Raw genomic sequence first — 57671 nt, forward strand, 5'->3', positions numbered from 1 at the left:
CGGCGTGCGTGATCGAGATAAATCTCGCGCAGCTTGAGAGCGACAGGACCGGGCTTGCCGCCACCAATAGGCTTGTCGTCGATAAACGAAATCGGCGTTACGAAAGTGCCCGCACTTGTCATGAAAGCTTCCTTCGCAGAATAGGCCTCGTCAATCGTGAAAGGGCGTTCTTCGAGTTTCATCCCGGTCTCGGCAATGAGCTGCAACAGCGAAAGGCGCGTGCAGCCCGGCAGGACGGCATTGCTGTTGGCACGGGTGACGATAACATCATCCTGCGTGACGATGTAGCCGGTGGAGGATGCACCTTCGGTTACAAATCCGTCCTCGATCATCCAGGCTTCATCGCAACCGGCATTCTTGGCGATTTCCTTGGCGAGAGCCTGTGGCAAAAGACAGACGGTCTTGATGTCGCGGCGTTTCCAGCGCAGATCATCAAGTGACAGCACGCGAATGCCTGATGCGACTTCTGGCCGGTTGGCAAGGGCTTTGACCTGCGTAAACAAAACCACCGATGGCTTGAGGCCTTTGGCGACAAAATCACGGTCGCGACCATCGCCGCGTGTCACTTGCAAATAGACCAGTCCCTCTGTCAGATTGTTGCGACGGATCAGTTCGCGCTCGATTTCGATGATTTCCTCTTCGCTCATGGGCATCGGAATACCGATTTCGCCCGTCGAGCGACGCAGGCGCTTCATATGTGGCTCACTATCGATCAGCTTGCCGTCAAGCACGGCGGTTACTTCATAAATTCCGTCACCAAAGAGAAAACCACGATCAAAGATCGAGATTTTTGCATCACGTGCGCTCACATATTCGCCATTCACGTAAACGATGCGGTCTTCAAGTTCTGCTGAAACGGCCATTGTGGGAAGTCCTGAAAAAAGCGCATAACCAAAGCGCTAAAAAGAAAAAGCTGCGAAGAACATCGCAGCCTTTTATTAAGATACCATCTAATAAGAGGGAACAATATTTTTCAGGCAGCCTGCTTTGCGGCGGTGATTGCTTCGCTGCGGATTTCTTCGGTGAGTTTCAGGCGCAGTTCCGAAAATTCCGGGCTGGCCTTGACCTGATAAGAGCGCGGATGCGCGATATCGACCGGGGTGATCGATTTGATCTTGCCGGGACGGGCCGTCATCGTGACCACGCGGGTGGCCATGAAGATGGCTTCTTCAATATCATGGGTGACGAAGATCACAGTCTTCTGCTCACGTTCCCAGATGCCGAGCAGCAGTTCCTGCATCAGGCCGCGGGTCTGATTGTCGAGTGCACCGAACGGTTCGTCGAGCAGCAGGATCTTTGGATCGTTGGCAAGCGCACGAGCAATTGCCGTGCGCTGCTGCATCCCGCCCGAAAGCTGCTTCGGCCAGTGGTTTTCAAACCCGCGCAGGCCAACCTTGTCGATATAACTGTCAACGATTTCGCGCGCCTGATTTTCCGGCATGCCTTTTTCGCGCAGACCGAAACCGACATTCTGCCGGACGGTCAGCCATGGAAACAGGGTGTAGGACTGGAAAACCATGCCGCGATCGGCACCCGGTCCCTTGACCGGTTGGCCTTCCAGTGTGACTGTGCCGGTGCTTGGCTTGTCGAGACCGGCAATGATACGCAGAAGTGTGGACTTGCCGCAGCCGGAAGGGCCGAGAATGGTGACGAAATCATTTTTGGGAATGATCAAATCCGTCGGCTGCAAGGCAAGTGTCGGCTGGCCACCGTGCACACCCGGAAAGGTGCGGCTTACGCCTTGAACGACGAGTTCCTGTTCGGTTGTCGTGACCATTACGCAAACCTCCACGCAAAGAGCCAGCGGTTGATGTATTTGAAGGCAAGATCAGAAATCAGGCCGATAACACCGATGACGATAATACCAAAAATGATTTGTCCGGTGGCCATCAGCGCCTGCGAGTTGATGATCATGTAACCGATGCCTGATGATGCACCGATCAGTTCTGCGACGATTACGTAGGTCCAGGCCCAGCCCAGCACGAGACGCAGTGTTTCGGCAATATCAGGGGCGCTTGAAGGTACGAGCACACGGCGAATAACACCACGGTCCTTTGCGCCCAACGTATAGGCTGCCTCAACCAGATCGCGGCGTGTGCCGGAAACAATGACGGCGATCATCAGAATGAGCTGAAAGACTGCGCCAATAAAAATGACGAGCAGCTTCTGCGTTTCGCCAATGCCTGACCATAGAATGAGAAGCGGTACGAAAGCGGATGCGGGCAAATAACGGGCGAAGGAAACGAAAGGTTCGAGCAGCGCTTCGATGGGTTTATAGGCGCCCATGGCAATACCAAGCGGAATCGCAACAATGCTGGCCATGATGAAGCCACCAAGCACGCGCCAGACAGTCATGCCGATGTCGGACATGAAACCCTGATTGACGATGAGGTCATATCCATCGTGAACCATCGTGATCGGATCGGCGAGAAAGGTGGGGGAGACAAACCCTCCGAGCGTCGCAACGCCCCAGAAAGCGAAGAAAAACACGAAAAACAGAATTCCGAGAAAAATCCGGGCGCCGTTTCCGATTGGTTGCATAGGCTGCATAAACGTATCCGTTAAGTCCGAGCGTGCCCCTCAGGAAGGGACGGAAATCAAACAGACCCGGACATTGCTGTCCGAGCCTGCATTGCGATGTGACTTACTTGATAAAGCTGATATCGACAATCTCGTCGAGGTTTGGCTTGTTCTTGATCACGCCGGCGTCAAGCAGTAGCTGGGCAGCCTCTTCCGAGAATTCCTTGAATTCACCTTCAAAGAATTTCTGGTTGGCTGCCTTGTCCTGCCAGCGCAGATGCGAAGCCGATTTGCCGAACTCTTCACCCGACTGCTTCACGTCCTTGCCCATGATTTCATATGACTTGGCCGGATCCGCTGCGATCATTTCAAGCGCTTCAAAATAGCTGGTGGCGAGTGCCTTTGCAGCTTCAGGATTCTTTTCTAGAAAATCCGGTGTGCAGCCGACCGTGTCCATCACGGCTGGATATTCCAGCGTCGTCGCAAGGATTTTGCCTTTGTCTGGTGCAGCGCGGACTGTCGAGAGATATGGCTCGTAGGTCATGGCCGCATCATTCTGGCCTGCAACGAATGCCTGTGCGGCAGGTCCTGGTTCCATGTTGACGATCTTCACGTCTTTGGTTGTCATGCCGTTTTTGGCCAGCATATAGGCCAGGAAGAAGTAAGGCGATGTACCGGGTGCGGAAGCGGCAACGGTTTTGCCTTTAAGATCGGCGAAGGAATTGACGTCTCCGCGAACGGCAATGCCGTCAGCGCCGTAAGATTTGTCCATCTGGAAAATCTGTTTGGACTTCACGCCAGCGGAGTTCCAGATAATCCATGTTTCAACCGTGGTTGCAGCGCACTGGATATCGCCCGATGCCAGCGCCAGGTGGCGGCTCGCCTGCGGGATTTTATTGAGCGTTACATTGAGGCCGTTCTTTTTGAAGATACCCGCTTCCTTGGCGAGCGTCAGAGGGCCAAAGCCTGTCCAACCGGAAAAGCCGATAGAGACATTTGTTTCTGCCTGAGCCGTGGAAGCAAAGGCGAGGGCGGTAAAAGCAGCACCAACCAGCCAGGATTTTTTCATATGCGAGTACCCCTTTTATAGTGTTTTAAGCATATACATATTGTTTCGGACAAATTAGCAGGACGGAGATTTCTGTCCAGAGAGGTCACGAAAGAATTCTTGGCGTCCGGTTTGCGTCTGGATATGTCTATATCTTTGATTATACGTCTATAATCGAAATATAGTACACTATTCCCTTGCCAATCAGTTCTAAAGAAACCCGCTCATTTTTCGACAGGATCAGACAATCTTGTGGGCCTATCTGCGCGATTCCGTTGGCTGTTTTCAGATCAAAATTACCTTCTGCACAGAAAATGAGCATGGTGCTGTCTTCTGGCGCAATGATTTGCGAATCATCAATGGCGATGCGCTCCACGTGATGTGTGAAGCGCCCGCGTCGCGTCATGACGTTGAGATCGGTTATTCTTCCGTCGATGAGACGGGCGCCAGAGCTGGCATCGGCGGCGAAAGCAAAGGGTGCTGTCTCGCGGGTGAGGGTGGTTTCCACACCTTCAACATCGAGAAGAATGCCGTTGCCTTGCAGTACCGACAATGTGCGATCAATTCCGGCGAATACCGAGAAGGCGCCATCATTGGCAACGGTTGCTGTGGAAATGCGCCAGTCGAAATTATCGACTGACGCTTCTTTTGGATGAATGGCAATTTCGACAGTAACACCGCCGCCGTTTTTCCATGGCATGCGTTTGTGGTCGGCGTTGCGCAACACTTTCATGGATTAATTTCCGAGGATCGCAGGCAGGCGCAGACCCTGCTGCTTTGCCCAATCGAGCGCTTCTTCATAGCCCGCATCGGCATGACGCATGACGCCGGTGGCCGGATCGTTCCACAGCACACGAGCGATGCGCTGATCGGCATCTTCCGAACCGTCACAACAGATGACCATGCCCGAATGCTGGGAGAAGCCCATGCCGACGCCGCCGCCATGATGGAGCGAGACCCAAGTTGCGCCCGATGCCGTGTTGAGCAGCGCATTGAGCAGCGGCCAGTCGGATACGGCGTCCGAGCCGTCCTTCATGGCTTCGGTTTCGCGGTTCGGCGAAGCAACCGAGCCTGAATCGAGGTGATCGCGGCCAATGACGATTGGTGCTTTCAGTTCGCCATTGCGGACCATTTCGTTGAAAGCGAGGCCGAGGCGGTGACGATCACCGAGGCCAACCCAGCAAATGCGCGCTGGCAGGCCCTGAAACGCGATGCGTTCCTTCGCCATGTCGAGCCAGTTGTGCAGGTGCTTGTTGTCCGGCAGCAGTTCCTTCACCTTGGCGTCGGTCTTTGCGATATCTTCCGGATCACCCGAGAGCGCCGCCCAGCGGAAAGGCCCAATGCCGCGGCAGAACAGCGGACGGATATAGGCAGGCACGAAACCCGGGAAGGCAAAGGCGTCTTTTAGACCTTCTTCAAGCGCCATCTGGCGGATATTGTTGCCGTAATCCACCGTTGGAATGCCAGCATTCCAGAAATCGAGCATGGCCTGAACTTGCACCTTCATCGAAGCGCGGGCAGCTTTGGCTACGCCTTTCGGGTCGCTCTCCTGCTTGGCGCGCCATTCAGCAACGCTCCAGCCGATTGGCAGATAACCATGCACCGGATCATGTGCCGAGGTCTGGTCGGTCACGATGTCAGGGCGCACGCCACGTTTGACGAGTTCCGGGAATATTTCAGCAGCATTGCCGATCAGCGCAATGGATTTGGCTTCGCCTGCCTTGGTCCATTCGTCGATCTTGGCGAGAGCTTCATCGAGGCTGTGGGTCTTTTCATCGACATAACGAGTACGCAGGCGGAAGTCGGCGCGGGTTTCGTCGCATTCAACGGCCAAACAGCAAGCGCCAGCCATGACCGCCGCAAGCGGCTGTGCACCGCCCATGCCGCCCAGACCGCCGGTCAGAATCCACTTACCTTTGAGGTTACCGTCATAATGCTGGCGACCGGCTTCCACAAAGGTTTCGTAGGTGCCCTGAACAATGCCCTGTGCACCAATGTAAATCCACGAACCGGCGGTCATCTGGCCGTACATGGCGAGACCTTTCTTATCCAGTTCGTTGAAATGGTCCCAGGTTGCCCAATGTGGTACGAGGTTGGAATTGGCGATCAGAACGCGCGGGGCATCCTTGTGGGTGCGGAACACGCCGACCGGCTTGCCCGACTGCACCAGCAGGGTTTCGTCGTCGTTGAGCGTCTTCAGTGTTGCAACGATGCGGTCGAAATCGTCCCATGTGCGGGCTGCGCGACCAATGCCGCCATAGACAACCAGCTCATGCGGGCGCTCGGCAACGTCGGGATCGAGATTGTTCATCAACATGCGCAGAGGGGCTTCGGTGAGCCAGCTCTTGGCATTGAGTTCTGTGCCGCGTGGAGCGCGTATGTCGCGTTCATTATGACGTGGGTTGGTCATGATTTCCCCTTTTTATAGAGTGGAAGCGATCTGTTCGAGACGCTGCAATAGGTTTTTGAGATGGGCGCGCAGAGGTTCAGCCTTGGCTTCGTCATATGCAAAAGGGACGGCCTCGGTCGCCAGATGCGTGGATTGCGCCAGTTCCATCTGGATGGCGTGGATACCGGTTTCGGGCCTGCCGTAATGACGGGTCGTCCAGCCGCCCTTAAAACGGCCATTGAGGATAGACGTGTAGCCGGTGGCGTTTTGGGTCACTTCCACGGCTGCGGTTTCAATTTCCGGTGCGCAAGTCTTGCCGAGGTCTGTGCCGATGTTGAAATCGGGCAGCTTGCCTTCAAACAGGAACGGGATATGCGAACGGATGGAGTGGCAGTCATAAAGGATTGCTACGCCGTGGGTTGCTTTCACCCGTTCGATTTCGGAGGCCAAAGCCTCGTGATACGGCTTGTGAAAACGGCCGATGCGGTCGGCAATGTCGGCTTTGTTCGGCGCTTCGCCGTCTTTCCAGATAGCAATACCGTCGAAATCGGTTTCCGGGATCAGCGTTGTCGTGTTCTGGCCCGGATAGAGGCTGACGCCTGCCGGATCGCGATTGGCATCGATGCAATAGCGATGAAAGGTGGCGCGGACGGTCGTGACATTGTCCAGAAGTCCGTCATAGAGCTGATGGATATGCCAGTCGGTGTCGGCAAGAATGCGGCCATTGTCATTGAGCCGCGCCCATATGTCTTCCGGCACATCGGTGCCGGTATGGGGCAGGCCGAGAATGACGGGTGATGAACCTTGATGGACTTCAAATGCACTCATATCACGCCTCCAGTGCAGGCAGGATATTGGCGCTGATGCTGGCGGTGAACGAGCCGTCGGCAATGATTTGGCTTGCGCTTGCCAAATCGTTGGCCATGTAGCGATCAATTTCCAGCGTCGGCACTTTTGCACGCAGAACGGCGATGGCGTTTTTCAGTTCAGGGCTGGTTTCAAGGGGCCCGCGCAATTCGACGCCGAGTGCGCCGGTCAGAGCTTCAATGCCGATGATAGCATTGAGGTTTTCCGTCATCTGCAACAGGCGGCGGGCACCGTGGCAGGCCATGGACACATGATCTTCCTGATTGGCGGAGGTTGGCGTGGAATCAACCGATGCCGGATGCGCCATCTGCTTGTTTTCGCTCATGAGTGCTGCCGATGTGACTTCGGCAATCATCAGACCCGAATTGAGGCCGGGCTTCTTGGCAAGGAAGGCTGGCAGGCCGAAGGAAAGGGCCGGATCAACCAGAAGCGCAATGCGGCGCTGGGCAATTGCGCCGATTTCGCAGACAGCAAGTGCGATCTGGTCGGCGGCGAAAGCAACCGGTTCTGCGTGGAAATTGCCGCCCGAAACCACACTGTTGTCTGAGAGAACCAGCGGATTGTCGGTCACGGCGTTTGCTTCGATTTCAAGTGTGCGGGCAGCTTGGCGCAGAATATCGAGGGCTGCACCATCCACCTGTGGCTGACAGCGGATGCAATAAGGGTCCTGCACGCGCTGGTCGCCTTCAAGGTGGCTCTCACGAATGACCGAACCAGACAAAAGATTGCGCAGTGCTGCGGCCGTATCGATCTGGCCCTGATGGCCGCGCAGGGTATGGATATCGGGATGGAACGGGGCGGTTGAACCCATTGCCGCATCGGTCGAAAGCGCGCCGGTGATAAGGGCTGCCTGCAAGGCGCGATGCGCGCGGAACAGGCCGGCCAATGCCAGTGCCGTCGAGGTCTGTGTGCCGTTGATGAGTGCCAGACCTTCCTTCGCGGCCAGAACGACAGGCTTCAGACCTGCTTGTTCGAGGGCCCTTGCTGATGGCATACGTTCGCCCTGATAGAAGGCTTCGCCTTCGCCGATCATCGCCGCTGCCATATGCGCGAGCGGTGCGAGATCGCCCGAAGCGCCAACCGAACCCTTGGCTGGAATCATCGGGATCACGCCTTTTTCAAGCATGGCTTCGATAAGGGTGACGAGTTCGAGCCGCACACCCGATGCGCCACAGCCAAGCGAAATGAGCTTGAGCGCCATGATGAGGCGCACGATGTCTTCGCTCAACGGCTCACCCACGCCGCAGCAATGCGACAGAATGAGATTGCGCTGAAGTGTTGCGACGTCTTCCGGTGCAATGCGGATTGAGGCGAGCTTACCAAAGCCGGTGTTGATACCATAAACCGGAGCATCGCCCGCGGCGATTTCGGCGATGCGTGCCGCAGCCTTCTCGACGCCTGCATGGAAAGACGGATCAATCCGGGCGGCGAGATTGCCGCGATAGATTTGTTCAAGTACGCCAAGCGAAACGTTGCCGGGATGAAGAACGAGGGACATGGAAAGCTCCATTGAAAATTACTGATAGCGGCCTTTGAAAACCCGCTTCCACAGCGGGTTGAAGCCAATGCGGTAAACAAGCTCTGCCGGACGCTCGACGCTCCAGATGGCAAGATCGGCATCCTTGCCGACCTCCAGCGTGCCGGTCTGATCGAGAATGCCAAGAGCACGGGCTGCTTCGCGGGTGACGCCTGCAATGCATTCATCGACTGTCATACGAAACAGCGTTGCCCCCATATTCATGGTGAGCAGAAGCGAGGTCAGCGGCGAAGTGCCGGGATTGTTGTCGGTGGCCAGCGCCATCTTTGTGCCGGCCGCACGGAAAAGATCGACCGGCGGTTTTTGCGTTTCGCGGATGAAATAATAAGCGCCGGGAAGCAGAACCGCGACAGTTCCGGCTTTTGCCATGGCTTGCGCGCCGTCAGCATCGGTATATTCGAGATGATCGGCGGAAAGCGCGTCGTAGGACGCTGCAAGAGCTGCACCATGCAGATTGGAAAGCTGGTCTGCGTGGAGTTTGACCTGAAGGCCATGCGCCTTTGCAGCATCGAAAACGCGGGCGATTTCATCCGGCAGGAAGGCGATGCCTTCGCAGAACCCGTCCACCGCATCGGCGAGATTTTCGCTCGCAATAGCAGGCAGCATTTCGTTGACGATCTTGTCGATGAAAGCCGTTTTGTCGCCATTCATTTCCGGCGGCAGGGCATGCGCGCCCAGAAATGTGGTGCGAATGGCGACATCGCGTTCATGCCCAAGACGGCGAGCCGCACGCAATGATTTTGCTTCGCTGTCTGTATCGAGACCATAACCCGATTTGACTTCAACCGTGGTGACACCTTCAGCAATCAGCGCATCGAGGCGGGGCAGGGTTTCACGGACCAGATCATCTTCGCTGGCCGCGCGCAGGTTTTTGACCGACGAAACAATGCCACCGCCCGCACGGGCAACTTCTTCGTAAGTGGCACCATTCAGGCGCAGTTCAAATTCATGTGCACGATTGCCTGCGTGGACCAGATGCGTGTGGCAGTCGATGAGTCCCGGTGTGATCAGCCGGTTTTCACAGTCGATTTTGTCATACGAAGCATAGTCTGCGGGAAGATCAATTTCTGCGCCGACATAAGCGATTTTGCCGTGTTGGATGGCAATTGCCGCGGCTTCGATCAGGCCAAGCCCCTCTGCCTGCTCGTTGAGCGTGGCAATGCGTGCATTGGTCAGGACGAAGTTGGATTTCTGTGTCATGAGCGTTTTCTCGCTTCCCCTGTTTTGATATAATGTATATACATATTAACGGAACCGCCAATAGAAAAATGCATCCGCATGTAATCTGTTGAAAAGTGATGCTGCAAACAGGGCGAAAAGAGGAACGAGCAAGATGTCAGCGACAGCCGCCAGAACGCAATTTATTCATGCTGAACAAGCACTTTTGCAAACCGGCTGGGCAGAGGATGTGCGGCTTGGTCTGGCGCAGGGAAAAATTGCTTCTGTGGAAACTGGCGTTGAAGCGCAGCTGGGTGACGAGCGCCATAAGGTTATCGTAGCCGGAATGCCAAATCTGCACAGTCACGCGTTTCAATATGGCATGGCTGGCCTTGCTGAACAGCGCGGACCATCGGCTGACAGCTTCTGGAGCTGGCGCGAGATCATGTATAAGTTCGCCCTGACCATGACGCCTGAACAGGCGGAAGCGGTCGCATTGCGGCTTTATGTCGATATGCTGGAAGCGGGTTTTACCCGCGTCGGCGAGTTTCACTATCTGCATCATGATCGCGACGGCACGCCATATAGCAATATCTCGGAAATGGCGGATCGCATTGTCTCGGCAGCGCAAAGTGCTGGCATTGGCTTAACCCTGTTGCCGGTGCTTTACGCGCATTCAGGCTTTGGCGGGGCCGAACCCAATGAAGGCCAGCGTCGTTTTATCAATGATGAAGCTGGCTTTGCCCGTTTGATCGAGGGTTGCGAGAGGGCGCTTTCCGGTTTTGATGGTGCCGTGCTTGGCGTGGCGCCGCACAGTCTGCGTGCTGTCACCCCGGATGAGCTGACTTTTGCAGCAAAGCTTTTGCCCGACGCGCCAGTGCATATTCACATTGCCGAACAGGTCAAGGAAGTGGAGGACTGCATTGCGTGGTTTGGGCAGCGACCTGTCGAATGGCTGCTTGACCATCAGGAATTATCGTCGCGCTGGTGCCTTATTCATGCAACGCATATGCGTGACACGGAAACTGTGCGCATGGCGAAAACGGGTGCGATTGCCGGTCTATGCCCGGTCACGGAAGCCAATCTTGGCGACGGCACATTCAACGCCACAGTTTTTGAGGCCAATGGTGGCAGGTTCGGTGTTGGGTCTGACTCCAACGTGTTGATCGGTATTGGCGATGAGTTGCGGCAATATGAATATTCGCAGCGTTTGCTGCATCGTGCGCGCAATGTGCTGGCGAAAAATGAAGGCTCGACCGGACGAGCTTTGTTTGATGGTGCATTGACCGGCGGCAATATTGCTATGGGTTGCGAAGGCGATGGTTTGAAACCGGGTGCTTCGGCAGATTTTGTATCGCTTGATGTTGAGCGTCTGCCGCATGCAAAAGAGGATGCGGTTCTCGATGGCTGGATTTTTGCCGGTCGCGCGCGTGCATACGATGTGTGGGTGCGCGGCGTGAAACAGGTGGAGGGCGGACATCACCGCTTGCGCGATGCGGCAGAGCGTGCTTTCCAGAGAGTGATCGGAGAATTGCTGCAATAATTAAGTGAGGCGAGCGGGACGTGCACGATATTTCATCCAGACACGGCGAAACTACAATGTCGCTGCATCAGCGTATTCTGGATGATATTGAAACGCGCATTATTTCCGGCGAATGGCAGCCCGGTCATCGCATCCCGTTTGAACACGAGCTGACCGCGTATTATAATTGCTCACGCATGACCGTGAACAAGGCGCTGACGCAGCTGGCAAAAGCCGGTCTGATTGAGCGTAAGCGCCGTTCTGGCAGCTTTGTTTCCTTCCCGCAGTCGCAAGCCGCGATTCTTGAAATCCATGATATCCGCGATGAGGTTGCAGCGCTTGGGCAGCCTTATCGGTTTGAGCTGCTGAAACGAAATGAGCGGTTGAGCGGCCCTGCCGATGCGCGCCATATCGACATGCCGCGACACACGCCGCTGGTCGAACTTGTCTGCCGTCATTATGCTGGAAAGCGGGTCTTTGCGCTGGAAGAACGCATTATCAGTCTTGATGCTGTGCCAGGCGCAGCAGAGACCGATTTTGCCGAGCAGTCACCCGGTCCGTGGCTCGTTTCATGCGTGCCGTGGAGCAATGCGCAGCATTCCATCCGCGCGGTTGTCTCAACCGAAGAAAATGCTGCAACACTTGGCGTACCTGCCGGTTCCCCCTGTCTTGTTGTTGAGCGCCAGACATGGAATGCCGATCAACCAGTGACGCATGTGCGTTTCACTTATCCGGGCGATAGTCATGCACTTGTGGCGAAGTTTACACCGTCGCAGAGCTGAATTTAGCGATGTAATGTAACGTTATTACGCTTTTGGTGGCTTCGCGCGTAGCGGCCGCTAAAATGATAATGCGCAGAATCCTTTGCGCGAGATTCCAGAGAATGCGATTCACAAAAAAAGCCGCCGCAGGGGAAAGCGGCGGCCAACTTGCAGCTGACCTGGGTGGTGATCAGGCCGCGCGTTTCAGCGCATCTCCGATCATGGAAACGATGGTGTCGATCTGTTCCTTCTCCACGATAAGTGGTGGCGAAAGGGCGATCACATCGCCGGTGACGCGGATCAGGAGACCCTTCTTGAAGCAATCAACAAAGACGTCATAGGCGCGTGCACCGATGGCGCCTTCGCGTGACGACAGTTCGATTGCACCAACGAGTCCGAGGTTACGGATGTCGATAACATTTGGAGCGCCCTTCAGCGAGTGAAGTGCGTTCTGCCAATATTCGGCCAGTTCTGCGCCGCGGGTCAGAAGATCTTCTTCGGCGTAGATTTCAAGCGTCGCAAGACCGGCGGCACAGGCAACCGGATGGCCGGAATAGGTGTAACCATGGAAAAGTTCGATGGCGTTTTCCGGGCCGGTCATCAGCGCGTCATACACGCTTCGGCTTGCAAAGACAGCACCCATCGGGATTGCACCGTTGGTCAGGCCCTTGGCGACGGTAACGAGATCAGGCTTCACGCCGAAATAATCGACCGCAAATGGAGTGCCGAGACGTCCGAAGCCGGTGATAACTTCGTCATAGATCACCAGAATGCCGTGCTTGTCAGCGGTCGCGCGGATACGTTCGAGATAGCCCTTTGGTGGCAGAACGACACCGGCGGAACCGGACATTGGCTCGACGATGACAGCGGCAATCTTTTCTGCGCCGTGCAGCTGAACCAGACGCTCCAGATCGTCGGCGAGTTCAATGCCGTATTCCGGCAAGCCTTTGGAGAATGCATTGCGGCCAATATCGAGCGTATGGCGCATGTGGTCGGCCGGGATCTGCGGGAAAACGCGGCGGTTGTTGACGAGGCCACCGACAGAAATGCCGCCGAAGCCGACGCCGTGATAACCTTTTTCGCGACCGATCACGAGGGTACGGGTGCCCTGGCCAATGGCGCGCTGATAGGCGATGGCGATCTTGAGAGCGGTATCGACCGATTCCGAGCCGGAATTGGTGAAGAACACGCGATCAAGTTTGGCATCCGGGCCACCGGGCGCAATGGCTGCGAGCTTTTCAGCAAAGTCGAAAGCGACGTTGTGGCCCATCTGGAAAGTCGGCGCGAAATCCATGGTGGAAATCTGGCGCTCAACGGCCTGCGTGATCTGCTTGCGGCCATGACCGGCATTGCAGCACCAAAGGCCAGCCGTGCCATCCAGAACCTGATTGCCGTCAACATCTGTGTAATACATGCCCGAAGCGCTTGCGAGCAGGCGCGGGGCGGCCTTGAATTGGCGGTTCGCCGTAAATGGCATCCAGAAATTATCAAGACTTGGCGCGTTGGTATTGTTTAGCATTCCGACCTCCTATTTGATAGCCTGTTCCAAAAGCCGCCCTGATCGGCTGCAAATGCGAATGTCCTGCGTCCGGTGCTCATGCACATTTAAGTACACTGCGCTCCGGTACTCGAAAACCACCATTTTCGTGCGCACATGCCGCATTTTGAATAAGGCTCTGAAGAATAAAGGCCATGCATTATCGAAGGCAACAAGTCCTTTTCTTGAAAAATTTAAGCCATTGAAATTATGTGCTTTGAAACAGAAGTTTGTGATATATCGAACATCATAAACAATAAGGGGAACCGTCGATGAGCATCGATATCGGAGGCAGGCTTCGCTATGTGCGCATGCGGCAGAATCTGTCTCAGCGAGAGCTTGCAAAACGTGCTGGCGTGACCAATTCCACCATATCGCTGATCGAAGCCAATCAGTCCAATCCTTCGGTGGGTGCATTAAAGCGCATTCTGGATGGAATTCCTATCGGCATGGCCGAGTTTTTTGCTCTGGAGCCGGATGCACCGCACAAGGTCTTCTATCAGGCGGATGAGCTGGTGGAGATTGGCAAGGGGCCGATTTCCTATCGGCAGGTCGGCGATCACCTCTTTGCGCGTTCGCTGCAAATTCTCAAAGAGCGCTACGAGCCGGGATCGGACACCGGCAAGGTTCTGCTGATGCATGAAGGCGAGGAGGGGGGCATCGTCATTTCCGGTCGCATCGAGGTGACGGTCGGCAGCGAGCGCCGAATCCTTGGGCCGGGCGATGCCTATTATTTCTCCAGCAAGCTGCCGCATCGGTTCAAGTGCGTGGGGCCTGTTGCCTGCGAGGTGGTGAGCGCCTGCACACCACCAAGTTTTTGATAGCGTTAAGCTTATGAGTAGCGGGCGATGCTTAAATCGTCGGCCTGAATGTCTGGCTTATTGCCAGAGATAAGGTCTGCGAGCAGTTTGCCGGAGCCGGGACCCATGGTCCAGCCAAGTGTGCCGTGGCCCGCATTGATAAACACATTGTCGTAGCGGGTTGCGCCGATGATCGGCGTTGAATCCGGCGTCATTGGGCGCAGGCCCGACCAGAAGGTTGCAGCCTTGAGATCGCCGCCCGGGAACAAATCGCTCACCGACAGATCAAGCGTTGCGCGACGTGCAGCCGGCAGGTCCTTGGTGAAGCCGGAGACTTCGGCCATTCCGCCCACACGGATGCGGTCGCCAAGACGGGTAATGGCAATCTTGTAACTTTCATCAAGCACGGTCGAGACCGGCGCCAGTTCTTCATTAATGATCGGGGCGGTGATCGAATAGCCTTTCACCGGATAGATCGGAGCGTTCAGGCCAAGCGACTTGACCAGAGCGGGCGTGTAGCTGCCGAGAGCCACGACATAGCGATCAGCCGTCAAGACGCCTTCCGACGTCTCAACGCCGGAGACTTTTCCACCTGTCAGCAGAAGCGATTTGATATCAACGCCGAAGCGGAACTTGACGCCGAGACCTTCGGCGATTTTCGCCAGTTCATTGGTGAATTTGAAACAGTCGCCGGTTTCATCATGCGGCAGGCGCAGGCCGCCTACGAACTTGTCTCTGGCGCGCGCCAGAGCGGGCTCGACCCGCACGCAATCTTCGCGATCAAGCACTTCAAACGGCACGCCATCCTGACGAAGAACTTCAATATCCTTGCCGATGCCGTCGAGCTGATACTGTTCTCGGAACAGCTGCAAAGTGCCCTGTGTGCGCTGGTCATACTGAATGCCGGTTTCTTCGCGCAACGCGACAAGGCAATCGCGGCTATATTCGGCCACCCGAACCATACGGGTCTTATTGATCTTGTAGCGGCTCTCGGTGCAGTTGGCGAGCATTTGCAGCAGCCAGCTATACTGTTTCGGATCAGTGGTCAGGCGCAGAACCAGCGGTGCATGTTTCTGAAACAGCCATTTGGCGGCTTTCAATGGAATGCCGGGGGCAGCCCAAGGTGACGCATAGCCGGGGGACACCTGTCCGGCATTGGCGAAGCTTGTTTCAAGAGCGGGGCCTTCTTCACGATCGACGACAGTAACTTCGTGGCCGAGCTTGGCCAGATAATATGCCGTGGTGACGCCAATGACGCCGCTGCCGAGAATGGTGATCTGCATGTTCGCCTCTGTTTATGCTTTTTCTTTTGATGTTTGGCCATCCACGTAAACACGCGCATAGCGGTGGCCCAACGAAGTCAGGATTTCATAGGGGATGGTTTCGCAATCACGTGCCACATCTTCGAGCCGCTGGTGTGGGCCCACAAGTTCAACCAGACTGCCGAGTTTAAGCGTGCCTTCCGGCAGGGCCGTCACATCAAGCGTGATCGAATCCATCGACACACGGCCGACAATCGGCAGACGCGTATCACCGTAAAAAGCGGAACCCTTATTGCTCAAAGCGCGGAACCAGCCATCGGCATATCCGACAGCGATGGTTGCAATCCGCATGGGTTTTCTTGCGACGAACGTACCGCCATAGCCGACAGCTGCCCCCTTATCGATATCGCGCACCTGAATGACGCGCGCGGAGAGTTCCAGCACCGGCTTGATGGGGTTCTCGCCAATCTCCGGGCCAACGCCATAAAGAGCCACGCCCGGACGTGCGAGATTGTAGTGGTAAGTGTTTTCGAGAAAGCAGCCGCCGGAATTTGAAAATGCCACAGGCAGTTTTGGCAAACGTGCGAGCGCTGCATTCATGGCCGCGAGCTGGCGGGCATTGGCAGGATTTTCCGGCTCATCACCACTCGCCAGATGGCTGATGACAAATTTGATATCGATATGGTCAAGCAGGTGCTGGTCGTCGACCAGTTGATCAAGTTCTTTGGCCGACAGGCCAAGGCGCGACATGCCGGTATCGATCTGCAGAAGCGCGGGCAGTTTTTCATTCAGGCTTGCAGCAAGTGCCGACCAGTTCTCAATCTGCTCCAGCGAGTTGAGAACAGGCAGGACTTTTTCGCGTGCGCAGGCAGCTTCCGTGCCGGGCTGAAGGCCGTTGAGCACATAAAGCGTCGCATCAGGATTGAGAAAAGGGCGAAGCGTAATTGCTTCACCAAGATGGGCCACGAAGAAATCGCGGCAGCCGGCTTCATAAAAAGCCGGTGCGACACGGTTTGCTCCAAGACCGTAAGAATCAGCTTTCACAACAGCGGCTGCGCGGGTTGGTGCGATGCGCTTTGCGATGGTCGCATAATTGTGGCGCAGCGCTTCGAGGTCGATGGTCAGAACACCGCCTGCGGCGAGGTCTTGTTCAGTTTGAGAAAAATGCATCGACATATCGGTCATTTCCAGCGCACTCGGTTTGTTGGTGGGATGCTTGGAATTTAATCCGCTTCCTCCCAAAAGCACATTACTTTGGGGCAGACTTCGGCGATTGGCGGATCGCTATTTCTTGCTCCCAAGGTAATAGCGATCATGATAGTCGAAGACTATTCGAATGTTTTTGCATTTTGTCGTAGATTATGCGAATTTTAGCATGATTTACGCACTTATTAGCTCATCATTCGAAGAATATTCATGGCGACACTGGACAGCATAGACCGCAATATCATCCGTTCGCTGCGGCGCGATGGCCGGATGACGAATAGCCAACTCGCAGCCGAGGTGGGGCTTTCACAGTCGGCCTGTCTCAGGCGCGTACAGATTCTCGAAGAAAGTGGTGTTATTCGCGGATATACGGCGATTGTTGGATCTTCCGGCGGGGATGAGCGGCTGGTGGCGATTGTTCGCATCACACTGGACCGGCAGACGGAAGAATATCTCAACCGCTTTGAAGAGGCGGTGCGGCGCCATCCGGAAGTACAGGAATGTTACCTGATGACCGGCGATGCGGATTATATTCTGCGGGTTGAGGCGGAGAATGCCGCTTCCTATGAAATCATCCATAAGGAGATTCTGTCGCGGTTGCCGGGCGTCGCGCGGATTCATTCGAGCTTTGCAATCAGAACCGTGCTGCTCTCGAAAGCACCGCCGCCGCGCGCATAGAAAAAAGCCCGGCAATTGACCGGACTTTTATTGTCATAACAGGAGCAGTCCTAGAGCATTTCCTGTTTAGATTGAGTCATTGGAAATGCTCTATCTATTTGTTTTTACGCACATCTTGTTCCGAAAACCGCTTCGCACTTTTCGGGATACGCTCTAGCGGAATTCGTAACGAAGACCGGCGCGGACGGTATGGATGTTAAAGCCGTTGTCCTTGGCCTGTGCGCCTGTTGCGCCCGGACCTTCAGCGCTGCCGTAGGGGTTTGTGCTGCGATCAGCAGCGTCATAACCATAGGCCTTGCCACCGTTGATACGCAGATAACGATAGCCCAGGTCAAATTTCAGCTGCTCGGTGAGGTCGTAGCTCACACCAGCCATCAGGCCCATGGCAAAACGCCAGCTGTCGAGGCCGCTTTTGTCTGACTGGTAATCGCAATCGCGAGTTGTGACACCGGAGCAGACCTGGCGCGTGTCCCAATTGCCGTATTTTACATAGGCTGCACCCAGACCGGCACCAAGATAAGGCGTGACCGCTCCGACTTTTGGCAGATCGACATAGGCATTGGCCATTGCCGTCCAGATATTTGCCGTTGAAGCGTCTTCATAATGGCAATTATCTTCGACCGGGTTGAGGCCGTGGGCGCTCTTTACATAACTGGTGCAATTTGTCCGGCCATTAATATTGGCGCGGAAGAAATCCAGTGTCGCATCTGTGCGGAACATTTCGTTGAAACGATAGCCGACGCCAACGCCGTAGGATGCGCCACCTTTCAGCTTGAATTCGTCATATTTCAATGTGTCGTCAATGCCGCGATAGGGTGGATCAAATTGATTCCAAAAAGCCCAATTCCCATCCGTCTTGTTTTTGAAATTATAGCCAATATCGCCACGAATATACCAGCCGGAGGCGGCTAGAGGCGCAGGAGTCACCACGGGCGGCTCTTCATAAACAATGTCAGCTGCATGCGCTCCGTTTGCACCGATCAACATGCTGCATGTCATGAGCGCTATAGCGGAAACATATTTCATCTACCCAACTCCAACCGAAATAATTGCGGTTCCCGAACCGTTCGAAAAAGATGGTAAATGAATATGCTTAAGCTATCGTTACTTCTTATTAGCGAGCACTAAACTTGCGGTAGTATTTATCTTGAGAAGTGTCGTCTAACCGGGAAAGAAAAACCCGGCCTGAGCCGGGTTCTGCAATCTTTACTTGAAATCGATTGACTGTATGACGGACTGGTCGATATCGTTAATGTTGCGCTTGCCACAGAGAGCCATCGTGATGTCGAGTTCTTTGCGGATGATCTCAAGTGCGAGTGTAACGCCTTCCTTACCCATGGCGCCAAGTCCGTATAGGAACGGACGGCCGATGAATACGCCCTGCGCACCCAGCGCGCGCGCTTTCAGCACGTCTTGTCCCGACCGGACACCGCCATCCATATGGACTTCGATTTTGTCGCCAACGGCATCGACAATTGGCTTGAGCATGGAGATGGAGGAGACCGCACCATCCAGCTGGCGCCCGCCGTGGTTGGATACGATAATCGCATCGGCACCGGTTTTCGCTGCCATCTGCGCATCTTCTTCGTCAAGGATGCCCTTGAGGATCAGCTTGCCGCCCCATTGTTCCTTGATCCATGCCACGTCGTGCCAGTTGAGCTGTGGATCGAACTGTTCTGCGGTCCATGCAGAAAGGGAGGACAGGTCGGTCACGTTTTTTGCGTGACCCGCAATATTGCGGAAGGTGCGACGCTGAGTGCCGAGCATTCCAAGGCACCAGCCCGGACGCGTGGCCATCTGCCAGATGTGCTTTGGAGTGAATTTTGGCGGGGCCGAAAGTCCGTTGCGTAAATCTTTGTGCCGCTGCCCGAGAATTTGCAGATCAAGTGTCAGCACGAGAGCTGAACAGCCTGCCGCCTTGGCACGACTGATCAGGCTCTTTACGAATTCGCGGTCTTTCATCACATAGAGCTGGAACCAGAATGGCTTCTTTGTCACAGACGCCACGTCTTCGATTGAACAGATGCTCATGGTTGAAAGAGTGAACGGAACTCCGGCGGCTTCGGCAGCCTGTGCAGCCAGCATTTCACCGTCTGCATGTTGCATGCCCGTGAGGCCCGTCGGGGCGAGGGCCACAGGCATCGAAACCTTTTGGCCGACCATCGTCGTTTCCAGCGAGCGATTGGTCATATCGACCAGAACGCGCTGGCGCAGCTTGATTTTGGAGAAATCGCTTTCATTGGCGCGATAAGTCGATTCCGTCCAGGCACCGGAATCCGCATAGTCGAAGAACATCTTCGGGACACGGCGTTTGGCCAATCGCTTCAGGTCAGCGATTTCGACGATTTTGGGCATTCTCCCACCCTTCGTGGTCAGTTTTCTTTACCAATCGCATGAAGGATTGTTTTGTTGAAATCAAGAGCTATCCGATGGTTGGCGGCTCATCACTCGCGGTAATTTGATCGTATGTCACTTCCAACTATACTATCCGGTGGTTTTGTGACCGAAATGTTGATGTCATATGCTATGAAGTGAACGGGACTTTGTGACGATTAACGGCTACTTTAGACGCATATTGAAGATCAATAGCCTGAGAAAGTGGTATCGTTGCGTATAAATGGTTGGGCTGAAAGGCTGCGCAGTCGAGGATAGCAAAATGAGCAAAACTCACGACACTGGATTTATCGGCAAAAAGTCGAGTGCTGCGGGTGGATGGGGCGCGTTGAAAAGCTGTGGCAAGCAGTTGCTGGCTAGCGGTGCGCCACTGACGGGTGCGCGGACGCTGCTCAAAGCCAATCAGCCCGACGGTTTCGATTGCCCCGGCTGTGCCTGGGGAGATCCTGAGCATGGTTCTTCTTTCGAGTTTTGCGAAAACGGTGTGAAAGCTGTCGCCTGGGAAGCAACGGATCGACGCACGACGCCGAAGTTTTTTACCGAGCATACAGTTTCCGAACTGCGCTCATGGACGGATTACGCGCTGGAGAATACTGGTCGCCTCACACATCCAATGCGCTACAATGCCGCGACCGATAAATATGAGGCCGTCGATTGGGATGAGGCTTTTGCGGTTATCGGCGAGATTCTGAAAGGGTTCGATACGCCGGACCGTGTCGAGTTTTATACATCGGGTCGCGCCTCCAATGAAGCCGCTTTCCTCTATCAGCTGTTTGTGCGTGCTTATGGCACCAATAATTTTCCTGATTGCTCGAACATGTGTCATGAAGCCAGCGGTGTGGCTCTGACGCAGTCGGTCGGTGTCGGCAAGGGAACCGTTTTGCTCGAGGATTTCGAGCACGCGGACGCCATTTTTGTCGTTGGTCAAAACCCCGGAACCAACCATCCGCGTATGCTGGGCGACCTTCGCCGCGCCGCTGAACGCGGGGCGAAAATCGTGGTTTTCAATCCGGTGCGTGAGCGCGGCCTTGAACGCTTTTCCGATCCTCAGAACAAGCTCGAAATGATGCATGGCGGAAGCGAAGCAATCGCCAGCGATTATTATCAGCCGCGCCTTGGCGGTGATCTGGCAGCGTTTCGCGGGATGGCAAAGGCTGTGTTTGCCGCCGATGATATCGCACTCGCAGCCGGCGAGCCGTCGGTTCTGGACCGCGAATTTCTGGCTGAGCACACGGTTGAGCTTGAAGCTTATCGCAAAGCCGTTGACGCTACGACATGGGAAGAGATCGAAGATCAATCGGGGCTTTTACGTGAGTCGCTTGAACATGCGGCGCGCATTTATATGAATGCGGGACGGGTCATCTGTACATGGGCGATGGGCATCACGCAGCATCGTCATTCCGTGATCATGATCCGTGAAATCACCAATTTCATGCTGCTACGCGGTAATATCGGCAAGCAAGGCGCGGGGCTTTGTCCGGTTCGCGGCCATTCCAATGTGCAGGGTGATCGCACGGTCGGTATTAATGAAAAGCCTTCAGCAACCTTTCTGGATGCGCTGGAAAAAGAATTTGGTTTCGATGCTCCGCGCACCCCAGGGCATAATGTGTTGGGCGCGATTGGCGCCATGCTCGATGGTTCGGCGAAAGCCTTTATCGGTCTTGGCGGAAATTTTGCGCGCGCGACGCCTGACAGCCCGATGATCGCCAAGGCTTTATCCGGTCAAAGGCTGACCGTACACATCGCGACCAAACTCAACCATTCCCATCTTGTACCGGGTCAGGATTCTTTCATCCTTCCCTGCCTTGGGCGCACAGAGATCGATCTCAATTCCAAAGGCGTGGCACAGATTGTGACGGTTGAGGATTCGATGAGCATGGTGCATGGGTCTGGCGGCATCAATAAGCCTGCCTCGCCGTTGCTTCGCTCGGAAGTTTCAATCATCGCGCGTATGGCAAATGCGACACTCGGTCCAAAGCCGGTCAACTGGCTGGCATTGGCCGATGATTACGATATCATTCGTGATCATATCGCGCGGGTTTTGCCGGATTTCTACGATTTTAACACGCGTGTGCGGGTGCCGCGCGGGTTTCATCTGCGCAATTCGGCACGTGAACTCGAATGGCGCACGCCGAAAGGCAAGGCGACATTCTGGACAGGGGCACTGCCTGACGCAATTGAACATCAGCAGGCCCGCGGCAAGCCCGGACGTTACGTGTTGCAGACTTTCCGCAGCCATGATCAGTACAATACAACGATTTATGGCATGGATGATCGCTATCGCGGCGTCTATGGCGAGCGTCAGGTCGTTTTCATGAATCCCGCCGATATGTCGGATATTGGTGTCGAGGCCGGGGATCGTGCGGATATTGTCGGCGAATTCAATGATGGTATTGAACGTGTCGCTCGTGACTTCCGTTTTGTGCCTTACGATATTCCACGTGGTTGCATTGCTGGCTACTATCCAGAGATGAATGTTCTCGTGCCGCTTGGCAGCGCTGGTGAAGGCAGCGATACACCGACATCAAAATCGATTATCGTATCGTTTCGTCCGGTGCAGGCTTTGAGCGCGTGACGCTGGAAGCCGATTATCTGACGCTGGTCGATGCGCTTGAGGCTCAATCGGGAAAGGTCTCGCGGCTGGGTGCCGGGATTATTGCCGCATTGGTGCTGGGTGCCGCGTCGGACAGTCGAAGTTTTGCAAGAATATTGGGCGTTGCTCATGCGCTCGTGTTGCGGGAAATTGCGGCTTTGAGTGCAGAAGGCGGTTATATTGATATTCGCAAAAGCGATGAGCGGACCCAGCGCAAATGGTATGATCTCAATAGTGCCGGAATTGAACTTGTTGAGGATACTCGCAGATAATTTAATCTGCGCCTTGTTTTGTTGTCAGGCGCTTCCGATATTCCGTGAAATTCAGAAATGGCAGTTAATGATGTTTATAAGGCGCGCTTTTCTTAGCGCACGTTTAATAGCATTGTACGCGCCGTAGAAACAGGCGAGAACCGTTCGAATGGCTATTAAAATTCCTCCTCTTATGCAGATAAGACAGGCTCGTTTTAGACTATTTGCGACGGCTTTTTTGATAGGTTCTGCAGTGGTGATGGCTGGATCGGCTGCCTATGCCGAAATGAGCGGCACGATTCCGGTTGCCGTTATTGAAAGCGAGCTGGTCGATTACCAGCCGCAACTGACACTATCGGGGGCTATCGCAGCCCGCTCGCTTGTCAACATATCTTTCCGTGTGAATGGCCAAGTTGTTGAACGCCTTGTCGAAATTGGCCAGCATGTCAATAAAGGGGAATTGCTTGCACGCATTGATAATGCGGAGCAGCAGGCCAATATGCGGGTTGCGCAGGCATCGCTGGATGCGGCGCGCGCCCAGCTCGTGCAGGCCGAGGCAAGTTTCAAACGACAACAGGCTTTGCTTGATCAGGGGTTCACCACGCGCAGTCAGTTCGATCAGGCACAACAGATTTTACGTACCGCGCAAAGCACCGTTTCCAATGCTGAAAGCCAGCTGAGCAATGCACGGGATGAACTGTCTTATACCGAGCTTCGCGCCCCGGTCGCGGGTGTTGTGACGGCGCGGAATGTCGAAACTGGTCAGGTTGTACAGGCGGCACAGACGGCGTTCTCGATTGCGGAAGATGGTGCACGTGATGCCATTTTCGATGTACAGGAAACATTGGTCAATCATGCGAAAATAGGCATGGGCGTTACACTCGGTCTGCTTTCCGATGAAGATATCAAGGCTGAGGGAAGCATTCGTGAAATCTCGCCCGTGGTTGATGCGAAGACTGGTACTGTACGCGTGAAGGTCGGTATTTCGGAAGTGCCACCGCAGATGGCGCTTGGCGCGATTGTTACCGGTACCGTTCACATGGGTGGCCAGAAGGTTTTTGTCCTTCCATGGAGTGCGCTCACCTCCGATTCGGGAAAGACGGCCGTCTGGAAGGTCGCCAAAGATACGAAGCTTGCAATGCTGGTGCCGGTTCAGGTGCTTGCATTCGAAAAAGAGCGCGTCATCGTTACTTCCGGTCTGAGTGCCGGTGATCTTGTGGTGACAAAGGGTGCGCAAATGCTGCGCGCAGGTGCGCAAACGCAAATTACGCAAGCTTATCAAGAGGCCGGCGCAAAATGAAACTGCTGAAGAAAACTCTGGGTCCGGTTGCCTTGGTTGCAGTGCTTGCCGCTGTTTCAGGGTGTGGTCAAGACGAGAGCAAATCGGCTGAGACTGAGCCCGCTCGCCCCGTGCTTTATACAATTGCCACGCCAAAAACCGCTGTTCAAACCAGTTTTGCAGGTACTATTGAGCCCCGTTACTCCACCGATCTTGCTTTTCGAGTCTTGGGGAGACTGATCGCGCGCCCGGTTATCGTGGGAGATCTCGTCAAGAAAGGTGAGACGGTTGCAATGCTGGATCCCTCCGCGCTTGATCTTTCGGTGCAGTCAGCAAAAGCGGATCTTGCAAGCGCACAGGCGCAGTTTGCCAATGCTGCAGCCAGTGAAGAGCGTCTTAATATTCTGCTCAAAGGCAGCAATATCTCGCAAGCTGATTACGATGCCGCAAAACAGGCGCGTGACAGTGCACAGGCCGGGCTTGAAAAAGCACAGGCCGGGTTGCGAAAGGCGCAGGACCAACGTGGTTATGCTGTTTTAAGTTCAGATTTCGATGGTGTTATTTCGGCTACCCATGCTGAAGTCGGTCAGGTTGTGGCGGCTGGGCAGGTTGTCATGACGATTGCTCGTCCTGACATCCGCGAAGCCGTTCTCGATATTCCTGATAATATGACGGACTATTTTGTCGCAGGAACACCCTTTCATGTTCAGCTTCAGGCAGACCCGAGCGTAACAGGACAAGGTACGGTGCGGGAAGTTGCCCCACAAGCGGACGCGCAGACCCGCACACGTCGCGTTCGAATTGCGCTTGAGAACCCGCCCGAAGGCTTTCGACTTGGTGCCACCATCCGTGCCGGTCGCTTACGCGCGCAAAAAGATCATGTCATCCTGCCGATGCAGGCCTTGTTGGAAAAAGACGGCAAAACCGCGATATGGGTTATCGACCCCAAAACACAAACTGTACGCCTTCACGATATTCAGGTCGTTGAACGCCGTAGTGACAGCTTTCTAGCCAACAATGTTGAGGTGGGAAGCTATGTGGCGACGGCGGGTGTGAACGAGCTTGAAGAAGGCCAGAAAGTTCGACTGGATGCGAAGGGAAGCAGCCTGTGAAAAAGGGTTTCAATCTTTCTGACTGGGCTTTGAACCATCGTTCGCTCGTTTGGTATTTCATGCTGGTGTTTCTGGTGGCCGGGTTTGTGTCCTATCTCGACCTTGGCCGTGCGGAAGACCCGGAATTCACGGTAAAGACGATGGTGGTTCAGGCAAGCTGGCCCGGTGCGTCCATTGATGAAACGATGAATCAAGTCACCGACCGGCTTGAAAAGAAGCTCGAAGAGCTTGATACGCTTGATTATACGCGCAGCGTAACCACGCCCGGCAAGTCGGTTGTGTTCGTGTTTCTAAAAGATACGGTGCGCAAGGAACAGGTGACAAAGGCGTGGTCTGACGTCCGGCACATGCTTGATGACATTAAGCCGAACCTGCCCGAAGGTGTTTATGGGCCGTATTATAACGATAAATTCGGGGATGTTTTCGGCAATATTTTTGCCTTCACATCGGATGGCCTGTCGATGCGTCAGTTGCGCGACTATGCCGAGGCAGTGCGCGCCAAAATTCTGACGATTCCAAGTGCCGGCAAAGTGGAGCTTATCGGTGCACAGGATGAGGCGATCTATCTTGAATTCTCAACGCGGCAGGTGGCGGCTCTTGGGCTTGATCAGCAGGCTATTCTGAAGGCACTTCAGGATCAGAACGCGATCACGCCCTCTGGTGTCGTGCAGGCTGGACCAGAGCGCATCAGCGTGCGGGTGAGCGGGCAGTTTGATTCTGAAGACGATCTTCGCGCGGTTAATCTGCGCGTCAATGACCGCTTTTTCCGCCTGTCGGATGTTGCAACGATTACGCGCGGTTATGTTGATCCTCCTTCGACTATTTTCCGCGTCAATGGGGTGGATGCGATCGGGCTTGGTATCGGTATGAAGCCGAATGGCAATCTGCTGGAATTTGGCGAAAAGCTGGATGCCATGATGCAGAAGGTGACGGCCGAACTGCCGGTTGGGGTCAATGTTTTCAAGGTTGCGGATCAGCCGGAAGTCGTTCAGGACGCGGTGTCAGGCTTTACCAAAGCGCTGTTTGAAGCGGTGGTCATTGTTCTTGCCGTGAGCTTTATCAGTCTTGGTTTACGGGCTGGATTTGTGGTTTCGCTGTCAATCCCGCTGGTTTTGGCCATCACATTTCTCGTCATGTCACTGATGGATATTTCGCTGCAACGCGTGTCTTTGGGGGCATTGATCATCTCGCTCGGCCTTCTGGTCGATGATGCGATGATTGCCGTCGAAATGATGGTCGCCCGGCTTGAACATGGTGATCCCATTCACAAGGCCGCAACCTACGTTTATTCGCACACGGCATTCCCGATGTTAACGGGGACGCTCGTAACCATCGCGGGCTTTATTCCGATCGGTCTCAATTCCAGTCAGGCGGGCGAATATACCTACACGCTTTTTGTGGTTATAGCGGTCTCGCTGATCGTTTCATGGGTGGTAGCAGTGTTGTTTGCTCCCCTTTTGGGCGTCACGGTGCTGCCCAAAAAGATGAAACACCATGAGGAAAAACGCGGCCGTTTTTTCCAGGCTTTCTCGAACACGCTGCTTCTGGCCATGCGTCACAAGTGGATTACAATCATCACAACAATTGCATTGTTTGTGGTCTCGGTTTTCGGAATGGGCTTCATTGAGCGCCAGTTCTTCCCGGAATCGGATCGCCCGGAACTGGTGATTGACTGGACATTGCCACAAAACAGTTCGATTGCCGACACAAGAGAGCAGATGGAACGGTTTGAGCAGACAATGCTCAAGGATAATCCCGACATTGACCACTGGAGCACTTATATTGGACAGAGTGCAATCCGCTTTATTCTGTCTTTCGATGTGCAGCCGGCCAACCCGTATTTCGGGCAGATGGTCGTCGTTGCCAAGGACGTTGAGGCGCGTGACCGTCTCAAAGCGAAATTCGATGAAGTTCTGCGCAGGGATTATGTCGGCACCGATACGTTTGTAAAATTCCTCGAACTGGGACCGCCGGTTGGCCGCCCCGTGCAATATCGTATTTCCGGGCCTGATATTCAGGAGTTGCGCGGGATCGCTCAGGATTTTGCAGGTCTCATGAGCGCCGACAAGCGGTTGGGCGTTGTCAGCTATAACTGGAACGAACCGGGGAGGGTTATTCGTGTTGATGTGATGCAGGACAAGGCGCGTAAGCTTGGCATTTCATCCAAGGATATTGCCACGACGCTCAATGGTATTGTGGGTGGTATTCCCATTACGCAGGTGCGCGATTCGATCTATCTCATCGACGTCATCGTGCGCGCGCAAAAGCATGAGCGCGATTCCATCGACACGCTTCAGAGCCTGCAAATCGCGACTGGCAACGGCAGTTCCGTGCCGCTCGCAGCGATTGCGAATTTCCGCTACGAGTTGGAGCAGCCGGTGGTCTATCGCCGCTCGCGTATTCCGACCATTACGGTCGCGGCGGGTATCAACGACAACACGATGCCCGATACGATTGTGAGCGAATTAGAGCCTTCGGTGAAAACTTTCATCGAAAATCTGCCAGCAGGTTATTCTATCGTGACAGCCGGTACGGTTGAGGAAAGCGGCAAGAGTCAGGGGCCTATCGCCGCCGTGGTGCCGCTGATGCTGTTTGTCATGGCAACTGTTCTGATGCTGCAATTGCAGAGCTTCCAGCGTCTGTTTCTCGTGGTCGCTGTCGCACCTTTGGGGCTGATCGGTGTGGTTGCGGCGCTGCTTCCAAGCGGGAAGCCGCTTGGTTTTGTTGCAATCCTCGGCGTGCTGGCGCTGATCGGCATTCTTATCCGTAACTCGGTTATTCTGATCGTGCAGGTGGAAGAACATATCAGTGAGGGCATGCATCCATGGGATTCGGTTGTGCAGGCAAGCCAGCATCGCATGCGGCCCATCGCATTGACCGCTGCGGCTGCAAGTCTGGCATTGATCCCGATCGCGCGGGAGGTGTTCTGGGGACCGATGGCCTATGCCATGATGGGCGGCATCATTGCCGGTACGGCGATTACGCTTCTGTTTTTGCCAGCGCTGTATGTTGCCTGGTTCCGTATCAAGGAACCGGACGCGAAAAACACGCAAGCGACGGTGGAGCCACAACCGCAACATTGATATGAAGAAGGTCTGCTAATTCTTGCTTTGCGCATTAGCCGAAGCACCTTTGCTGGAAATGCTTCGTGCAGACTTTTCTTTTTTTGGAGAATGAACATGCAAACTGCTCCGTCGCTTATGTTGCAGGAAACCGAACAGGCGCCGTCTGTCGTGGCGAAACTTCTTGCAGCAGAAGCCGGAGCGTTTGCTGAAATCGGTCGGCTGTTTGAAAAGTCACCCACAGTGATTACCACCGCTGCGCGTGGTTCGTCCGATCATGCGGCGACCTTTTTCAAATATCTGATGGAGATCGCCACCGGCATTCCAGTTGCCTCTATCGGACCATCGGTGGCTTCCGTTTATGGCGCGAAGCTGAAACTCGAGGGTGGTCTGCATTTCACCGTGTCGCAATCGGGTGCAAGCCCGGACATTATCGCGGTGCAGGATGCAGCAAAACGGGGTGGGGCCGTGACGGTTGCCGTTGTTAACGTGACCGATAGTCCGCTTGCGAAGGGTGCCGACATTGTGCTCGCCCTTCATGCCGGCGAAGAGAAAAGCGTTGCCGCCACCAAGTCCTTCATTGCATCAGCTGCTGCACTTTCAGGCGTGGTGGCTGCCGCAAGCAACGACGTGCGGCTGAAAGATGGTTTGAGGCGCTTGCCGGAAGCCTTGGCTGCTACAAAGCCGGACGACCGCGAAGTGGTGGAAGACCTGTTGGTTGAGGCAAAGTCGCTGTTCACTGGCGGACGTGGCACGGCCTATGCCATTTCCCTTGAAGCTGCACTCAAGGCCAAGGAAACCGCCAATATTCATGCGGAAGCATTCTCGCTTGCCGAGCTGATGCATGGACCGATGCGGCTGGTGGAAACCGGCTTCCCAATTCTGTCGTTCATTCCGCAGGATGAGGCGCTTGAAACAAGCATTCAGGCACTGGGCAGGCTTGGATCGTTCGGCGCAAACCTTGTCTCGTTTGGTGATGCTTCGGTGCCAGGCCATAGGGTGCCGTCTGCCAGCACCGGCAACGGCCATCTCGACCCGCTCGTTTCGCTTATCAACTATTATCGGATCATCGAAACTGTCACGCGCCGCAAGGGCTACGATCCCGATAAGCCCCGTCATTTGAACAAGGTGACGTCGACGGTTTAATTCGAGTTCTTTGATCCTTCACGCATTATCGACTTGATAGCGCAATCCGGTCAGTGCATTACGCATTCTGGCATGGCTGGCGCTGGATCGTAGAGTAAAAAATTGCGATGTAGCTGCGCCTGCACGATAGATCTGTTCCGGTTATTGGAAACGTCAGAACTGCTCTATCGATTAGTATTACGCATTATTCGACGCAAAATTGCTCCGCAGTTTTGGCTCGAAAATGCTTTAAAGGAAGTCCGATGCATAACTTTGTCCTGACCGTCACGTGCAAATCCACCCGCGGTATTGTTGCCGCCATTTCGGGTTATCTTTCGGGTAAAGGGTGCAATATCATCGACAGTGCCCAGTTCGACGATCTGGATACCGGTCGCTTCTTTATGCGCGTCAGCTTCATTTCTGAAGAGGGTGTCGCGCTCGAAGTTTTGCGCGATGGATTTGCGGCTGTTGCTGCACCTTTTGAGATGGATTTCGATTTCCACGACAATGCCCATCGCACAAAGACATTGCTGATGGTGTCGCGTTTTGGCCATTGCCTGAACGATCTTCTCTATCGCTGGAAAATCGGCGCTTTGCCAATCGATATCGTTGGCGTGGTGTCAAACCACTTCGATTATCAGAAGGTCGTCGTCAATCACGACATTCCGTTCCATCATATCGCTGTAACCAAGGCCAATAAGCCGGAAGCCGAACAGCGTCTTCTGGATATCGTCGAGAATACGGGCACTGAGCTGGTGGTTCTTGCGCGCTATATGCAGGTTCTGTCTGATTCACTTTGCCAGAAAATGTCAGGCCGGATCATCAATATTCATCACTCGTTCCTGCCATCATTTAAGGGGGCAAACCCTTACAAGCAGGCCTATGAGCGCGGTGTGAAGCTGATTGGCGCGACCGCACATTATGTGACCGCTGATCTCGATGAAGGTCCGATCATTGAACAGGATGTTGCGCGTGTGACGCACGCGCAGAGTGCGGCGGATTATGTGTCGATTGGCCGTGATGTGGAAGCACAGGTTCTGGCACGCGCTGTTCACGCGCATATTCACCACCGTTCATTCCTCAACGGCAATCGCACCGTCGTATTTCCTGCGTCGCCAGGGTCGTTCGCATCTGAGCGCATGGGCTGATCGACCGCCGATATTGTCGCACTGACGGTCTGCAAATGGCGCCTTTCTGCGCTTCCGGTGCTCATGTACCTTAAGTACACTCCGCTCCGGTTCTCGAAAGATCACCATTTTCGCCACGTCATTGCGAAAATCTCAATCTGTCGATGCGTTGTGCCAATAAAAAACCCCGCTAAAAGCGGGGTTTTCTTTTGATCTTAAATCAGATCGATTAGTCGATGTCGAAGGAAACGCCCTGTGCCAGCGGCAGAGCCTTCGAGTAGTTGATGGTGTTGGTTGCGCGGCGCATATAGCCCTTCCACGCATCCGAACCCGATTCACGGCCGCCACCGGTTTCCTTTTCGCCGCCGAATGCGCCGCCGATTTCAGCACCCGAAGTACCGATATTGACGTTTGCAATGCCGCAATCCGAACCTTCAACCGAAAGGAAGCGCTCTGCTTCCTGCAGGTTGAGTGTGAAGATCGACGAGGACAGGCCTGCGCCAACCTCGTTGTGGCTCGCCAGCACGTCGTCGAAGTCGGAATACTTCATGACGTAAAGGATCGGTGCGAAGGTTTCTTCGAGAACCGGGCCTTCCTGCTTTGGCATTTCAACGATAGCCGGACGCACATAGTAAGCGTTTTCATGGCCAGTTTCGACGCGTTCGCCGCCCTGTACCTTGCCGCCGTGAGCGGCTGCTTCCTTAAGTGCCTTCTGCATGTTGTCGAAAGCAATCTTGTCGATCAATGGACCAACCAGAGCTGTCGTTTCAAGTGGCGAACCAACGGTAACGCTGGCATATGCCTTCTGCAGACGTGGGACGAGTGCATCGTAAACGCTTTCATGCACGAACAGACGACGCAGCGTGGTGCAACGCTGACCAGCGGTGCCCATTGCACCGAAAGCGATTGCGCGCAGTGCCATGTCGAGATCTGCCGATGGGCAGACGATACCGGCATTGTTGCCGCCGAGTTCGAGGATTGCACGTGCGAAACGCTTTGCAAGCCGTGGACCAACTTCGCGGCCCATGCGGGTCGAGCCGGTTGCCGAAACAACTGGAACCTTCGGGCTGTCAACGAGGACTTCACCAACTTCACGGTCGCCAAGCAGCAGCAGCGCAAGACCTTCTGGCGCTTCGCCAAAGCGCTTCAGGGCGCGCTGGAAGATCGCGTCGCAGGCAAGAGCGGTGAGCAGGGTCTTTTCCGAAGGCTTCCAGACAACCGAGTTGCCGCAAACGATGGCAAGTGCAGCATTCCACGACCAGACGGCAACAGGGAAGTTGAAGGCCGAGATAACGCCGACAACGCCAAGCGGATGCCAGGTTTCCATCATGCGATGGCCAGCGCGTTCGGTTGCGATGGTGAGACCGTAGAGCTGACGCGACAGACCGACTGCGAAATCGCAGATGTCGATCATTTCCTGCACTTCGCCGAGGCCTTCTGAAGGGATCTTGCCAGCTTCGAGCGAAACGAGGCGGCCAAGATCTTCCTTGGAAGCGCGGAGTTCTTCACCCAGGAGACGGATGAGTTCGCCGCGCTTTGGAGCTGGAACAGTGCGCCATGCGCGGAATGCTTCATCAGCCTTGTCGATGATCTTGACTGCATCGTCCTTGCTGTGGGTCTTGACCGAAGCGATCTGTTCACCGGAGACCGGGCTGAAACCAGCGAGGTCGCCCGACGTGTAAAGTGCTGCATCAACGCCAAGCTTGGAAAGCAGCTCAGCGGCTTCTTTTTTCACGTCGAGTTTTTTAACAGCGGTGTTCATATTTATCCTCTTAGCCTGCTTAATTATTCTGCTGCTTCAAGGCCGCTCAAGCGGGCCTGTACAGCTTCGATGGATTCGCGTTCGATGCGAGCATAATGCTCGAATTCATTAAGAACCTTTGCACCAAGGTCTTCCTCGAAACGCTTCTGGTTCGGGCTTTCCACAAAATCCTGCGTTTCGTCATCGCCAAGGTTCGACTGGAAAATTCCAGCGGCACTGACCGGCAGGAAGTCTTCATAGGTAATTGGATCGAACTGGACAGCGCCACCTTCGATCAGAGTTTCAATATGGGTATCAGGTTTGAAAGCTGCAAGACGTGCGGCGTCCTTGACCGAATAGGCGAAATAGCCAAGGCCTTCTTCGCGAATACCTGCCCATGTGTCAGGGAAAGCGGCAAAGGTGTCACTCAGCGCCTTCACATATTCAGCCGAATTCGAACCATCCGGTGCCGGGCGCGCAACTGCGCGGGTGTCATTGAGCAGCTTGTCGTAAAGCGCACGGCCCTTTGGTGTGAGAGCGACGCCACGCTGTTCGATTTCACCGAAACGGGCCGTGTGGGAGCCCGGGGTCCAGGTACCGTCTGCGCTAACGAACGAAACTTCTTCTTCCAGCGCCTTGAAAGAGGTCTGGCGCAGAAGGATCGGGCATTTGCGGGTTGGTGGACCTTCGACAACAGCTTTCGGATTAATGCCGCGATCCGGCATTTGAGCCTGCACGGCGTCGATGTCGAGCGTGCGTGGTGTCAGATGGTTGATGTGCGGACCCTTGAAGGAAACAACGTCGGCGATCAGGCGATGGGCATCGTGGAGGCGATGGTAAAGCTCGGCGCTGACATTGGCATGATCGTGCCAGCGGAAGGTTTCGAGCACTTCTGCAACGAAGGTTTTCGCGTCAGCTTCATCAAGGCCGCCATTGGCTTCGGCTTTCTCGACAAGCGCGATTGCGCCCGGCGTGAAGATGTTACGCTTCGCGAGAACTTCTTCCGATTCTTCGCGCAGCTTCGCGTCGGCGATCAGATCAAGACGCAGGAGCGAGGTGAAAACGCGGAACGGATTGTGCTTGAGCGCGCTATCGTCGATCGGGCGGAAGGCGGTGGAATGCACTGGTACGCCAGCGGCACTCAAATCGTAATAACCAACCGGGAACATGCCCATGACCGAGAAAACGCGGCGCATCATGGATAGCTCAGCGGCTGTGCCCAAACGAATGGCACCGTGACGTTCTTCGGAAATGCGTTCGAGCGAATCTGTTTCCGTCAGACGCTCATGCAGATGCTTGTCGTCTGCGAGAACTTTTGCGTTCACATCGGAGACGAGTTCCATCAATGTGCCATAAGCAGGCACTTCTTCCTTATACATGGCCGACATGGCTGCCGAAAAGGCTGAGCGAATGGCGTCCGGTGAAACGAATTTCTGCGCGTTCATTGCAAGAGCTTCCGTAGAAGTTGGATCGTCTGCTTAACTGGTATGCGGGATAATAAAAAACATACCGCGATTATGATGAAAATGTATCATATCAGCGGTTTTGCCGTTATGATCGCGACGAACGCAACTATGTTAATGCGAGATTGGAATGAAGCTTAGCAGGAGACTGATCCCCGACATCGCCACGCTGCAAGCGTTTGAATGTGCGGCCCGCCATGGCAGTTTCACGCAGGCTGCCAACGAACTTAACCTCACGCAGAGCGCTGTCAGTCGGCAGATCAAGGATCTGGAAAGCCAGCTCGGTGTATTGCTGTTTGAGCGCATTCGCCAGCGCATTCTGCTCTCTGATGCAGGGCGAAAATTCTTGCCGGAAGTGCGGCGTCTGCTCAACCAGACTGAGGATACGATGTTGCGCGCCATGGCGTCGGCGCAATCGACATCCTCGTTCAGCGTGGCCACCCTGCCGACATTCGGCACGCGCTGGCTGATGCCGCGTATTCCCGATTTCGTCGAAAAGCATCCGGGCATTGCCATCAATGTCGCGTCGCGGTCCGGCGTGTTCGACTTTGAAGAACAGCCTTTCGATCTTGCCATCCATTATGGCCAGCCCGTCTGGGCGCATGCGACCTGCACCTTCCTGTGCTCAGAGGTGATTGTGCCGGTGGCAAGCCCGCGCCTTCTGAAAACGCGCCATCCGGCAACCCCGGAAGAGCTGGAGAATGAGCCGCTGCTGCATCTGGCGACCAGGCCTAAAATGTGGGCGCAATGGTTTGAAAGCTGTGGCGTCGAGGGCAAATCGGCCTATCGTGGCCACCGTTTTGATCAGTTTTCGATGGTGATCGGGGCCGCTCTCGCCGGCCTTGGCTTTGCATTGCTGCCGCTTTATCTGATCGAGCAGGAATTGCGTAACGGCGAACTGGTCATGCTTTTCGAGCAGCCAATGCGGACCGAGAATGATTATTATCTGGTGGTTCCGGAAGGCAAGCTTGAGAACCCGTTGACACAGGTGTTCTGTCAGTGGATCGCAGGACAGGTGGGGAATGTCGTTCTTTAGTATAGGTCATTCCGAACCGGCATGAATTGTTGCGCAAATATTGCTGTCTTTGCGACTTCCACAGCGTGAAATAGCCAGGACGGCAATAGTCGCCGGTTTTTCATTATACGAAATGGTTGTCTTGAATGTTGAACGATCCTCGCTCACATGGCCTTTGGGAAAAGACCGCTCCTGCCGCACCGAAGACCACGTCGCTGAATGGTGACCTGTCTGCCGATGTGGTGATCGTGGGCGGCGGATTTACCGGCCTTTCGACGGCTTTGCATCTGGCTGAGAAAGGCACCAACGCTGTCGTGCTGGAAGGCATCGAAATCGGCTATGGTGGTTCGGGCCGCAATGTTGGCCTTGTCAATGCTGGCATGTGGGTCATGCCGGATGATCTGCCGGGCGTGCTTGGTCAGCAATATGGTGACCGCCTGCTCGACGTCCTCGGCAATGCGCCGAAGCTGGTTTTTGAAATCATCGAAAAACACAAGATTTCCTGTGAAGTTGAAAAGCAGGGTACACTGCATTGCGCTGTCGGAAAAAAGGGTCTCAAGGAACTCGAAGAACGCTATGAGCAGTGGGCGCGGCGCGGTGCCAATGTGAAGCTGCTTGATGCCAGGGAAACCGAAGCCAAGGTCGGGACCAAGGCCTATTCAGGATCGCTGCTTGATCTGCGCGCGGGCACCATTCAGCCGCTTGCCTATGTGCGCGGTCTGGCCCATGCAGCCATTGCTGCCGGTGCCCGGATCTTCACGCAAAGCCCTGTGATCGGCGCCAGCGAACAAAACGGAAAATGGGTGGTCAAGACTGCTTCCGGCACGGTTACGGCCGATTGGATCGTGGTTGCGACCAACGCCTATACCAATGTGCCATGGTCGGAAGTGCGCGCTGAGCTTGTGCATCTGCCTTATTTCAACATGGCGACAAAGCCGCTTTCAGACAATTTGCGAAAGAGCATTCTGCCGGAACGTCAGGGTGTGTGGGACACGAAGGAAGTTCTGTCGTCTTTCCGCTTTGACCAACAAGGCCGTCTGGTGTTCGGTAGCGTCGGTGCGCTGCGCAACACGGGTGCGAGTGTGCACAAAGCATGGGCAAAAAAGTCGCTCAAGCGTCTCTTCCCACAAATCGGTGACGTGGAATTCGAATCGGAATGGTTTGGCAAGATCGGCATGACAAATGACAGTCTGCCGAAGTTCCATCGCCTCGCACGCAATGTCGTAGGCTTCTCCGGCTATAACGGACGCGGCATCGCGCCCGGAACAGTGTTTGGCAAGCATCTTGCGAAGCTGGTTTCAGGCGAGATTAATGAGGCCGATCTGCCGCTGCCGGTCAGTGATCCGAAGGAACAGAGTTTTCGTGGTCTGCGCGAAGCCTATTATGAAGCAGGCGCACAGGTTGCGCACGCCGCTGAGATAATTATTTGAGACTGTCATATAATTGAAGCCTAAGCCGTTTATGGCATCCGCATCGCTTCCAGAGTGGAAGAGATGCGGAAGGCAAATGATCAGATGATCAATGCCCTTCTGCGGATCAAAAATCTGCCGCGCATCTGCGCGAAAATCGGTTTCGATTTTCGTAAAGCACGATGCGCAAATTGAAATCATGAGAGCGACCTTTGTGCGTTCATAAGAACGCACGGCGCTCTCGGGGCATTTTGCTTTCTGAAATCAGTTCCGATTTGTAAGCAGATGTTTTAGAGGCTTGTTTGACAGGTGAGTCATGAACAGGAATGATCGCGCTTCTCGATATGACAGTATCTGCGCCATTTCAGCTCGTATGCAGCGCAATCACGCTGGAGCGGCAGCTCATGCTGCTGAAAACCACACAGAAATTCGAGGAGTAAACTCCATGACCAAGATGTTGAAGCGGGCTACGGCCATTCCAGCTCTTCTTGCTCTGTCCATGGCTGTCGCACAGGCCGACACGTTGACGCTTTACACCTCGCAGCCGGAAGCTGATGCAGCCAAGACGGTTGAAGCTTTCCGCAAGGCCAACCCGGATACGGATGTGCAGATTTTCCGTTCGGGGACGAGTGAACTCCTTACCAAGCTTGCCGCCGAGTTTTCGGCTGGCGCGCCACAGCCTGACGTGTTGCTGATCGCGGATGCGGTAACGATGGAAGGTCTCAAGAAGGACAAGCGTCTGCTCGCTTACACGGACGCCAAAGTCGATGGTTTTGCTGCGGATAGCTATGACACCGACAAGACCTATTTCGGCTCCAAGCTGATCACCACAGGGATTGCTTATAACACGGGTGCGGCTGAGAAGCCGGAGCATTGGTCCGATCTTACCAAGACCGAGTATAAGGGTCAGGTTGTGATGCCCAACCCGCTTTACTCGGGTGCTGCGGCCTATCTCTTAAGCGGTTTCGCTCTCAACAAAGATCTCGGCTGGGATTATTTCAAGAACCTCAAGACCAATGAACTGGCCAGTGTCAAAGGCAATGGCGCCGTGCTTAAATCTGTTGCGAGCGGTGAAAAGCCATATGGCATTCTGGTTGACTTCATGGCGCTCAATGCCAAGGCCAAGGGTTCGCCGATCGAATTCGTGTTCCCGTCGGAAGGTGTGCCTGCCGTGACTGAACCGGTTGCGATCATGGCGACCGCCAAGAACGTGGATGGCGCCAAGAAGTTCGTTGATTTTATCCTGTCGGATGACGGCCAGAAGCTGGCCCTTGAGCAGGGCTATCTGCCTGCCAAGCAAGGTGTCGGCCACCCTGCATGGCTGCCGGAAGGCACCAAGATCAACATCATGTCTATCGACACCCAGAAGGTTCTCGATCAGACTGATGGCGACAAGAAGCAGTTCTCCGAACTGTTTGGCGGATAAAGTCTAAAATGCAGATTTTCCGAGATATTCAGGGCCGTGATACGGCCCTGATTGTTGGTGTAACGTTGATTGTTGCGGTTTTGTCGCTGCTTCCGATGGCGCGATTGCTTGTTGAGCTTGTTGCGCCACAAGGACAGTTTTCGACATCCGTTCTGTCAGAAACGCTTAGCAGTCGCTCGACATGGATTGCCACATGGCATTCCCTGCAGATCGGTATTGGCGGTACGCTGCTGGCGCTGGTGTTTGGCATTGTGGCGGCATTGCTCGTTGGCCTCACGGACATGCGCGGGCGCAATGTCTTTGTGCTTTTTTACGTAACGCCGCTACTGATCGCCCCACAGGTAACAGCCTTGGCCTGGCTCCAGCTTTTCGGACCTTCCAGTCAATTCCTCAAGATCATCGGCATGGCGCCGCCACTGGGAAGCCGCAATCCGCTTTATTCCGTCTGGGGCATTATCTTTCTGCTCGGCGTACAATATGGGCCGCTGGTCTTTCTGATCGTAAGGGCGGGCCTGCGCAAACTCCCGCGCGAACTGGTGGAAGCAGGTCTGAGTGCCGGTGCCAGCAAATGGACCGTTCTGCGCACCATTATTCTGCCGCTGATGACGCCATCGATCATCGGTGCTGCCGCCTTGGCTTTCGTATCGTGCGTTGGCAATTTTGGTATCCCCGCCTTCCTGGGGATTCCATCGAATTATCTCGTTCTGCCAACGCTGATTTATCAGCGTCTTGCTGGCGGAGGGCCGGCTGTTCTCTCCAGTGTTGCAGTGCTTTCAGTGCTGATTGGTCTGATCGCCATGGCAGGAATTGCTGCGCAGGATTATGCCTCTCGCCGCCGCGATTTCCGCATTGTTTCGACGTCACTTCCCGCAGCACCTTTTTCGCTTGGCGTATGGCGCCTTTGGGCGGAACTGGCAGCATGGCTGTTGATCGTAATCGTATTGTTTCTGCCGCTCATTGGCCTGACGCTTTCAGCACTGGTTCCAGCATATGGCGTGCCGCTTACATTTGCGACGGCCACGCTTGAAAATTTCCGCTTTGTCATGCTTGAACACAGCGGTTCGGCCCGCGCTTTTGGCAACAGCATTCTGCTTTCGGTTGTGACGGCGGGTTTTGCGGTGGTGATTGCGGTTCCGCTTGCCTATATGCTCGCATGGCGCAAACGGCGCTGGACGCCGATCCTCAATTTTGCTGCCGAGATGCCCTATGCGTTACCGGGTGTCGTGCTGGCCATCGCCTGTCTGCTGATGTTCTTAAAACCGCTGCCAGTGGTGGGTGTCAGCCTCTATAATACGCTCTGGATCATCTTGTTTGCTTATCTCGCACGCTTCTTCGTGCTGGCGCTGCGGCCAACGGTTGCTGGTCTGCATCAGATTGACCGTGCGCTGGAAGAAGCCGCGCGAATTGCAGGCGCTGGCCTTTTCTATCGGCTCAGGACCATTATATTTCCTCTGGTCGCACCAGCGACGCTTGCAGGCGGCGTGCTCATTTTCATGACCGCATTCTGCGAGCTGACGGTTTCAGCGCTTCTCTGGGCGTCGGGATCGGAAACGCTGGGCGTGGTGATGTTTTCTTTTGAACAGGCGGGCGATTCCGCCTATGCGGCTGCCATATCCATTCTGGCCGTTGCGGTAACATTCATACTGATGCTTGCAACAAATCTGTTTGCGCGGCGTCTTCCAAACGGGGTGCTGCCATGGCGCGACTGAAAATCGCTTCTGTTTCCAAAGTTTTCAACGAATTTCAGGCCCTGTCTGAAGTGTCTCTCGATGTGAAGGACGGCGAGTTCGTTGCCATTCTCGGACCATCCGGCTGCGGCAAGACCACGCTGCTGCGGATGATTGCAGGCTTTGAAGATGTTGACGGCGGCGAAATCCACATTGGTGACAGCCGTGTTTCCCATGTTGACGGCAGCGTGCCACCGGAAAAGCGACAGGTCGGTATCGTCTTCCAGAATTATGCGCTCTGGCCGCATATGACGGTTGCCGAAAATGTCGGCTATAGCCTGCGGGTGGCGAAGGTTGCCAAAGCTGAGCGCGAGTCCCGCGTCAAAGAAGCACTGGCTCTGGTCGATCTGGATGGTTTCGGTGATCGTCGTCCGGCCAATCTTTCGGGTGGTCAGCGGCAGCGCGTGGCTTTGGCCCGTTGTCTGGTAGCAGCCCCTTCGCTGGTCTTGTTTGACGAACCGCTTGCCAATCTCGACGTGCATTTGCGTGCTTCAATGGAAGACGAATTTGCGGCTTTCCACAAGCGCACCGGTACGACGATTATCTACATCACGCATGATCAGGCCGAGGCCATGGCGCTTGCTGACCGGATTGCGGTTCTTGATCACGGCAAGCTTCAGCAGTTTGATACGCCGCGCAAGCTTTACGAAGAACCGGCCAGCGAAATGGTCGCTTCCTTCATTGCGCACGGCATGGTTCTGCCTGCAGAGGTTGTGTCCTTTGCGAAAGCGGGACATTGCGAGGCGCTGGTGCTGGGAAGCCGCGCAGAGGTGCGCTGTTCCGGCATCGAAGTGCCGCGTGCCCATGCGCAACTCTGCGTTCGCGCAGAAGATCTGGTATTGACCGAGGCCGGTGGCATCCCCGTGCGGGTCAAGCGTTCAGTCTATCGCGGTGGCGGTTCGCGCATCGAGGCACATCCGCTCACCAAGCCGGATATTCACCTGCATTTTGAAGTGCGCGATCCGGTAAGACTGGAAGAAGGCGATGAGGTTCGCGTTGCTATTCGCGGTGGCTGGATCATTCCAACCGATGAGATACCGGTGAGAAAAGTCTCAACCGGCTTTCCAATCGGCAACAAGATCTGAATGTGAAAACGGCTCTCTAAAAGTCTGTTTTAACGCGCATCCCGAAAACCGTTTCACACTTTTCGGGATGCGCTCTGCGAGCCGCCCTTATTCTTATTTCTTCTTCATCGCTTCCAGAAGGGCTGCGCCGAAACCGCCGGTTGATGGTTGTTCCGGTTTGCGCGGGGCAAAGTTCTGCTTCTGTGCAGGTTTCGTGTCGCGCTGCGCATTGTTGCGCGGGGCAGGAGCATCGCCGCCGTCCTTGCGCATTGTAAGGCCGATGCGCTTGCGTGGCACATCCACTTCCGTCACGCGCACCTTCACCACATCGCCAGCCTTGACCACTTCATGCGGGTCTTTGACAAATTTATCGGCAAGCTGCGAAACATGGACAAGCCCGTCCTGATGCACACCGATATCGACGAAGGCACCAAAGGCAGCAACGTTTGTGACTGTGCCTTCCAGCATCATGCCGGATTTCAGGTCCTTGATGTCATCGATGCCATCGGCGAAGGTTGCGGTCTTGAACTCAGGGCGCGGATCGCGGCCCGGCTTGTCCAGCTCGGCAATAATGTCGCGCACGGTTGGCAGACCAAAACGCTCATCGACAAAGACGCGCGGATCGAGGCTTTTAAGTGCTGCGCTATCACCCATGAGGCTGCGCACATCGCGGCCGCAGGCGGCAACGATCTTCTTGGCAACACCATAGGCTTCCGGGTGAACGGAGGACGCATCAAGTGGCTCGGTGCCGTTAGCGATACGCAGAAAGCCTGCGCATTGTTCAAAAGCGCGGTTGCCGAGGCGGGCGACTTTCAGAAGTTCCTTGCGGTTCTTGAAAGCACCGGCGTCGTCGCGATGCGCAACAATTGCTTCGGCCAAAGACTTTCCCAGACCCGATACGCGCGCCAGCAGTGAGGCGGATGCCGTGTTGAGATCAACGCCGACAGCGTTCACTGCATCTTCGACCACTGCATCGAGCGAACGCGCCAGACGCGACTGATCGACATCATGCTGATACTGGCCAACGCCGATGGACTTCGGTTCGATCTTGACGAGTTCTGCCAGCGGGTCCTGCAGGCGGCGGGCGATGGAAACGGCACCGCGCAGCGATACGTCGAGCTGCGGAAATTCGGTGGCTGCGGCTTCGGATGCGGAATAGACTGATGCACCTGCTTCCGACACGATGACTTTGAGCGGCTTTGGCGCTGGCATGTCGTTGAGCATATCCACGACAAGACGTTCGGTTTCGCGGCTGCCTGTGCCGTTGCCAATCGCTATCAGCTCGATCTTGTGTTTGCGGATCAGGCTTGCAAGTTCGGCCTGGGTGCCGCGAACATCGTTCTTTGGCGGAAACGGATAAACCGTTGTTGTGTCGAGCAGTTTGCCGGTGCCATCGACGATTGCGACCTTGACGCCGGTGCGGATGCCCGGATCAAGGCCCATGGTGGCGCGCGAACCGGCAGGCGCCGCCAATAGCAGGTCCTTGAGATTGCGGGCGAAGACGTTGATCGCTTCTTCCTCGGCGCGTTCACGCAGGTCGCGCATGAGGTCGAGTGACAAGGAGAGCGAGAGCTTGACGCGCCATGCCCAGCCTGCAACTTCCATCAGCCAGCGGTCGCCGGGAAGCGTTGCGCCGATATTATAGGCTGCTGCAATTTTGCGTTCGACGGGTTTGACAGGCGAGGTATCATCGGCGTCGATTTCAATGTCGAGAGACAGAAAATCCTCATTGCGACCGCGCAGCATGGCCAGAGCGCGGTGGCCTGCAACGTTTGCCCAGCGTTCGGAATGGTCAAAATAATCGGAGAATTTTGCGCCTGCCTCCTGTTTGCCATCGACAACGCGCGAGCGTAGAACGGCGCGTTCTTTGAGATAGTTGCGAAGATTGCCGATCAGTTCGGCATTTTCTGCAAAGCCTTCAGCGATGATGTCGCGCGCGCCATCAAGGGCTGCCTTCACATCGGCAACATCTCCGGTGACATATTGCGCAGCAATTTCTGTGGGGACCAGTCTGCGGTCGGCGAGAATCGCTTCGGCAAGCGGTCCAAGACCGCGTTCGCGGGCGATCTGCGCTTTGGTGCGGCGCTTGGGCTTGTAGGGAAGATAAAGGTCTTCAAGCTCGGCCTTGGTCTGGACACCTGCGATTTTCAGTTCCAGTTCCGGTGTGAGCTTGTTCTGGCCGCGGATCGATTCGAGAATGGAGCTGCGGCGTGCTTCGAGTTCGCGCAAGTAGGCGAGGCGCTCTGAAAGCTGGCGCAGTTGCGTATCATCAAGGCCGCCGGTGACTTCCTTGCGATAACGGGCGACGAATGGCACGGTTGAGCCTTCGTCCAGCAAGCCAATAGCGGCGATTGCCTGTTCGGGCTTTGCATTGATCTCGAGCGCTATAATCCCGGCAATGCGCTTAATATCGTTGGCCATATTCATTCCAATCTCAAATCTTTACGGCGAACATAGTCGGATGCCCGTTTGACGCAATCAAGGCCGATATAGTGGTCCACAGGAAAACAGCGATGATTGCCATTCACGCGCATGTGAACGGCATGGACCTTTTTAAATCGGATTTGAGCGATACATATATCGTGAAATGACGATATGAAGGAAGATCAGCGAGGTGACCGTGATGTCGGACATTCAATCTGTAGCACAGTCTGCTTCATTGGCTATGCCGTTGGACGAGATACTCAAGGTGCTTGGCCATCCAGTTCGACTCGACATTTTAAGCTGGCTCAAGCAGCCGGAGAAGCATTTCTCCGCGCAGCACATGCCCCTGGAGATGGGTGTGTGCGCCGGTCAGTTCGAGCGGTGCGGCCTCTCCCAGTCCACCGTTTCGGCTCATTTGTCCGTGCTGACGAAAGCGGGGCTGATTACGCCTCACCGCGTCGGCCAATGGACCTTCTACAAGCGCGATGAGGCGGCGATTGCCGCCTTGCTCAAATCACTGTCCGATCTTTAATCCAATCTTTCCCATTTGCCCAATCTTTCCCATTTGAAGGAATGTATCTATGGCCACATTGTTCGATCCAGTCACAGTCGGCGATATCAAGCTTGCCAACCGCATCGTTATGGCACCGCTGACGCGCAATCGCTCGCCCCGCGCTGTGCCAAACGACCTCAACGTCACCTATTATGAACAGCGCGCAAGTGCTGGTCTCATCATCACCGAGGCAACGCCGATCAGCCATCAGGGGCAGGGCTATGCCGATGTGCCGGGCCTTTACTCCGATGAGCAGCTTGCCGGCTGGAAGCGCGTAACTGATGCGGTTCACAGCGCAGGCGGCAAGATCGTCGTGCAGATGTGGCATGTGGGTCGTATTTCGCACAACAGCCTGCAGCCAAATGGCGGCAAGCCTGTCGCACCTTCGGCCATCACCGCCAAGTCGAAGACCTATCTCGTGCATCCCGACGGCACCGGCGAATTTGCGCCAACCTCGGAGCCACGCGCACTTGAAAAGAGCGAGCTGCCGGAAATCGCGGCCACCTATGCCAAGGCTGCAAAGAATGCTGTGGAGGTAGCCGGGTTTGACGGCGTCGAAATTCACGCGGCAAACGGCTATCTGATCGATCAGTTCCTGCGTTCAGGCAGCAACCACCGCACTGACGAATATGGCGGCTCCATCGAAAACCGCGCGCGCTTTTTGTTTGAAGTGGTGGATGCGATTACCAAGTCGGTTGCACCGGGCAAGGTTGGTATTCGTCTTTCGCCGGTCACGCCTGCCAATGACGCATCGGATCCGGATCCACAGCCGCTGTTTGACTATGTGCTCGAAAAGCTTGCCTCTTACGGTCTTGCATATATTCACATCATCGAAGGCGCGACCGGCGGTCCACGCGATTTCCAGCAGGGTCCGCAGCCATTTGATTATGCGCGTCTCAAGCAGGTTTATCGCGATGCCGGTGGCAAAGCGGCCTGGATGGTCAATAATGGCTATGATCGCGACCTTGCTGAACAGGAAATTGAAAGCGGCCGTGCCGATGTGGTTGCCTTCGGCAAGCCATTCATCTCCAATCCTGATCTCGTGCGTCGTTTGAAAGAAAATGCGCCGCTCAATGAGCTGGATCAGCAACATATGTATGGCGGCGGCGCCAAGGGTTACACGGATTATCCAACCCTCGCCTGATAGAAGTGAAAAAAGCCGCCATGCCGGTCTGCAAATGGCAATTTGTCTGCGTTCCGATGCTCATGTACCCAAAAGTACACTCCGCTTCGGTACTCGAAAATCACCATTTTCGCCAAGGCCTGCCGCTTTTTAATTCCGGCACTTACTCATAAATAAAAAGCCCGGCCATGAGCCGGGCTTTTTTATTACAGACGTGCGCGCGTTGAGCGCGGTGTTGCCAACAGCAGATTGGTTTCGCTGGCCTTGATCCCCGGCACAAGTCGGATGCGGCGCAGCACGGCATCAAAATCGGTCAGCGTTGCGGCACCCAGTTCCACCACCAGATCGAAACGACCATTTGTGGTGTGGATGGCTGAAATTTCGGAGAAACCGCCGAGCGCCTTGACCACCCGGTCGGCGACATGGCCTTCGATTTCGATCATCATGATACCGCGCACCGGCAGATCAACTGCGTCAGAGCGCAGGATCACCGTATAGCCGATGATGTCGCCAGATTGTTCCAGACGTTCCATGCGCGAACGGACGGTCGCGCGCGAAACGCCGAGATCAATCGCAACATCCGATATGCTGCGTCGGCCATTGTGACGTAAAAGCGTGATAAGCTTTTCATCCAGATCGTCCATGTTTTCTCCATTTTGAAAAGCCAATCCGACATTCTGATAAACCAAACCGTTAAAATTGCCAATCCGGTTGCTTCACTTCGCCAAGCTTAAATGGTCAATCTAAGACAATAATTTCTCAGGAGTAGCACTTTATGCATTGCAAGATTTTGGGATTGCCGGTTCAGGAAGGTACGGGACGTCTGGGTTGCAATATGGGGCCCGATGGTTATCGCGCCGCTGGCATCGCGGATGCAATTCGCGAACTTGGCCACGCGTATACGGATCTCGGCAATCTGGCACCGGCTAAGTTGCGCCCGCTGACCCACCCCAATCCTGCGATCAAGGCTTTGCCGCAGGCTGTCGCCTGGATCGAAGCGATCAGTGAAGCCGCTTATCGTGAGAGTGAAGAAGGTTTCCCGATCTTCCTTGGTGGCGATCATCTGCTTGCAGCAGGCACTGTTCCCGGCATTGCACGCCGCGCAGCTGAAAAAGGTCGTAAGCAATTTGTGCTCTGGCTTGATGCCCATACGGATTTCCATACGCTGGAAACAACGGGCAGCGGCAATCTGCATGGTACGCCTGTGGCCTATTACACGGGCCAGAAGGGGTTTGAAGGCTATTTCCCGGCATTGGCAGCGCCGATCGATCCCGCCAATGTCTGCATGATGGGTATTCGCAGTGTTGATCCGGCTGAACGCGATGCGATCCAGAAAACTGCGGTGTCTGTCTTTGATATGCGCCTTATCGATGAGCATGGTGTGGCAGCGCTGCTGCGCCGCTTTCTCCAGCGTGTGAAGGACGAAAACGGCCTTCTGCATGTGAGCCTTGATGTTGATTTCCTTGAGCCGTCGATTGCGCCAGCAGTCGGCACCACGGTTCCGGGCGGAGCGACCTTCCGTGAAGCACATCTCATCATGGAAATGCTGCATGACAGCGATCTCGTGACAAGCCTCGATCTGGTTGAACTTAACCCGTTTCTCGATGAACGCGGACGCACTGCAACCGTGATGGTTGACCTGATGGCGAGCCTTTTGGGGCGCAGCGTCATGGATAGACCGACCATCAATTATTGAACCCAGGTAGCGGCACCGAGGTTTTCGGGAGGCGCTTTAGTCTTTGTTTTAAAACATGTGTTTGACGGAAAATCATATCTGCTTTTCCGCGACATGCTTGAGGAGTAATCATGACCCAACCGAACCTTAATATCGTCCCCTTCGTCAGTGTCGATCATATGATGAAGCTGGTGCTATCCGTCGGCGTCGAGACCTTCCTCAAGGAGCTTGCCGATTATCTGGAAGAGGATTTCCGCCGCTGGGAGCGCTTCGACAAGACGCCGCGTGTGGCTTCGCATTCCGATGAAGGCGTGATCGAACTGATGCCGACAAGCGACGGTACGATGTACGGCTTCAAATATGTCAACGGTCATCCGAAGAATACGCGCGATGGACTGCAGACCGTTACGGCATTTGGCGTTCTTTCAGATGTTGGCAGTGGCTATCCGATGCTTCTGACCGAAATGACCATTCTGACGGCGCTGCGCACGGCTGCAACTTCGGCCGTTGCCGCCAAGCATCTTGCACCAAAGAATGCACGCACGATGGCGATTATCGGCAATGGCGCACAGAGTGAATTTCAGGCTCTGGCATTCAAGGCAATTCTCGGTATCGACAAGCTGCGTCTATACGATATTGACCAAACTGCTTCTGAAAAATGCGTGCGCAATCTTGAAGGCGCAGGCTTTGACATTGTGATCTGCAAGAATGTCGAAGAAGTGGTCGAGGGTGCGGATATCATCACGACGGTTACTGCCGACAAGCTCAATGCAACGATCCTGACCGACAACATGGTTGGCGCGGGCGTGCATATCAATGCGGTTGGCGGCGATTGCCCCGGCAAGACAGAACTGCACGGCGATATTCTCCGCCGCTCGGACATCTTCGTCGAATATCCACCGCAGACCCGCATCGAAGGCGAAATCCAGCAGCTTCCGGAAGATTATCCCGTTCATGAATTGTGGGAAGTGATTACCGGCAAGACTGAAGGTCGCAAGGATGCGCGTCAGATTACGCTGTTCGATTCGGTGGGTTTTGCAACCGAAGACTTTTCGGCTCTGCGTTATGTTCGCGACAAGCTTCAGGATACGGGCTTTTATGAAGAGCTTGATCTTCTGGCAGACCCGGATGAGCCACGCGATCTTTACGGCATGTTGCTGCGACACAAGCAGCAACTTGCAGCAGAAAAGTCCAAGCCTGCCGCATAAAAATGAAACGCCTGCTGCTCAATGAGTGGCAGGCGTTTTTATAATGGTTTACGCGAATGGCGGGGGGCGGAAATCTTGCCGCCATGTGTTGCAATTGCCATTTCAAAACTATCGGCGATGCGCCGGGCGCGATCAATAAAAACAATGGCGCCCTCGGGCGGAAAAATCTCGCGTGCCGTCTGTTCAAACAGCTCCAGCCACCGGTCGAAATGATCGCCTCTCAAGCCAAGCCGCAGATGCGGCGGCATGGGACGGCCTTCGTAGCTGCCGGTTTTCAGAATGACCGATGACCAGAATTCCGTGATCTGATCAAGATGGTGATTCCAATCTGCAACGGCTTGCGTGAAGATTGGGCCTATGACCGCGTCCTCGCGCGCACGCCCATAAAATGTATCCACCAGCTGCTTGATGGACGCCTTGTCGATGGAGGGATGAGGCTGATTGATAAGAACAGTCATTTTCTTTGCCGGTTTGATTTGTGAGGCAAATAGTGCCTTCGTGCTTGATATAGTCCTGCAGTTTCTCTGATGCCAGAGCAGCTTGACCGCAAACGCCACGGGATGATGAGTTTATCTATTAGAATGATCTCAAATTAAATTATAGCTCTAACCAATTGATTATTCTTTTATATTAAAAAATTTATACAGCTATTAAGACATAGAAGTGTGCATATTTAAAATGATATTTTTTACATTTCGTATTAAATTTTTCTAAATAGATAGGTTTCTTTAAATTAGGTTTTATTCAGATTAATTCTTTTGGATGCTATTCGTAGAGTATCCGAATGCATTTGATTTTTTTTAAATATTATTAAATTATATAAATACAACGTATACATGATATGGGGGTGTGTATGCCAAATTCTACAGCAGATTTGGTTCCATTTCATAATATAAGTTCCATCGAAGCTATTGAAATAACAAAGACAAGCTTGGAAAGTGGATGGACGAACCTATATGCCTCGATCGTGAGAGTGCAGCCTTTTAGTTCCTCATTTTCTTCCGTTGATTCGCTGCTTATTTCCATGGTTCTTAAGGGACAGTCACGTGCAAGGTGGGAGGTGGATGGCGAGCTATCGGAAATAGTTCTTGAGCCTGGAGCAATAATTATTCTTCCTCCAGGAGCTCCAATTGAAGTAAATATTAAAGATCCTGTTGAATTCATAAACATTTATATATCTAAAAATTTATTTAATGATGTCATAATAGAGTTTTCTTCTTATACTAGTAGTATATTGCGTCTAGATAATTTTATTTTTTTGTTTGATGATTTTATTGAGAATATAATAAAATCATTGATAGATATACTATATGTTGGAGGAAGGTTCTCTTGTATGGAAGCGCAATATATAGTTCGTGTTTTAGTGGCGCGCGTTGTATCGAAATACTCCGAGAGCACTTCTAAAGATCTGAATATGGATGCGGGATTGTCGGTCCCTGTTCTTCAAAGGACATTCAATTTTATTGATGAAAATCTTCATAGGCGGATTGTAATTGAACGATTAGCTGAAACTGCGGGCGTCGGGGCGGCTCAATTTGCAAGATTGTTCAAGCGAGCAACCAATGTCACCCTTCATCAGTACATTATTAAACGCAGAGTGGAGCGAGCGCGTCACCTCTTGATGGAAACGCATATGTCGATAGCAGAGATTGCGCACGAGTGTGGCTTTGCGGATCAGGTTCATCTAACGCGCTTTTTCGGGCGTATAATCGGAACAAGTCCAGCGTCATTCAGAAAAAAAGAACGCAGGATTTAATAATTCAAAAATAACTTTATTAGAAATTTTGTAATTATCAGCCTAAGATGGTCGATATCAGCATAGACAAAATAATTCCGATCAAGAAATCTCATGATGGGTAGTCATCGTTTTTGAGGGGGATCGATTCAGCATATATTATGAAATGCAGATTTCTGACATATTTCGCGGAAATGAATATTTCTTGCTGCGGACTGTTCTGTATAAATTTTTTAGATGATTTTCTTTTGTAATGACCATGTCAGCTGATCTTATTTCATAAGTGCCTGAAATCGATAGTCATTGACCCTCGAAACTCATTCGCGAATTGAGGAGAGAGTCATGGTTGCAGTTGTCACGAATAAAGCGAGTGGTAGTTCGCGAACTATATCTGGAAATAATATTGTTTTATCTGCTCCAAGCATCGTAAAAATTTACATGGATCCGAAATCTGTTTCGGAATATCAACGAATAGGTGACGATCTCCTCATTAGACTGCATAATGGCGAAGCAATTCGCATTGTTAACTATTATGCCCACTATAATAATGGCCAAGACAGCGATCTCGTCTTTGAAGATGGAAACGGTAAGCTATGGGCCGGCCATCATAGTGATGGGCTTGCCGATTTTAATTTTTCGGAAATTCAGGGTGTAGATCAGCTTGCAGGCGGCGGCGATCTGGGGCCGATTTTGTTAGGTTTGGCTGGCTTGGGCGCGATAGGCGGAGCGATAGGCGCGTCTTCCCGGGATCATGACGATGATACTGATGCAGACGCGGATGCCGATGCAGATGCAGATGCTGATGCTGATGCAGACGCGGATGCCGATGCTGATGCAGACGCTGATGCGGATGCCGATGCAGATGCAGATGCTGATGCAGACGCTGATGCGGATGCCGATGCAGACGCTGACGCAGATGCGGATGCCGATGCAGATGCTGATGCTGATGCAGACGCTGACGCTGATGCGGATGCTGATGCTGATGCAGACGCTGATGCGGATGCCGATGCAGACGCTGACGCAGATGCGGATGCCGATGCAGATGCTGATGCAGACGCTGATGCGGATGCTGATGCGGATGCCGATGCAGATGCAGACGCTGACGCAGATGCGGATGCTCCAGATGCTCCCGAAGTGACGCTTGGAACAGATGGTCGAACGCTGACGATCACGGGCGAGCCGGGTTCGACAGCGACGATCCGTGGCCCGGATGGAGGGGTCCTTGGCAGCGTTGTTATTTCGGACGAAGGGACTGCGACGTTTACGCTTGATCCAAGCGATGGTCAGAATGTGACTGTCACGCTGACGGATGATGCGGGTAACGAGTCGGAAGAAACATCTATAGTTGTTCCGGATACGCTTGCACCGGATGCTGCGACGGTTGCTGTTGATGAGGATGGCTTAACGCTGACGATCACGGGCGAGCCGGGTTCGACAGCGACGATCCGTGGCCCGGATGGAGGGGTCCTTGGCAGCGTTGTTATTTCGGACGAAGGGACTGCGACGTTTACGCTTGATCCAAGCGATGGTCAGAATGTGACTGTCACGCTGACGGATGATGCGGGTAACGAGTCGGTAGAAACATCTATAGCTGTTCCGGATACGCTTGCACCGGATGCTGCGACGGTTGCTGTTGATGAGGATGGCTTAACGCTGACGATCACGGGCGAGCCGGGTTCGACAGCGACGATCCGTGGCCCGGATGGAGGGGTCCTTGGCAGCGTTGTTATTTCGGACGAAGGGACTGCGACGTTTACGCTTGATCCAAGCGATGGTCAGAATGTGACTGTCACGCTGACGGATGATGCGGGTAACGAGTCGGAAGAAACATCTATAGTTGTTCCGGATACGCTTGCACCGGATGCTGCGACGGTTGCTGTTGATGAGGATGGCTTAACGCTGACGATCACGGGCGAGCCGGGTTCGACAGCAACGATCCGTGGCCCGGATGGAGGGGTCCTTGGCAGCGTTGTTATTTCGGACGAAGGGACTGCGACGTTTACGCTTGATCCAAGCGATGGTCAGAATGTGACTGTCACGCTGACGGATGATGCGGGTAACGAGTCGGTAGAAACATCTATAGCCGTTCCGGATACGCTTGCACCGGATGCTGCGACGGTTACTGTTGATGAGGATGGCTTAACGCTGACGATCACGGGCGAGCCGGGTTCGACAGCGACGATCCGTGGCCCGGATGGAGGGGTCCTTGGCAGCGTTGTTATTTCGGACGAAGGGACTGCGACGTTTACGCTTGATCCAAGCGATGGTCAGAATGTGACTGTCACGCTGACGGATGATGCGGGTAACGAGTCGGAAGAACAGCTTGTTGAATTGCCTGATACGCTCGCTCCTGCCGCGCCAATCGACTTGAGTGTGAGCTCTGATGGAACGACACTCACTGGTAAGGGCGAGGTTGGCGCAAAGGTAATAGTGCGTGATTCCAATGAAAATATCATTGGCGAAGGCCTTGTTGGCGACGATGGTGAATTTGAGATTACATTAAATCCCGCACAGACTGAAGGTGGAGAGCTTTCTGTTACTCTTGAAGACGCCGCAGAAAATGTATCTGGGCCGGGCCTCATAACTGCTCCTATTATTGATGATGGTGATGCAGACGCGGACGCTGACGCAGATGCCGATGCGGATGCCGACGCAGATGCTGACGCAGATGCGGATGCTGATGCCGACGCCGACGCCGACGCTGATGCCGACGCTGATGCTGACGCAGATGCTGATGCTGACGCTGACGCGGATGCAGATGCTGATGCCGATGCTGATGCTGATGCCGATGCTGACGCTGACGCGGATGCCGACGCTGATGCTGACGCCGATGCTGACGCGGATGCCGATGCTGATGCTGACGCAGATGCCGACGCCGATGCTGACGCGGATGCTGATGCTGATGCTGACGCTGACGCAGATGCCGACGCCGACGCCGATGCGGATGCGGATGCTGACGCAGATGCAGATGCTGACGCAGATGCCGATGCTGATGCTGACGCTGACGCGGATGCCGACGCTGATGCTGACGCCGATGCTGACGCTGACGCGGATGCCGATGCGGATGCCGACGCAGATGCTGATGCCGACGCTGATGCTGACGCAGATGCAGATGCTGACGCAGATGCCGATGCTGATGCCGACGCTGATGCTGACGCAGATGCAGATGCTGACGCAGATGCCGACGCGGATGCTGATGCTGATGCTGACGCAGATGCTGATGCTGATGCTGACGCTGACGCAGATGCCGACGCCGACGCCGATGCGGATGCGGATGCGGATGCGGATGCTGACGCTGATGCTGACGCAGATGCAGATGCTGACGCAGATGCCGACGCGGATGCTGATGCTGATGCTGACGCAGATGCTGATGCCGATGCCGACGCCGACGCCGATGCGGATGCGGATGCTGATGCCGACGCCGATGCTGACGCGGATGCTGATGCTGACGCTGACGCAGATGCCGACGCCGACGCCGATGCGGATGCGGATGCGGATGCGGATGCTGACGCTGATGCCGATGCGGATGCGGATGCTGACGCTGATGCCGATGCTGACGCCGATGCCGATGCCGACGCAGATACGGAATCGCCAGATGCTCCAGGCGTCACTGTCGGTCAAGATGGTCGTACACTCACGATAACTGGTGAGCCAAATACGACTGCGACGATCTATAACTCTATCGGTGGGATCATTGGTACTGTTGCTCTCTCAGATGAGGGTACTGCCAACTTCACTCTTGAACGCAGCAACGGACAGAATGTCCTGGTCACGCTCGAGGATGCTGCGGGCAATGAGTCCGAGGCAAGCTCAGCCACGGTACCTGATACTCTGGCGCCTCTGGCACCAACAGATATTACCGTCACACCTGATGGTGGCACGATTAATGGTAAGGGTGAGCCAGATACCAAAGTTGTTATCCGGGACTCTGATGACAATATTGTCGGGGAAGGAACTGTTGGACCTGATGGTAATTTCCAAGTTGGTCTTGTTCCTCCACAGCGCGACGGTGGGCAGCTTTCTGTTACACTTGAGGATGCGGCTGAAAATGTATCAGAGCCGGGTTCTGCAACTGCGCCGATAATTGATCCAGATAGCACAATACCGGTTGATGATAATGTTACCGCGGGCGTGGTCGTACAGCCTACAGAGACACCAGTTAGTTATCCGGGTGCTTCCTATCTGGCTCTCATTGGGCTTCTTGGGCTTGATCTGCGTGTGCTCAGTGTTAACTCGGTTGATTTCACTGTTGCTCAGGGACACCAGCAGAATTTGCAGCTTAGTTATTCGCAAGCTGTAGGTTTGGATTTGGCCGGTGGCACATCGATCATTATCCAGAAACTGATGCCAGATGGTACGTGGTCTTCAGTAGACGGAAGTGGTGATGCGACGTTGCTCTCGCTTACATTGCTTGGCAATCGTGCAGAAGCCAGTGCGCTTTTGGGTGAGGGAACCTATCGAGCTTTTGCAGCGGTACAAAACACCGTTAGCGTTGGTTTGCTGGGTAACTTGCAGGTATCGGGAACTGACCTCAATTACCAAGAACCGGCAGGTGTTCAGGTCTCCGCCATTCAGGGTAACATTCTGACCAATGACGGTGGATCAGTGGATGCTGATCATATTGTGACCAATGTTTCCGTGGGTGGTACTCCACATGCGGTTGTTGCGGGCGCGCAGGGTACGACGATTGATGGTCTGTACGGTACGCTCATCATCCATCAGGATGGTTCCTATACCTACACGCCGAATGCAACTCTCGCGAACATCGGCAAGGTGGATCAGTTTACCTACACGAAATACGATCCGCTGACTCAGACAAGTACGACAGCTGAATTGAACATCAGAATTAACAGTGATGGTCAAGGTCTTGTCTGGAATGACGACAACTTTGGAGAAGATGCAACTTACGACTTCGCTGCTACAGATGATGTCAACGGTGCAGGTATCGCCTGGACAAATGTGGTGAATAATAATTTCCACAATTATACGCAAACCGTCAGTGCGCTCTTAGGAGGAGGGCAAGGAGACAGTACCCCATTCACTATCGGCAGCAATATGGATGCCTTTGGTACCATTACCGTTTCGGTCAATCTTGCGGCCGCTGCGACGGGTACCGTTGGTCTGCAGCGACTGGTTGGGGGTTCCTGGCAGAATGTCGGTACGCCTGAATCCTTCCAGATGACCGTCGGTTTGCTGGGTACGATTAAGACCATCGATATTGGCAGCCTCGATCTGCCAGCTGGACAGTATCGCGTTCACACCACGCTGAGTGGCTTGGCGGGATCGGTCAATACGGTAACAGATGTCAAGGTTATCTACACAGATCTGCACGTCATTCAGAACAATCCTGGTGTCGAAGGCAATCTGTTTGAAAATGACGGTAATTTGCCTCTTTCTGCTAAGTTGCAGGTTGAGGGTACGAGTGGCTTTGTAACAATCAGTGCTGCTGGGACAATTATTGAAGGCGTTTATGGCGATCTGACTATCTACAGCAATGGTGAGTACAAGTATCAGCCGCACTCTAATCTGGCCTATGCGGATCGTGAGGAGTCTGACACGTTCACTTATAAGATCGTGCTGCCAAACGGTCATGAATCTACAGCAGAGCTGACGATCAATCTTGAAGAAGGCCTGATGATATCTCGGATGAGCCTCTCTGAAGATGTTGTCGGTGATGCAACTGGCGCAGAGTATGCTGCAAGCGACGTCATACCACTGGGAGATCATTCTGATCCGAATGATGCAAACACTGATGATCAGGACAGTTCCGAGCATAATCTGACGGAAGCTCTGCTTTTGGATGATGGAATCGGCGAAGTGACACTGCCATTTGGCGAAGACGAAACCTCTGATGAGGAAAGCTTCGTCTCCGCATCGATAACGAATGGCTCAGCTACTTCCGCAGATCCGATCCTTTCGGATGATCCATTGTCTCATCTTGTCCCCGATCCACTCTTACAAGAGGATGACCTCAATACCACGCATTCGGTCTGATGCGTCAGCTTTCACCCTTCGCCACTGACTTAATCGGTGGCGAAGGTTCAAAGGACAGATTCCGGTTTGTTGGCCTGTCATAATGGATAATAGATGCGAAAAATCCGGATTTTAAGACGTTTCGCTGCAATATCAATTACTTCATGCCTTTTGGCTGCGTGCCAGATGTCTGCTGACAATCTCGCTTTGGGCGAAAAAACGCTCAAGCAAACGAAGAATTCCGAGGCCCCTCGGCCCCTGTCGATGGCGGGTTCCACCCCCGTGCCTGCTGTTGACAGGGTCAATGTGACAGCTTCTGTCACTCCCAAGACGTCGGATCACGGTTCCCTGACCATGGAAGCCGCGGTCCGGCGGGCCGTGAATTGGCATCCCGTTGTGGAAGAAGCGACAGGCAGAATCTATCAAGCCGATGAGAGAATACGTGTAGCGCAGGCTGGATATTACCCCAAGCTCAATGCTGGAGTGAATTCTGGCTACCAAAGCAATAACCGTGAAGGTTGGCGCCCGCAGTTTAATGTTGGTGCATCGCAATTGCTTTATGACTTTGGAAAAGTTGCAAGCTCGGTTGATGCCGAGCGGGCAGGGAAAGCAATTTATCACGCACGACTGCTTCTGGCCGTCGATAACCTGTCACGCGATACCGCGAACGCCCTTATTGAAGTGCAGCGCTATCGCAAACTTTCGGTCGTTGCGCAGCAACAAGTTGAAGGCGTAAAGCGTATTTCAGCGCTTGTTAAAGAGAGGACGGACAAAGGTGCGAGTACCATGTCCGACAAGGTGCAGGCGGATGCACGTGTCGAATCTGCTTTAGCGACGCAATGGCAATATCAGTCTGAGCTCAATCGCTGGGAAGTTGCACTAGCCGCTTTGATTGGTGGCAGCAAGCCAAACCCAACGAATGAAGTGCCCACATGGCTTGGCAAGTCATGCGATGTGGCTGTGCCTGACTGGGAGGAAGTGCCCGCTATGCTTCAGGCGAAAGCCGAAAAGGAAGAAGCAAAGGCACAGCTCGCTGCTAGCAAAGCAGAAGCCTTTCCCACCGTTTCGCTTGAAGCTTCGACGGGCTACGACCTTAACGCGTCGCGCGATAACACCACCAGCAACGACCGTCAGCCGGAATATTCCTTGGGCGTCAACGTGTCATCCAGCCTCTATAATGGTGGGCAGACACGCGCGCGAAAGCGTGCAGCCATTTATGGGCTTCAATCTGCGGAAGCGGCAATCAGTACAGCACGCGTCGATATGGAGCGAAACCTACTGGAATCGCGAAGCCAAATTGGCACCTTGAGCCGCTTGATGGGGTCGTTAGAGCTTCGCGCAGAAATGATGGTCAAAACGCGTGACCTTTATCGCGAGCAATATGTTGAGCTGGGTACTCGCACTTTGCTGGACTTGCTCAATGCTGAGCAGGAACTGCATGAAGCACGTTTTCAAAGCGCAAATACAGTTCACGATATTCGTCGGCTCAATCTGAATTGCCTCTATAGCTCAGGCAAGATGCGGCAGAGCTTTGGTCTTCATACAGCAATGCTGACGGGAAGGTGGACAGCTCAATGAAGCCAAATGACACACATTCAACCCTAGAAACGCCACTTGATGCAGCATTGATAAGTGGTCAGCAAGCGCTTGAAGCGGCTGAGGACTTTAAACGGGAGGAGTGGCTTGAGGCCCTGCACATTATAGCAAAGCATTATCGGATACCGATTTCGGTACAAGGTACAAAGCTTGCTGCTGCTGCAGATCAGAATACTGATAACGCAATGCGCATACGTGCAATGGCGCGACATATGGGATTGGGTATCAGATTAGTTGATTCGCAGAAAATTACCCTTTCGACATGGCATGTGCCGTTTATTTTGGCGCTTAGTAACGGCCAGCTTGCCGTCGTTCGTACGATATCTAAAAATGGAGATGCCAGCGTATGGCTCAGTGGAGAGAAAGGGCTGGAGCAACCTTTTCAACTGCAAGAGCTGTTGGCGGAAACTAAAGAAGTCGTTCTGGCGCGCCCATCCAAAACAGTGCCTGATGCGCGTGTAGATGCCTATATCCAGCCTTATGAAGAGAACTGGCTACGTCGAATTTTATTTCGCGACCTTGGCTCTTATGGGCATGTTCTCATTGCTTCGCTGGTTGCTAACACACTCGGCCTGGCAGGGATTTTATTCTCTATGCAGGTTTATGATAGAGTGGTGCCAGCGCAGTCATTTAATACGCTTTACGTATTATTCAGCGGTGTTCTGCTGGCCATACTCTTCGATTTTCTGATGCGGCGTGCCCGTATGGGCATCATCGATGTGCTGGGTAAGCAAACAGATCTACAGATGTCTGATGTCGTTTTTGGACACGCGCTGCGAGTTAGAAATCAGGCGCGCCCAACCTCGACGGGTTCGTTTATCGCACAGTTGCGCGATATTGATCAGGTTCGGGAGTTGCTGACTTCAACAACGGTAGCAGCGCTGGCCGACTTGCCGTTCTTCCTGTTGTTTTTGCTCATTTATTGGCTACTCGTCGGGCCCTTGGTTTTTATACCGCTTGGTGCGCTCGTCCTGCTCATCTTGCCTGGACTCTTCTTACAAAGACGCCTACGCAAATATGCCAATGAAGCGATGCGTGAGGCATCCTTGCGCAATGCAATGCTTGTAGAAACGGTGCAAGGCATCGAAGACATCAAGTCGCTACAAGCTGAAGATCACTTTCAGCAGCAGTGGAACCATTTTAATGCGGTCACAGGTGAAGCGCAGATCAGGCTGCGCTCGCTTACAAACAGCCTGAGTGTATGGACACAGAATGTACAGGGGGGTGTTTATGCGCTTACAGTTTTTGTCGGTGCGCCGCTAATCATTGAAGGTGACATGACGACGGGTGCGCTTGTGGGCGCTTCGATCC

43 protein-coding genes (2 of these 43 only partly in view) are annotated in these 57671 nt (G+C 54.2%); 24 read left to right on the forward strand and 19 right to left on the reverse strand.

Annotation, left to right across the window (positions count from 1 at the left end; all coding sequences use genetic code 11):
- From H5024_RS04595 to hutI, 9 genes are all read right to left on the reverse strand, one after another.
- Nucleotides 1-863, reverse strand: the 5' portion of a protein-coding gene (locus H5024_RS04595) for a D-amino-acid transaminase (RefSeq protein ID WP_187544237.1). The gene continues 13 nt to the left of window position 1, outside the view; only the first 863 of its 876 coding nucleotides appear in the window; the start codon lies at nucleotides 861-863; its stop codon lies beyond the left edge, outside the window.
- Between the two features lie 110 nt (nucleotides 864-973).
- Nucleotides 974-1777, reverse strand: a complete 804-nt coding sequence (locus H5024_RS04600) for an ABC transporter ATP-binding protein (RefSeq protein ID WP_187544238.1) — start codon at nucleotides 1775-1777, stop codon at nucleotides 974-976.
- Nucleotides 1777-2550: an ABC transporter permease gene (locus H5024_RS04605; protein ID WP_187544239.1), complete on the reverse strand. Its 774-nt coding sequence runs from the start codon at nucleotides 2548-2550 to the stop codon at nucleotides 1777-1779. The genes H5024_RS04600 and H5024_RS04605 overlap by 1 nt, the downstream gene beginning before the upstream one ends.
- Before the next feature lie 94 nt (nucleotides 2551-2644).
- Nucleotides 2645-3589 carry an ABC transporter substrate-binding protein gene (locus tag H5024_RS04610; RefSeq protein ID WP_187544240.1) on the reverse strand — a complete coding sequence of 315 codons (945 nt, stop codon included), beginning with the start codon at nucleotides 3587-3589 and terminating at the stop codon, nucleotides 2645-2647.
- A 139-nt stretch (nucleotides 3590-3728) separates the two neighbouring features.
- Nucleotides 3729-4301, reverse strand: a complete 573-nt coding sequence (locus H5024_RS04615; RefSeq protein WP_247875210.1) for a HutD family protein — start codon at nucleotides 4299-4301, stop codon at nucleotides 3729-3731.
- A 3-nt stretch (nucleotides 4302-4304) separates the two neighbouring features.
- Entirely contained in the window at nucleotides 4305-5978 is a 1674-nt protein-coding gene (gene hutU, locus H5024_RS04620; protein ID WP_187544241.1) for a urocanate hydratase, read from the reverse strand.
- A 12-nt stretch (nucleotides 5979-5990) separates the two neighbouring features.
- Nucleotides 5991-6785: an N-formylglutamate deformylase gene (gene hutG / locus H5024_RS04625; RefSeq protein ID WP_187544242.1), complete on the reverse strand. Its 795-nt coding sequence runs from the start codon at nucleotides 6783-6785 to the stop codon at nucleotides 5991-5993.
- A gap of 1 nt (nucleotide 6786) precedes the next feature.
- A complete protein-coding gene (hutH, locus tag H5024_RS04630) occupies nucleotides 6787-8322 on the reverse strand; it encodes a histidine ammonia-lyase (protein WP_187544243.1) in 1536 nt (511 codons plus the stop codon).
- A gap of 18 nt (nucleotides 8323-8340) precedes the next feature.
- On the reverse strand, nucleotides 8341-9561 hold the full coding sequence (gene hutI, locus H5024_RS04635; RefSeq protein ID WP_187544244.1) for an imidazolonepropionase: 1221 nt from the start codon (nucleotides 9559-9561) through the stop codon (nucleotides 8341-8343).
- Between the two features lie 133 nt (nucleotides 9562-9694).
- On the opposite strand from hutI, the gene H5024_RS04640 reads away from it, so the two are divergent.
- Nucleotides 9695-11062: a formimidoylglutamate deiminase gene (locus H5024_RS04640; protein WP_187544245.1), complete on the forward strand. Its 1368-nt coding sequence runs from the start codon at nucleotides 9695-9697 to the stop codon at nucleotides 11060-11062.
- 56 nt (nucleotides 11063-11118) lie between these two features.
- Complete coding sequence (gene hutC / locus H5024_RS04645; RefSeq protein ID WP_187546600.1) at nucleotides 11119-11823, forward strand: histidine utilization repressor; 705 nt, start codon at nucleotides 11119-11121, stop codon at nucleotides 11821-11823.
- Between the two features lie 169 nt (nucleotides 11824-11992).
- Here the strand turns inward: hutC and H5024_RS04650 are convergent, their stop codons facing one another.
- Nucleotides 11993-13321, reverse strand: coding sequence for an aspartate aminotransferase family protein (locus H5024_RS04650; protein WP_187544246.1), 1329 nt, complete (start codon nucleotides 13319-13321; stop codon nucleotides 11993-11995).
- Nucleotides 13322-13611: 290 nt separating this feature from the next.
- Here H5024_RS04650 and H5024_RS04655 point away from each other — a divergent pair, with 290 nt between their 5' ends.
- A complete protein-coding gene (locus H5024_RS04655; protein WP_007876209.1) occupies nucleotides 13612-14160 on the forward strand; it encodes a cupin domain-containing protein in 549 nt (182 codons plus the stop codon).
- 11 nt (nucleotides 14161-14171) lie between these two features.
- On the opposite strand, the gene H5024_RS04660 is transcribed toward H5024_RS04655, so the two are convergent.
- On the reverse strand, nucleotides 14172-15422 hold the full coding sequence (locus H5024_RS04660; RefSeq protein ID WP_187544247.1) for a D-amino acid dehydrogenase: 1251 nt from the start codon (nucleotides 15420-15422) through the stop codon (nucleotides 14172-14174).
- Nucleotides 15423-15434: 12 nt separating this feature from the next.
- Nucleotides 15435-16586, reverse strand: coding sequence for an alanine racemase (alr, locus tag H5024_RS04665; RefSeq protein WP_187544248.1), 1152 nt, complete (start codon nucleotides 16584-16586; stop codon nucleotides 15435-15437).
- A gap of 231 nt (nucleotides 16587-16817) precedes the next feature.
- Here alr and H5024_RS04670 point away from each other — a divergent pair, with 231 nt between their 5' ends.
- Nucleotides 16818-17285 (forward strand): Lrp/AsnC family transcriptional regulator, encoded by a 468-nt coding sequence (locus H5024_RS04670; protein WP_024899340.1) that lies wholly within the window; start codon nucleotides 16818-16820, stop codon nucleotides 17283-17285.
- A 153-nt stretch (nucleotides 17286-17438) separates the two neighbouring features.
- Here the strand turns inward: H5024_RS04670 and H5024_RS04675 are convergent, their stop codons facing one another.
- Both H5024_RS04675 and H5024_RS04680 read right to left on the reverse strand, forming a co-directional pair.
- A complete protein-coding gene (locus tag H5024_RS04675) occupies nucleotides 17439-18311 on the reverse strand; it encodes an outer membrane protein (protein ID WP_187544249.1) in 873 nt (290 codons plus the stop codon).
- 180 nt (nucleotides 18312-18491) lie between these two features.
- Nucleotides 18492-19640 carry an alpha-hydroxy acid oxidase gene (locus H5024_RS04680; RefSeq protein ID WP_187544250.1) on the reverse strand — a complete coding sequence of 383 codons (1149 nt, stop codon included), beginning with the start codon at nucleotides 19638-19640 and terminating at the stop codon, nucleotides 18492-18494.
- Nucleotides 19641-19941: 301 nt separating this feature from the next.
- Between H5024_RS04680 and H5024_RS04685 the strand changes: the two genes are divergently transcribed.
- From H5024_RS04685 to purU, 7 genes are all read left to right on the forward strand, one after another.
- Nucleotides 19942-22254 (forward strand): FdhF/YdeP family oxidoreductase, encoded by a 2313-nt coding sequence (locus H5024_RS04685; RefSeq protein ID WP_187544251.1) that lies wholly within the window; start codon nucleotides 19942-19944, stop codon nucleotides 22252-22254.
- On the forward strand, nucleotides 22251-22544 hold the full coding sequence (locus H5024_RS04690) for a hypothetical protein (protein WP_187544252.1): 294 nt from the start codon (nucleotides 22251-22253) through the stop codon (nucleotides 22542-22544). The genes H5024_RS04685 and H5024_RS04690 overlap by 4 nt, the downstream gene beginning before the upstream one ends.
- 172 nt (nucleotides 22545-22716) lie before the next feature.
- Nucleotides 22717-23823 carry an efflux RND transporter periplasmic adaptor subunit gene (locus tag H5024_RS04695; RefSeq protein WP_187546602.1) on the forward strand — a complete coding sequence of 369 codons (1107 nt, stop codon included), beginning with the start codon at nucleotides 22717-22719 and terminating at the stop codon, nucleotides 23821-23823.
- The gene (locus H5024_RS04700; RefSeq protein ID WP_187544253.1) at nucleotides 23820-24914 is read left to right on the forward strand and encodes an efflux RND transporter periplasmic adaptor subunit; all 1095 of its coding nucleotides are present in this window, start codon (nucleotides 23820-23822) and stop codon (nucleotides 24912-24914) included. The genes H5024_RS04695 and H5024_RS04700 overlap by 4 nt, the downstream gene beginning before the upstream one ends.
- Nucleotides 24911-27997 carry an efflux RND transporter permease subunit gene (locus H5024_RS04705; protein WP_187544254.1) on the forward strand — a complete coding sequence of 1029 codons (3087 nt, stop codon included), beginning with the start codon at nucleotides 24911-24913 and terminating at the stop codon, nucleotides 27995-27997. The genes H5024_RS04700 and H5024_RS04705 overlap by 4 nt, the downstream gene beginning before the upstream one ends.
- A gap of 96 nt (nucleotides 27998-28093) precedes the next feature.
- Complete coding sequence (locus H5024_RS04710) at nucleotides 28094-29122, forward strand: SIS domain-containing protein (RefSeq protein WP_187544255.1); 1029 nt, start codon at nucleotides 28094-28096, stop codon at nucleotides 29120-29122.
- Between the two features lie 242 nt (nucleotides 29123-29364).
- Complete coding sequence (gene purU, locus H5024_RS04715; protein WP_187544256.1) at nucleotides 29365-30249, forward strand: formyltetrahydrofolate deformylase; 885 nt, start codon at nucleotides 29365-29367, stop codon at nucleotides 30247-30249.
- A gap of 208 nt (nucleotides 30250-30457) precedes the next feature.
- Here purU and H5024_RS04720 read toward each other — a convergent pair whose 3' ends face one another.
- Complete coding sequence (locus H5024_RS04720; RefSeq protein ID WP_187544257.1) at nucleotides 30458-31990, reverse strand: aldehyde dehydrogenase family protein; 1533 nt, start codon at nucleotides 31988-31990, stop codon at nucleotides 30458-30460.
- A gap of 23 nt (nucleotides 31991-32013) precedes the next feature.
- Nucleotides 32014-33414, reverse strand: a complete 1401-nt coding sequence (locus tag H5024_RS04725) for a VOC family protein (protein ID WP_187544258.1) — start codon at nucleotides 33412-33414, stop codon at nucleotides 32014-32016.
- A gap of 148 nt (nucleotides 33415-33562) precedes the next feature.
- Between H5024_RS04725 and H5024_RS04730 the strand changes: the two genes are divergently transcribed.
- The 5 genes from H5024_RS04730 to H5024_RS04750 all read left to right on the forward strand — a co-directional run bounded on the left by H5024_RS04730 (nucleotide 33563) and on the right by H5024_RS04750 (nucleotide 40094).
- Nucleotides 33563-34468 carry a LysR family transcriptional regulator gene (locus tag H5024_RS04730; protein WP_187544259.1) on the forward strand — a complete coding sequence of 302 codons (906 nt, stop codon included), beginning with the start codon at nucleotides 33563-33565 and terminating at the stop codon, nucleotides 34466-34468.
- Nucleotides 34469-34593: 125 nt separating this feature from the next.
- Entirely contained in the window at nucleotides 34594-35877 is a 1284-nt protein-coding gene (locus H5024_RS04735) for an FAD-binding oxidoreductase (RefSeq protein WP_187544260.1), read from the forward strand.
- 424 nt (nucleotides 35878-36301) lie between these two features.
- On the forward strand, nucleotides 36302-37282 hold the full coding sequence (locus H5024_RS04740; RefSeq protein ID WP_187544261.1) for an ABC transporter substrate-binding protein: 981 nt from the start codon (nucleotides 36302-36304) through the stop codon (nucleotides 37280-37282).
- 8 nt (nucleotides 37283-37290) lie between these two features.
- Nucleotides 37291-38991, forward strand: a complete 1701-nt coding sequence (locus tag H5024_RS04745; RefSeq protein ID WP_187544262.1) for an iron ABC transporter permease — start codon at nucleotides 37291-37293, stop codon at nucleotides 38989-38991.
- Nucleotides 38979-40094: an ABC transporter ATP-binding protein gene (locus H5024_RS04750; RefSeq protein WP_187544263.1), complete on the forward strand. Its 1116-nt coding sequence runs from the start codon at nucleotides 38979-38981 to the stop codon at nucleotides 40092-40094. The genes H5024_RS04745 and H5024_RS04750 overlap by 13 nt, the downstream gene beginning before the upstream one ends.
- Nucleotides 40095-40187: 93 nt before the next feature.
- Here the strand turns inward: H5024_RS04750 and H5024_RS04755 are convergent, their stop codons facing one another.
- Nucleotides 40188-42494: a Tex family protein gene (locus H5024_RS04755; RefSeq protein WP_187544264.1), complete on the reverse strand. Its 2307-nt coding sequence runs from the start codon at nucleotides 42492-42494 to the stop codon at nucleotides 40188-40190.
- A gap of 202 nt (nucleotides 42495-42696) precedes the next feature.
- On the opposite strand from H5024_RS04755, the gene H5024_RS04760 reads away from it, so the two are divergent.
- Nucleotides 42697-43029, forward strand: a complete 333-nt coding sequence (locus H5024_RS04760) for a helix-turn-helix transcriptional regulator (protein ID WP_187544265.1) — start codon at nucleotides 42697-42699, stop codon at nucleotides 43027-43029.
- A 49-nt stretch (nucleotides 43030-43078) separates the two neighbouring features.
- The gene (locus H5024_RS04765; protein WP_187544266.1) at nucleotides 43079-44194 is read left to right on the forward strand and encodes an alkene reductase; all 1116 of its coding nucleotides are present in this window, start codon (nucleotides 43079-43081) and stop codon (nucleotides 44192-44194) included.
- A gap of 185 nt (nucleotides 44195-44379) precedes the next feature.
- Here the strand turns inward: H5024_RS04765 and H5024_RS04770 are convergent, their stop codons facing one another.
- Nucleotides 44380-44817, reverse strand: a complete 438-nt coding sequence (locus H5024_RS04770; protein ID WP_007876167.1) for an Lrp/AsnC family transcriptional regulator — start codon at nucleotides 44815-44817, stop codon at nucleotides 44380-44382.
- Between the two features lie 131 nt (nucleotides 44818-44948).
- On the opposite strand from H5024_RS04770, the gene rocF reads away from it, so the two are divergent.
- Together rocF and H5024_RS04780 are read left to right on the forward strand one after the other, a co-directional pair.
- Nucleotides 44949-45869, forward strand: coding sequence for an arginase (gene rocF, locus H5024_RS04775; RefSeq protein WP_187544267.1), 921 nt, complete (start codon nucleotides 44949-44951; stop codon nucleotides 45867-45869).
- Between the two features lie 110 nt (nucleotides 45870-45979).
- Nucleotides 45980-47056: an ornithine cyclodeaminase gene (locus tag H5024_RS04780; RefSeq protein ID WP_187544268.1), complete on the forward strand. Its 1077-nt coding sequence runs from the start codon at nucleotides 45980-45982 to the stop codon at nucleotides 47054-47056.
- 38 nt (nucleotides 47057-47094) lie between these two features.
- On the opposite strand, the gene H5024_RS04785 is transcribed toward H5024_RS04780, so the two are convergent.
- Nucleotides 47095-47514, reverse strand: a complete 420-nt coding sequence (locus H5024_RS04785; protein WP_187544269.1) for a group III truncated hemoglobin — start codon at nucleotides 47512-47514, stop codon at nucleotides 47095-47097.
- 395 nt (nucleotides 47515-47909) lie between these two features.
- On the opposite strand from H5024_RS04785, the gene H5024_RS04790 reads away from it, so the two are divergent.
- The 4 genes from H5024_RS04790 to H5024_RS04830 all read left to right on the forward strand — a co-directional run.
- Nucleotides 47910-48812, forward strand: a complete 903-nt coding sequence (locus H5024_RS04790) for an AraC family transcriptional regulator (RefSeq protein ID WP_187544270.1) — start codon at nucleotides 47910-47912, stop codon at nucleotides 48810-48812.
- 321 nt (nucleotides 48813-49133) lie between these two features.
- A complete protein-coding gene (locus H5024_RS21125) occupies nucleotides 49134-54785 on the forward strand; it encodes a BapA/Bap/LapF family large adhesin (protein ID WP_210309593.1) in 5652 nt (1883 codons plus the stop codon).
- 165 nt (nucleotides 54786-54950) lie between these two features.
- On the forward strand, nucleotides 54951-56342 hold the full coding sequence (locus H5024_RS04825) for a TolC family outer membrane protein (RefSeq protein WP_187544271.1): 1392 nt from the start codon (nucleotides 54951-54953) through the stop codon (nucleotides 56340-56342).
- Nucleotides 56339-57671 carry the 5' portion of a type I secretion system permease/ATPase gene (locus H5024_RS04830; protein ID WP_187544272.1) on the forward strand. 884 nt of this gene lie beyond the right edge of the window, so only the first 1333 of its 2217 coding nucleotides appear in the window; the start codon lies at nucleotides 56339-56341; its stop codon lies off the right edge, out of view. Before H5024_RS04825 ends, H5024_RS04830 begins: the two co-directional genes overlap by 4 nt.

Origin of the sequence: Ochrobactrum sp. Marseille-Q0166 (assembly GCF_014397025.1) — a bacterium.
Taxonomy (GTDB): Bacteria; Pseudomonadota; Alphaproteobacteria; order Rhizobiales; family Rhizobiaceae; genus Brucella.

Coding starts and splice junctions, on each gene's coding strand:
- H5024_RS04600 (WP_187544238.1), bottom strand. CDS start 1,777: ATGGTCACGACAACCGAACAGGAACTCGTCGTTCAAGGCGTAAGCCGC.
- H5024_RS04605 (WP_187544239.1), bottom strand. CDS start 2,550: ATGCAGCCTATGCAACCAATCGGAAACGGCGCCCGGATTTTTCTCGGA.
- H5024_RS04610 (WP_187544240.1), bottom strand. CDS start 3,589: ATGAAAAAATCCTGGCTGGTTGGTGCTGCTTTTACCGCCCTCGCCTTT.
- H5024_RS04615 (WP_247875210.1), bottom strand. CDS start 4,301: ATGAAAGTGTTGCGCAACGCCGACCACAAACGCATGCCATGGAAAAAC.
- hutU (WP_187544241.1), bottom strand. CDS start 5,978: ATGACCAACCCACGTCATAATGAACGCGACATACGCGCTCCACGCGGC.
- hutG (WP_187544242.1), bottom strand. CDS start 6,785: ATGAGTGCATTTGAAGTCCATCAAGGTTCATCACCCGTCATTCTCGGC.
- hutH (WP_187544243.1), bottom strand. CDS start 8,322: ATGTCCCTCGTTCTTCATCCCGGCAACGTTTCGCTTGGCGTACTTGAA.
- hutI (WP_187544244.1), bottom strand. CDS start 9,561: ATGACACAGAAATCCAACTTCGTCCTGACCAATGCACGCATTGCCACG.
- H5024_RS04640 (WP_187544245.1), top strand. CDS start 9,695: ATGTCAGCGACAGCCGCCAGAACGCAATTTATTCATGCTGAACAAGCA.
- hutC (WP_187546600.1), top strand. CDS start 11,119: ATGTCGCTGCATCAGCGTATTCTGGATGATATTGAAACGCGCATTATT.
- H5024_RS04650 (WP_187544246.1), bottom strand. CDS start 13,321: ATGCTAAACAATACCAACGCGCCAAGTCTTGATAATTTCTGGATGCCA.
- H5024_RS04655 (WP_007876209.1), top strand. CDS start 13,612: ATGAGCATCGATATCGGAGGCAGGCTTCGCTATGTGCGCATGCGGCAG.
- H5024_RS04660 (WP_187544247.1), bottom strand. CDS start 15,422: ATGCAGATCACCATTCTCGGCAGCGGCGTCATTGGCGTCACCACGGCA.
- alr (WP_187544248.1), bottom strand. CDS start 16,586: ATGACCGATATGTCGATGCATTTTTCTCAAACTGAACAAGACCTCGCC.
- H5024_RS04670 (WP_024899340.1), top strand. CDS start 16,818: ATGGCGACACTGGACAGCATAGACCGCAATATCATCCGTTCGCTGCGG.
- H5024_RS04675 (WP_187544249.1), bottom strand. CDS start 18,311: ATGAAATATGTTTCCGCTATAGCGCTCATGACATGCAGCATGTTGATC.
- H5024_RS04680 (WP_187544250.1), bottom strand. CDS start 19,640: ATGCCCAAAATCGTCGAAATCGCTGACCTGAAGCGATTGGCCAAACGC.
- H5024_RS04685 (WP_187544251.1), top strand. CDS start 19,942: ATGAGCAAAACTCACGACACTGGATTTATCGGCAAAAAGTCGAGTGCT.
- H5024_RS04695 (WP_187546602.1), top strand. CDS start 22,717: ATGCAGATAAGACAGGCTCGTTTTAGACTATTTGCGACGGCTTTTTTG.
- H5024_RS04700 (WP_187544253.1), top strand. CDS start 23,820: ATGAAACTGCTGAAGAAAACTCTGGGTCCGGTTGCCTTGGTTGCAGTG.
- H5024_RS04710 (WP_187544255.1), top strand. CDS start 28,094: ATGCAAACTGCTCCGTCGCTTATGTTGCAGGAAACCGAACAGGCGCCG.
- purU (WP_187544256.1), top strand. CDS start 29,365: ATGCATAACTTTGTCCTGACCGTCACGTGCAAATCCACCCGCGGTATT.
- H5024_RS04720 (WP_187544257.1), bottom strand. CDS start 31,990: ATGAACACCGCTGTTAAAAAACTCGACGTGAAAAAAGAAGCCGCTGAG.
- H5024_RS04725 (WP_187544258.1), bottom strand. CDS start 33,414: ATGAACGCGCAGAAATTCGTTTCACCGGACGCCATTCGCTCAGCCTTT.
- H5024_RS04730 (WP_187544259.1), top strand. CDS start 33,563: ATGAAGCTTAGCAGGAGACTGATCCCCGACATCGCCACGCTGCAAGCG.
- H5024_RS04735 (WP_187544260.1), top strand. CDS start 34,594: ATGTTGAACGATCCTCGCTCACATGGCCTTTGGGAAAAGACCGCTCCT.
- H5024_RS04740 (WP_187544261.1), top strand. CDS start 36,302: ATGACCAAGATGTTGAAGCGGGCTACGGCCATTCCAGCTCTTCTTGCT.
- H5024_RS04745 (WP_187544262.1), top strand. CDS start 37,291: ATGCAGATTTTCCGAGATATTCAGGGCCGTGATACGGCCCTGATTGTT.
- H5024_RS04750 (WP_187544263.1), top strand. CDS start 38,979: ATGGCGCGACTGAAAATCGCTTCTGTTTCCAAAGTTTTCAACGAATTT.
- H5024_RS04755 (WP_187544264.1), bottom strand. CDS start 42,494: ATGGCCAACGATATTAAGCGCATTGCCGGGATTATAGCGCTCGAGATC.
- H5024_RS04760 (WP_187544265.1), top strand. CDS start 42,697: ATGTCGGACATTCAATCTGTAGCACAGTCTGCTTCATTGGCTATGCCG.
- H5024_RS04765 (WP_187544266.1), top strand. CDS start 43,079: ATGGCCACATTGTTCGATCCAGTCACAGTCGGCGATATCAAGCTTGCC.
- H5024_RS04770 (WP_007876167.1), bottom strand. CDS start 44,817: ATGGACGATCTGGATGAAAAGCTTATCACGCTTTTACGTCACAATGGC.
- rocF (WP_187544267.1), top strand. CDS start 44,949: ATGCATTGCAAGATTTTGGGATTGCCGGTTCAGGAAGGTACGGGACGT.
- H5024_RS04780 (WP_187544268.1), top strand. CDS start 45,980: ATGACCCAACCGAACCTTAATATCGTCCCCTTCGTCAGTGTCGATCAT.
- H5024_RS04785 (WP_187544269.1), bottom strand. CDS start 47,514: ATGACTGTTCTTATCAATCAGCCTCATCCCTCCATCGACAAGGCGTCC.
- H5024_RS04790 (WP_187544270.1), top strand. CDS start 47,910: ATGCCAAATTCTACAGCAGATTTGGTTCCATTTCATAATATAAGTTCC.
- H5024_RS21125 (WP_210309593.1), top strand. CDS start 49,134: ATGGTTGCAGTTGTCACGAATAAAGCGAGTGGTAGTTCGCGAACTATA.
- H5024_RS04825 (WP_187544271.1), top strand. CDS start 54,951: ATGTCTGCTGACAATCTCGCTTTGGGCGAAAAAACGCTCAAGCAAACG.